The organism is Ammoniphilus resinae, from assembly GCF_017873965.1.
Taxonomy (GTDB): Bacteria; Bacillota; Bacilli; order Aneurinibacillales; family RAOX-1; genus Ammoniphilus_A; species Ammoniphilus_A resinae.
Genome location: NZ_JAGGKT010000017.1, coordinates 1 through 57402 on the forward strand (window position 1 = coordinate 1; position 57402 = coordinate 57402).

Genomic DNA, 57402 nt, shown 5'->3' on the forward strand with positions numbered 1-57402 from the left:
TCGTAAGAAATATGTAGTGTCAAAGCCGTGTGCGTAGGTCCGCATGCACGGTTTATTGAGAGGGGTGGGTCAGTAATGACCACCCCTACTCTCTTCTTTGGGGTTCTGGAAAAGAGTTAGCGGAAAAAATTTCCGTTATCACTGATTAAAAGAGAGTTTTCAACCAAATAGCGGAAATTTTTTCCGCTAACTAGTGTTTAGACCGCTTCCAACGATCGAAAACAACTATATACCGGAAAAAAAATCCGTTATTTCACTATTTTAAATTTGATTTTCCAAGATAACGGAAAACTTTTCCGTTATTAAAAACAGCCATATTATGAAAGCCCAACCCTGACAACTCATATTAATTATGATCTAAAGGGTGCCTTCCCTCCACTTGCCCTAAAGAATTGACCTTTAGCAAAAACCAAGTAATGGAAAAAGTAACCGCTGCAATCAACAACAAACCTACCAGATCCCCTTGGATTTGAATCCAATCGCTTCCTTTTACAGCGATCTTCTGTAACCCATCGAGGTAATAGGTCAACGGGAAAACATGGGCAACAGAAACTAATGCTTTTGGCATGGAAATGAACGGCCAGGTATAACCGGATAAGGGAAAAGATAGTAAAGCCAAAAGCATCGATATTTGGGTAGCTTGCAAGGCATTAGGGGAAATCGCTGAAATAAGCATCCCCAATCCGACTAAAGCAAAAACAAACAGAACCGTTAAAAGAAGCATCTGCGATGTTTGTCCAACAAATGGAAAATCATACCCTTTTATGAGAATCCCCATGGTTGACATAACGAGAAACAGTCCTAGCCAAAAATAGGGGACAGTCTTCGCGTAAATCCATTTTCCTAACGGCACGACTCGAAGCGGTTTATACCTTACAACGCTCAAGGCAATTGCGAGTAGAAGCACTTGCTGAACAAGGGCACTCACCAATCCAAGCGGCATAAAAATGCTGTAGCTGAGACCGGGGTTGTACAACATCCGATGAGCAAACCGCAAGCTGAATACACTGTCGTCGGTTAAGCCTTTAGCCTCTACACGCTTGATAGAGATTCCCCCGGAAAAGGTCTGGACGATTTCATTGGCGGAATTCAAGGCGCTGTTTACCACCATGATATTACTTCCATCAATGATGGTCATTAACTCCCCGCGTTCACCCCGGGTGACGGCTTTCTCAAATCCTTTAGGGATGACGACACCAACCTCAGCTTCCCCTAACTCTATCTGATGAACCAGCCCATCTTCTGATCGAACCTCCTCACGAACAGAAAAGACTTCCGATGAATCGAATGCCTGCATAACCTGACGACTGAGTTCACTATGATCCTCGTCGAGAAAAGCGACCGGTAGCAATCGAAGTTTTCCACCGCTATAGACAGAACCGAAAAGAAAGGTGAAAAACAGCGGGACAAGAAGCAGGATGATCCACATTCGCTTGCTTTTCAGTAAAAATGTCCATTCTTCCAAGATCCAATCAGACACTTTCATATAATTCATCCTCTCTGTTGTGCCTTTTCGTAAAGGAGTGTCCTACAAAAGTCAGGGCTGTCGTGATCACAGCAAAAGCAAGTAACGCAACCACATCTGGTGAAATCTGCCCCCATCCGTTTCCTTTTATAGCGATCTCCCGCAAGCCGTGTAAAAAGTAGGATACGGGGAGCAGATGTCCCATCAAGCTTACCCAGGAAGGCATCGCTGAAAATGGCCAGGTAAAACCGGATAGGAAAAATGATGGATAGACAAGCAACATAGTGATTTGGGTTGCTTGGACATTGGTTTTGGAGAAAAGGCTCACGAGAAAACTAAATCCAATCAAACTCAAGACAAAAGCTAGAGCCAAGCCGAATAGAAGTATAAGTTTACCCAAAAAGGGAATATGGAAAACCTGTGTTAAAACACCCAGGGCGACAACTACATTAAATAGTCCGATCAAAAAATAGGGTATTGCCTTCACCACGAAGTAGTTCCATGCCTTCGTACCCGCTGCCCTTTCTCTCGTAAGGCTAAGCGTCATCCCGAGCATGGTCACGGACTGCAGCACGGTTCCGAGTAACCCGATCAGAAGATAGACGGTGTAACTGTTCCCTGGATTAAATAGCAACCGGTAACCCATATGCATGCCGCTGCTTTGCTCGGGAGAAATTCCATTTGCCTCCAGGCGTTTCATAGAAATTCCGACGGAATAGGTTTGAACAATTTCCTGAAAACCGGAAAGAGCGCGGTTGGCAATCATTAAATTGCTACCGTCGATGATTGCCATGACCTCCCCTTGCCTGCTTTGCGATACTTGTTGCGACAAATCGGCCGGGAGGATAAATCCCGCATAGGCTACGCCTGATTTCACCTTGTCTATTAATTCAGCTTCTGAAGCAACGGGTCCCATCAATTCAAACGTTTCCGAGGAGGTGATGGCTTGTAGGATTTGTCCACTGAGCACGCTTCGATCCTCGTCAATGTAAACTATGGGGATATTTAATACTTTTTCCTGCCCATAAAGAAAACCAAATAAAATCATATACCCTAAAGGTAAAAATAAAAGGGTAGCCAGCAGGCGTTTATCCTGAATGAGGGCCCGCCATTCGTGGGCAAGGAGGGAGCGGGCATTCATGGTTGAATGCCCCCTTGCCACTCTGCTGTCATTCCGGCGAGAATCTGCTCTGTTTCTTCCGTGAGATGAACCTTCACCTCAAACGAACGGATATCGGTATCCTTTAAATAATTCGTTGCCTTTTGGGCAGCAAACTGTGGTGCGGGGTTGACAGAGGCAACGACCGCATTGGTCTTTGTCTGTAGAGCTGGGATGGACAATGTTAAGTGTTTTCCTGCCGCCAAACCCTGCAAGTGGTCCTCCGGAACATAGAATGTTACCCATTTATCCGCCGGTTCTGCCAAGGTCAAGGCGGTAAAGCCTTCACTTATCATCTCGCCCGCTTTGACATTTTTACGGATGACAACACCGTCAACCGGTGCACGAAGCTCTGTATATTTTAGATAAATCGATGCTTCTTCCAATTTGGCTTTGGCTTGTGCTAATTGTCCTTTTGCCGCCTGCACATCAGCCTCGGATAATTGAACCTGCTTGCTGCCGCTCATGGCTTCTTTTAAAACTCCCTGCAATTGCTCCACTTGATGCTTGGCAGCGCTCAATTCCTCTTGCCGAGCCCCTTCTTTTGCCAATTCTAGGTCCTTTTGCACAGCTTCCAGTTCTGCCTTCGCCTTCTCCCATGCGGTATCCGTTTCGTCTTTTTGCATTTGCGGAATTGCCCCTGCATCGTACAGCTGACTCATTTTCTTTTGTTTGTCGCTAGCCAGGTTATAGACACTTTCCGCAGCGGAAACTTTTGCTTCCAACTGATCGATTTGTTGTGGACGAGCCCCATTGGAAAGCTGGTCGTATTTGTCCTGTGCGACCTTTAAGGCAGCATCGGCTTGGTCAATTTTGGCCTGTGAAGCTTGATCGACCATCCCGACACCGGTCGCAGCTTTATTGACATTGGCAGAAGCAAGGGTAACTGCTGCCCTAGCTTGATCGACCTTCGCCTGCCATTCCTCTTTTTCTAGCAATCCCAACAGATCGCCTTTTTTCACTCGTTGTCCTTCTTCTAACGGCATTTGCCCTATACGTCCGCCGATCTTAAAGCTGAGATTATATTCCTCCTGCTGCACAATCCCGCTGAAAGAAGAAGGGAGAGAGGTGGCTGTCGTTGTTTTCATCTGGGGGAAAGCATAACTGATAACAATCGCTATGACTGCTATCGCACCGATACTCATCAACCATCTCTTTTTGTTCATATCGTTTCGCCCCCTTTGAACGACTGCAAAACCGTATGGGTGATGCTGTTCACCCGTTTTTCCTCATCAATAGGCAGATCATGCACGATTGAACGGATCGCGGGGATGGTCAGCATCCCAAAAATAGAGGCCGAAAGAGTTGAGATATCCATGGATTCACTTAACAAACCCAGCTCTTGTGCTTTTTGTAATTCCTGATCCATTCTCACAAAATAATCATGAAACAGCTCGTGTAAAGTGACAGATTCGAGTAAATTGGGTCCCCACATATTTTGCATGATCAAACGGAAAAAGGACCGGTTTTGCTCAAAAAACGCTAGTTGGGTGGAAATATAATTTCTCCATTTGGTCACGGGATCTGCAGGTTGATCGAAAACATTGGTTATTACGTCTGTAAGAGAATGAGCCCCCCGTTTCATGACATATAGAAACAGCTCGTCTTTCCCTTTGAAATTATAATAAAGCGTCCCTTTCGCCACTCCAGCCTTTTCGGCAACGTAATCCATTGAGGTATCGTTATAGCCCTTCTCCGAAAAGGCTTCAATTGCTCCATAGTAAATGGCATCCAGTGTACTTCGAGCCATCGGAATCGCACTCCTTTTTTGTACTCATGATTATAAAATTATACCACTGAGTATAAAAAAGCCAAGCGTAAATTTTGTGCTACCTATTCTTAACACTTTATTAATAAAGAAAGGGCTTTATCTCAATAAAGTCATGGCATGATGAAATAGAAAACAAGTTGGGAGGTGATGATTCATGATCAAAATAAAGGAACTGACAAAGAAGTTTGGTGATCATTTAGTTTTGGACAAGGTGGAATTCTCGATTCAGGATCGTGAGTTCCTCGTCATATTAGGTTCTAGCGGTGCCGGCAAATCAACCCTTTTGCGATGTTTGAATGGGTTGGTTCAACCAACAAGCGGTCAAATCACACTGAATGGGATGTTGTATAACAAGAAGAATATTCGTGAGATCCGAAGAAAAGTGGGTTTTATTTTTCAACAATACCAGGTTATTGGAAATCTATCGGTCTTGCAAAACGTTCTGCTAGGTCGTTTAGGGACGAAATCCTTTTGGAATATCTTTTTTACAAAAGAGGAGAGGGTGAGAGCGGAAGAGGCGATCGAGATGGTTGGATTAGTTGATAAAATTTATACCCGTGTCGACCAGTTGAGCGGGGGACAAAAACAACGAGTAGGGATCGCCCGGGCTGTGCTGCAAAATCCCCAGGTTATACTAGCCGATGAACCGGTGGCTAGCCTTGATCCCGTGACAAGTGAAGAAATTCTTTCACTCCTTAAGCGAATAAATGAAGAAAACGGAACTACCATTGTTTGCAATCTTCATCAACTGGACTATGCCAAAAAATATGGGGAAAGAATCGTAGGTTTGCGCTACGGAAGGATTCAATATGATGGGGCGGCTTCGGATTTAGGTGTATCAGACGTCGAGCGAATTTATGGCAATCATTTATCGATGCAACCAAACACCGGTAAAACGGTAAAACCCTCTTCCACCATTCAAGTTTTAACAACATAAAAGGAGGAATTAAAAGTGAGAAAAGGAATGATCCTATCTATTATTTTAAGTATCGTAACTCTGTTTGCTGTCGGATGTGGAAATAGTAGTTCACCGGCGGATGCAAGTAAACCAGATAAGCTGAAAGTTGCCCTTCTTCCAGATGAAAGTCCTTCTACGGTCATCAGGGACAATGAGGCCCTGAAAAATTATTTAGCTAAAACCTTGAATATGGATGTAGAACTCATCGTGACAACCGATTATTCTTCTATGATTGAAGCGATGAGAAATGGAAAAATTGATATCGGATACTTTGGACCACTTTCTTATGTATTATTGAAGCAAAAAATGGATAATGCGGTGGCTTTCGCAGCCAAGGTCGAAAAAGGGTCACCGACCTATCAAGCCGTTGTCATTGCTGGAACGGACACAGGTGTGCAGAATTTAGCCGATATTAAAGGAAAAACGGTAGCTTACGGAGACGTCGCTTCCACATCCAGTCATATGATTCCCAAAGAGATGATCTTCTCGAAAGGGAAATTGGAACAAGGAAGGGATTATGAAGAGCAATTTGTGGGTTCCCATGATGCGGTAGCCATGGCCGTGCAAAATGGGAATGCGCAAGCGGGCGGGTTAAGTAAGCCTATTTTTGAATCCTTAGTACAAAAAGGGACGATCGATGCAACAAAAGTAAAAGTTATTGAGGAATCACAACCCTACCCGAATTATCCTTGGGTATTGAATGCTGACCTGGACAAGGATTTACAAGAGTCTATTAAGCAAGCTTTCTATAACTTGAAGGATGAGTCCGTGCTTAAGCCATTGAAAGGGGAAGGATATGCTCCGATCGAGGATAAGGACTATGATGTGATCCGCAATATGGTGAAACTTCTTGGTGTAGATTTGGAGGCGCAATGAGTCAAGTAAATCAAGAAGCGACCTTACTTATTAAATCGTCCTCTTCCAAAAGAAAGTTTTGGAGCAATTGGGGAGTGATTCTGGGTTCTGGCTTAGTCCTTATTGTAGGGTCATTGCTCTATACCGTGATCGTCAGCTGGGAGGCATTAACTTCGGGAAATGTCCTGCAAAGCTTCCTGCGCATTGTGGGGGAAATGCTTCCCCCTGATTTCACGGTGATTGCCACTTTGGGAGAACCAATCCTCGAAACGTTAGCCATGAGTGTCATGGCGACCCTGATTGCTGTGGCTATAGCGTTTCCGTTAGGTTTTTTAGCTGCTGAAACGACAACGATCCATCCTTCCGTTCAATATGGTATCAAGGGATTATTTAATGCATTAAGAACCATTCCCGAACTGGTTCTGGCGATTATCTTTGTTGCATCGGTTGGCTTTGGAATCTTACCCGGAATCTTAGCTTTAGGTTTACATTCTGTGGGGATGCTTGGAAAATTTTATGCAGAAGCCATTGATAAGGTGGATAAAGGATTGATCGAGGCTGTTGAATCCTGTGGGGGCTCTCGCTTTCATGTCATTGCTTTTAGTGTCATCCCGCAAATTCTTAGCCATTCCATCGACTTTTCTTTATATCGTTGGGAATACAATTTCCGGGCGTCAACAGTGGTAGGGATGATTGGTGCTGGTGGAATCGGGTTTCAATTAATTGCCTCGCTTCGCATCATGCAGTACCAAGAGGTCTTAGCCATTCTTTTAGCTGTATTTATTATGGTTCAGTTGGTAGATGCCTTTGGAAATACCATTCGAAGTAAATTGATTAGTTAGGAGGGAAAATGATGCTTAACAGACCGAAAGTGTTTATATCCCAGTGGATGCCTGCAGTTGGAGTTGATTTAATCAAGGAGTATTGTGATGTAGATCATTATGATGGCATCGTTCCCTTGGATAAGGAGCAATTTATAGCCCGTGCAGCAGATGCTGATGCCCTGGTAGTCTTTGTTCCCGATGTCATAGATGCAGAAATTCTGGATCACTGTCCCCATGTTAAAGTGATTAGCAGTTTTGGCAAAGGGTACGACAATATTGATATTGAGGAATGTTCCAAGCGGGGTATCCTAGTCACTGTAAATCCGGACGCATTGACTGATTCAACGGCAGACCTAGCGATCGGATTGCTTCTTTCCCTTTCTCGGAATATCCTTTTGGGAGACCAGCACGTCAGAACAGGTCCTTTTTCAGGATGGCATGCAACGAACCTTTTAGGAAGGGATTTTCATCATGCGAAAGTCGGGATGATTGGTTTAGGTGCAATCGGGGAAGCGATCGCGAAAAGAGCCAAAGGATTTGAAGTGGAGATGTGCTATACGGATCTCTACACCTATCCCGAAAAGGAGATCAGGCTTAGCATTCACTATACAGACCTGAACACCTTGCTCCAAACATGTGACTACATCATTGTGGCTGTCAATTTAACGGAAAAGACCTATCACCTCATCGGGAAAGAACAAATCATGATGATGAAAAAGGGAGGCTATTTGATTAATATCAGCCGGGGATCGATCGTGGATGAAATCGCGGTTAAGGATGCGTTAAGAGAGGGACATCTTGCAGGATATGCAGCGGATGTATTTGAATTTGAAGACCCGTTGACACCCCATCGTCCGGCTTTTATATCTGAAGAATTACTTTCCCAATCCACAAAAACCGTGTTCACCCCCCATATTGGAACAGGTACAGTAGAAGCTAGAGAACGACTTGCCCAGTCCAGTGCGAGACAATTGCTATTAGCTTTAAAAGGGGAACGCCCAACCGGTTCAGTCAATTGGGTGGAGCTTATGAAATAATCGAAAAAACCGATGGAACCAGGTGGGGACATCGGTTTTTTGTTTTAATACTCCTAATGTGAAAGGGATATAGTGGAACTATATATAAAATATAAGAAAAACTATTTGCGAAAAGCCTATCTGGACATAATGTTTATTGAAAAATAAGAAACGGAGATGATGATATGCTAAATTTCACTTTAAATATTCCAACTAAGATTATCTTTGGAAAAGGCGAAGTCAACCGGACCGGTGAAATTGTAAAAGAGTACGCCAAGAAAGTATTAGTGGTTACGGGACGCTCTTCGACTAAAAAAACGGGATCTCTAAACAAAGTAACTACCTCTTTGCAAGAGGCTGGCGTCGATTTTATCGTGTTTGACCAGGTAGAGCCTAACCCACGGGCAGAAACCGTAGATCGAGGCGGACAAATCGCTCGTGAAGAACATTGTGATTTGATCCTTGCTTTAGGAGGCGGTTCCGCCATGGATGCGGCCAAAGCCATTGCGACTGTGGCGATATCGGCAAGACCGATCCATGAATATATTCGTGGGAATAAAACAGAACTTTGGAAAGAATTGCTTCCAATTAAGGAGGCGCTCCCTATTGTCACAATCCCGACGTTAGCGGCAACAGGTTCTGAAGCCAATTCCGGCGCGGTCATTACCAACTGGGAAACAAAGGAGAAATCAGGGATCTCAGGTCCCGCGTTGTTTCCGCGTGTTGCTATCCTTGATCCAGAATTAACCTTTACCGTATCTGCCAGTTATACAGCGGACGGTGCGGTAGACATGTTCACTCATTTGTATGAGGGGTATATGACAGGGGATGAGAATGCGAACGTTCAGGATGAAATTACGGAAGGACTTATGCGCAATGCGGTGAAATATGCGAGGACTGCCATTGACCAACCAGAAGATTATAACGCCCGTGCGCATCTTCTTTGGACAAGCACTCTCGCTTTAGTGGGAATAGCGAACGCGGGAAGAGGAGGAAGCTTTCCTGTACATCAAATGGAACATACCTTGTCCGCTCACTATGATATTTCACATGGACGTGGATTAGCTATTCTAACTCCAGCTTATTTTCGTCAAATCATCAAAAAGGATCGTCCCCATAGACTCGCACGCCTAGGCCGTCAAGTGTTTAACGTGACACTCGAAGATGATCTGGAAGCTTGCGAGGCGACAATCGAAGCTATCGTGGGATGGTTCAAAGAAATAGGAACTTTCGATACACTAAAGAATCTTGGGGTGAAAAAAGGGGACCTCAAGTTGATGGCAGAGGAAACGATCCGCGTAGGGGGATTAGGGCAAAATGCTTTGGCAGCCACGCATCCTTTATCTGCCAATGAGGTTCTCCATATTTATGAAGAGGTTTTTGAATAACGGGAAAGTAGGTTTTTATGAGTGAGAAGCGGGGGTGGAGGTTGATGATGACCGTTTTCGCATTCGCCAAGTGTGATTTTGGTTATCATAACCTCGATGATGACCATTTTCGCATTCGCCAAGTGTGATTTTGGTTATCATAACCCGATGATGACCATTTTCGCATTCGCCAAGCCCAATGTCGGTCATCATACCCTCGATGATAACCATTTTTACATTCGCCAAGCCCGATTTTGGTCATCATCACCGCCCGTGATTCTCATATTTATTTGAAATTAGAAGAAAGGAACTATTTGCATGAGGTACATCTATTGGGGACAACCTATGATCAGCAACAATTTCGAAAGGGGTGACGTTTATACTACAGAATGAATTTCGTGATCGATCTAAAACAAGCACTATTCTTGCTCTTGTAAAAGCCTTAAATATATTGGAGCAATCAGATAGTCTAGTGGAGGCCAAGGAAGAAATAAAAAAATTGATTCAAAAATATGAACATGAATAGACCGGAATATATATAGGTTCCCTGGAAAACTTGAAGTCAGTCGAATAATTGTACAAGTTGACTCGATAAGTGGCATATATATGAAACATGCCCTTTTTTTGGAGATGATTCAATATATGCCGCTTTTAGATAAAGCCATTGCTATAATCATTGGTAGTATCATAATATCGATCGGGATAAATTTCTTCCTAGTCCCTTTTGAGCTTCTTGATGGAGGGATTATTGGTTTAGGATTAATAGTTAAGTATTTGCTGGGAATTAAGGCGGGATTGACCATCATTGTTTTAAGCATTCCAATCTTTACAATAGCTTGGTTTAAATATCGGAACTACTTCCTTAACAGCCTTCACGGTATGTTTATATCTTCGTTTATGATTGACCTTTTGTACCCCCTTCATGATCTTTTTCTTTCTTACTTTGACCTACCGGCATTGGTCTGCTCTGTGATCGGAGGAATACTTGTCGGTTTAGGCATAGGAATTATGCTTAGATATGAAGTGAGCACTGGCGGCACAGATCTTCTCGCGCAATTTTTAGCAAATATCTTTCGATTGAATGTTGGAATCATGATTTTCATAATCGATGCCCTTGTAATTTGCGTGGGAGGTTTACTTATCTCTAAGGAAACCTTCTTCTTGTCCGTTGTGACAATCACTTTTGTTGGATTGACAACCAGCATATGTACTTGGAGGACAACCTAGGTTGTGCTTCCCGAGGCATGAAGGACAAATCCTAGGTGAAATACCGGCGAAAAGTCCTTGAGCGGGCTTATGAAGGATAAATCCTAGGTGAAATACCGCGGAAAAGTCCTTGATTGAGCTTATGAAGGACAATACCTGCGAAAGCCCTTCCGCTGCTTTATTGTCACCATCCCCGGCGATCTGAGGAGCTTACTCAACTCCCACCACTCTGCTGCGCCTTTCCAATAGAATGGTGTCCCGCCATTTTCCGTGCATCTTTCCGATCCGTTCCCTTCTGCCTATTTCCCTAAACCCATGTTTTTCATGTAACGCAAGACTCGAGGTGTTTTCTGGGAAGATACCCGCTTGTAAAGTCCAAAATCCTTTTTCTTCACTGCGCTTAATAAGTGCTTCCAGTAAAAGGTTTCCAACTCCCTTTCCTTGTGCATCCGGGTGGACATAGATGCTCACTTCAGCGACCCCAGAATAAACACATCGATCAGAAACTGCACTTAATTTACACCAGCCTAAAATAGCCTTGTCATTAAATGCAACCAATGTACATCCTGGTACCGCAGACGCTATCCAATGATCAAACGAGGGAGCCCTAGTTTCAAATGTAGCATGACCTGTAGCAATCCCTGCTTCATATATAAATTTCACTTGATTCCAATCCTCTTTTAAAAAATCTCTTATTTGGTACATGGATATCGCCCCCTCAATAGGAACAGTATACCATCAGAAATGAATAGTAAGAAAAGTTTAACCAATGGATCGCAGTGGGTTTTTGTAAATTATAATTACTTTTTAAAAGTATCTTGACAAAAGTATGTATTCATCATATTATACTTACATAAAGTTAGATGATAATAAAAAATACAAGGAGGGCTTATCATGAATATTGGTTTGCTTATTATACGTTTGGTGGTTGGATTAACTTTTGCAGGGCATGGAGCTCAAAAATTATTTGGTTGGTTTGGTGGATATGGACCAAAAGGAACGGGAGGCTGGTTTGAATCGATTGGACTAAAACCGGGTGTACAAATGGCCGTTTTAGCCGGTCTTGCTGAATTAGTCGGCGGTTTGCTGTTCGCGGCAGGCTTGTTCACACCGATCGGAGCGATTCTCATCGTTTTAACCATGCTGGGTGCTATTGTGACAGTACACGGAAAAAATGGATATTGGGTTACCTCAAATGGGTATGAATACAATCTTATGCTGATTGCTGTTGCCGTTGGAGTGGCTTTAATCGGGGCAGGTACGTATTCCATTGATGCTTTATTGGTTAATTAATAAATAAATAAATAGATAAATGGATAATGGTGGTTGCTTCGGCAGCCACTTTTTTTTGTGTTAAATGTTCAAGATAAAAGGGATAGGGCAAGTTGCCATGGGTAAAAACGAGTGTGCCTAACAATGAATGAGTTTCCCCATAGAAAAAACATTTACGTTTATCTGCCTTAATAGCAATCATATTTATACTATACATACGGTAGGGGAGTATTGTATTATGAGGGTAATAAAAAAGAATTGTGTAGTGGAAAGGGAGGATTTAAGATGAGAATTCTTTTAGTAGGTGCTACGGGTACCATTGGAACTGCTGTTATGAATGAATTAGCATCACAGCATGAAATTATTTCAGCAGCTCGAAGTGAGGCGGATGTCTTGGTAGATATCACATCACCCGAAAGTATTACAGCCATGTATCAAGCCATTGGGAAGGTAGATGCTGTCATAAGTACGACGGGGAATACCTATTTTGGATCCCTTCAAGAACTGACTCCGGAAAACAATGAGATTTCCATTGAAAGTAAATTAAAAGGGCAAATCAATCTGGTTCTCCTTGGAATGAATCATGTAAATGATCGGGGGAGTTTCACGTTAACTACAGGGATCATCATGGATGATCCTATCGCTGGTGGAGTATCGGCGGCATTGGCCAATGGAGCTATAAAATCTTTTGTTGAGGCAGCAGCGCTTGAAATGCCTCGAGGCATACGTATAAATAATGTAAGCCCAAATGTTGTCCTAGAATCATTAAATAAGTATGGCCCGTATTTTCCCGGTTTTGAGCCCGTTCCTGCAAGCAGGGTGGCGAGAGCTTTTCGAAAAAGTGCTGAGGGTATACAAACCGGGCAAACTTATAAGGTATATTAAAACGATCCATATCCACTTCTACTATAAATTTACTGGCTCTGTCCCAAAGAGAAAACCCCTGATCATCAGGGGTTTCCTCTTTCTAAATCAAGGTAACCGACGACGGCTCCCTAATCTCTAGTGGCTCTTCCACATCAAGAGGTGTTGTAACTTCCAAAATCGGTGGTTCATAACCAGATCGATTTGTCAGATCTTGAATCGGACTCATCTCTTTGGGTGTTCCCAGCTGATTCAGAACGGAAGAAAATTTTCCTTTAGCCACCATCCCACCTCCATCTTATAGTATTTACAAAAGGGTAAAATTTATTGAAAAAAGGAAAGCTTAATGGTGAATGGATAAGGGGTTCACTAAAGAATAAATTGACATATTGCAGTTCGTGTAACTATAATGGTTACAACGGTGGTGGTTTAATTGAAACAAATAAGCACCCGCTTTTCAATTGCTGTCCATATCCTTTCCTTGATTGCTGTCAGTTCAAACTGTACCGGGGATTTTATTGCGGGTAGCGTGAATACCAATCCCGTCGTCATTCGAAGAATTATGGGAATGTTAAAGAAGGCGGGTTTGTTGGATGTACGCGCTGGTGTAGGCGGTGCCTTTTTACTGAAAAGTCCTGAACAAATAACCCTGCTTGATATTTATCGGGCTGTGAACGTGACAAAAGAGGATCAGTTGTTTCGTATACATGATGACTCCAATGTACAATGTCCAGTCGGAAGAAACATTGAATGGGTTCTTCAATCAGAATTGAAAGAAGCACAATCCGCTATGGAACAAAGGTTGGCACAAACAACACTGAGCCAGCTGACAGCTAGGTTCAAATAATGAGAGCTCCTCAGGAGCTTTTATTTTAGCTCCAGTTGTAACTGATCCTGTTATAACAACCACCATTACAACAAATTATAGGGGGAAAAACAATGAAACTATTAGTTACAGGTGCCACCGGGAAACTCGGGACGAAAGTGATTGAGACCTTGTTGAAAACAGTCCCAGCAAATCAATTGGCTGTCAGTGTGCGGAATCCCGAAAAAGCGGAGAGATGGCGGGCGCTGGGAGTGGAAGTTCGGCACGGAGATTTTGACCATCCAGAAACGTTAGATACGGCCTTTGCAGGGATTGATCGACTATTAATCATATCGGCGGATGGGGACAATGAGACAAGGATCCGTCAGCACACGGCTGCAGTGTCCGCTGCCAAGCATGCTCAAGTTGGATTTATTGCCTATACCAGTTTGGTCAATGCAAAGGAGAGCAAGATGTTCCTCGCACCTGTCCACCGTGTCACGGAGGAAGCCATTTTGAAAACAGGCATTCCCTATTGCTTCCTGCGAAACAACTGGTACCTGGAAAATGAAATCCCAAGCATTCAAGGGGTTATGGCAGGAGCCCCTTGGGTTACGTCAGCAGGATCTGGAAGAGTAGGATGGGCACCACAGCAAGATTATGCGGAAGCGGCAGCAGCGGTTTTAGCAGGAAACGGCCATGAAAATTCCATCTATGAACTTACCGGTAAGCCGTTCACTCAAGAAGAATTCGTATCGGCTTTGGGCAAAGTTTTAGGGAAGGAAATACCTGTCCAACAGGTCGATGACGAAGTCTATGCGGACATTATTAAAGGAGCTGGGGTGCCGGAATTTCTCGTTCCTTTCCTTGTAGATATCCAGAAAGGAATCCGCGAGGGCGCATTGGATCTCGAAAGCCATGATTTTGAAAAACTGCTAAGCCGCCCAGCAACCCCGATTGATCAGGCCTTAAGTCAAATTGTAAGTGGAATTGGGGCGACGGAGTAATTACTAAAAGACCGACCTTCTGAATTAATGGAGGTCGGTTTTTCACGTGTACCGCTTTTAATCCTCTACATTGTGTTGAGATGAATAGCAAAAAAATTTTTCCGTTGTTTGATCGTAATTATAGAGGATACTATTAATTTAATTTTACATATAACTATGAATTTTTGTAATATATAGATATAAGGAGCGGGCTGACCCGTGAAAACAGGGGGACCAAATGAATATAAAATCAGAAGTTTCTTGCCTTGTGGGTGGCATGCAGGGAGAAGGAATTGAAAGTGTTGGTGAAATTTTAGCCAAGGCATTAGGGAGAAATGGGTACTACCTCTTTGGTTATCGAAATTTCTCCTCGCGAATCAAGGGTGGTCATTCGGATTTTCATTTACGAATCGGCAAAGATCCGGTTTACAATGCCTCTGAGCGGTTTGAGCTTATTCTTGCTTTTGACCATGAATCCATTGAACTGCACCAGAGATCATTAATAGATGGGGGCGTGATTCTGTTTGACCCAAAGACGGTAAAGATAGACCAAATCACTATCCGGGGAGGAATTCAGAGTATTGCGTTTCCATTTAGTGATATGGCTGCAGAATTGGGCAGTAAACAGATGAAAAACATGGTTGCAGTGGGAGCGGCTTGTGCGTTGTTCGACCAGCCGATTGGGGTGTTTGGTGATGCCGTTCGAGAACAATTTGCAAAAAAGGGAGAAGCCATCGTCGAAAAAAATATGGCAGCCGTAAAAAAGGGTCATGAATTTTTACAAGAGTTGATGGATACTCGCTTTCCCTTAGAAAAACAACCCCAATCCGGACAACGTCTATTTCTGTCTGGCAACGACGCCATTTCAATTGGCGCAGTGCTCGGCGGATGCCGCTTTATGGCTGGCTACCCGATCACACCAGCATCGGATATTCTGGAGAATTTGGTGCAGATGCTGCCCAATTACGGTGGTGTGGCTGTGCAAACGGAAGATGAACTGGCGGCGATTGCCATGGTTATTGGTGCCGGATATGCTGGAACCCGTGCGATGACTGCCACGGCCGGGCCAGGCATTTCCTTGATGCAAGAGGCAATTGGCCTCGCGGGGGCTACCGAAACGCCAATTGTCATTGTGGACACGCAACGGGGCGGCCCAAGCAGTGGAATGGCAACCAAAATCGAACAAAGTGACTTACATGCGATGATAACTGGTACGCATGGGGAAGCTCCACGAATCGTTCTAGCGCCAAGCACGGTGGAAGAGGCGATGCTGGACATGCCAAAGGCCTTTAATTTAGCTGAAAAATATCAATGTCCGGTGTTTGTGGCATCAGATTTGGTCTTGTCCACTTCGAAACAAACCTGTGAGATGGCGAATTTGCAGCTGGAAGACATTCAAATTGATCGGGGCAAACGGGTTGCAGAGACTGAACTCGCTATGAGTGGTGATCGCGTCTATAAGCGTTTCGCGATTACTGACGATGGGATTACAGCCCGAAGCATTCCCGGGCAAAAGAAGGGGATGCATCATGTAACAGGGATTGAACATGGACCGACGGGACATCCCAGTGAGAATCCCGCTAATCGCGTGGCACAAATGAGCAAAAGGGCGAGAAAATTACAGTGTGTTCCGATGAATGATGCGATTAAATATGAAGGAATTCCGCAGGCAGAGGTCTTACTCATCGGTTTTGGATCGACATATGGGGCGATCCGTGAGGCAAGATTGTGGATGCAAAAAGAAGGGGCTGCTGTTGGGCATGTACATGTGCGAATGCTACACCCGCTCCCTGCTGCTGAAATCTCTCAGTATACTGAGAAAGCGAAGACCATCATCGTTGTCGAGCAAAACTCAACAGGCCAACTGGCAAACCTATTAAAACAGCACATATCAATACATGCGAAGTTGCACCCATGTCTTAAATTTGATGGTGTTCCGATTTCTCCATCGGAAATCACATCGTTTTGTAGGGAGTTGATATAAAAAGATGGCAACATTACATGACTATCGGATGGATATCACGCCTAATTGGTGCCCGGGGTGTGGGGATTTTTCAGTGTTGGCTGCGATCCAAAAGGCTGCGGTGAATTTAAATATTGAACCGGAAAATTTCGTGCTGCAATCAGGGATTGGTTGCTCCGGAAGAATTTCAGGATACCTGAATGTGTACGGCATGCACACCATGCATGGGCGATCCCTAGCTGTGGCACAAGGTGTCAAATTAGCCAACCGAGACTTAACAGTTGTTTGTGCGGGAGGAGACGGGGATGGCTTTGGCATTGGGGGAAATCATTTTGTTCATGCGGCTAGAAGAAATATCGACATTACTTACATTGTCATGGACAACCAAATCTATGGGTTGACGAAAGGACAGATGTCTCCAACAAGCCCGAAAGGATTTTTAACCAAATCAAGCCCTGAGGGAAATCCGGAAAGCCCGATTTCTCCCCTACAATTAGCTTTATCTGCAAATGCTAGTTTCATAGCCCAGGGTTTTTCCGGAGATATCAAGCACATTACTTCCTTGATTGAACAAGGGATTCGCCATAAAGGATTTGCTTTTATTAATATTTTCAGTCCATGTGTGACCTTCAATAAGGTTTTTACTTATGATTTTTTTAAACAAAACATTGTGAATTTGGATGATGATCCACAGTATGATTCTACGGATCGCACTATGGCTTTTGATAAGGTAGAGCAAACGGATGGGTTTGTGAAAGGGCTGATTTATCGTAAGGAACGCATGGACTTTGTAGATGCATTGCCGGGAAGATCGGGGAAGGAAAATCTATCAAACCAGGATTTACAGTTAAGCGCTGATCAAGTGCAGAACTTGTTACAGCGATATATGTAAAGGGGTGGGGAAATGTCATTCGTTCAATGGAATAAAGTCGGTTCTGAGGGAATGATTGCGGAGATTATGCTCAACCGGCCAGATGCTAGAAATGCATTTAATACCCAAATGGCAAAAGAATTAATTGAAATTTCTGGATTGGTGGCTCATTCTGATGCGAGAGCTGTTTTAGTGACTTCATCAAATCCCAAAGCGTTTTGTGCGGGTGCGGATCTAAAAGAAAGAAATGGAATGACCGAGCAAGAATGGCGCGATCAGCATCACCTTTTTGAACAAATGTTTTATGCCATTGCAGACCTCCCACAACCTTCGATTGCTGTTGTGGATGGTTATGCGTTAGCTGGAGGATTTGAAATTGTTTTGAATTGTGACATGATCGTTGCTGCAAACACAGCTACCTTTGGCCTTCCGGAAGTTACGCGGGGAATTATGCCGGGCGGCGGGGGTTCACGCTTATTGGCTAAACGGATTGGTGTGCATCGGGCAAAAGAGTGGCTATGTTCAGGGCGATTTGTAACTGCGGAGGAAGCGGATCGTGCGGGATTGGTGAATCGGTTGACGGATTCCACCTTGTTGAGAGAAGTCGCGCTCGAGTTAGCTGAACGGATCGCGAAAAATGCCCCCATTGCTGTCCAAAACTGCATAGCTGCGGTTGAAGCCTTATATGGCATGAACGATCTTGAAGCACGAAAAGAAGAGCTTGTCTACTATAACCGTTGCCTTGATACCGAGGACCGGCATGAAGGGGTACGTGCCTTTGTAGAAAGGCGCCCACCCAAATTTAGGGGAAGATAAACGATTTTAATTGGGGGATTGGTGATGGATAAAAGTTTTCTTGATGAGTTAAGACAAGGGGTACGTGCAGTATGCGGTGATTTTCCTGATGCCTATTGGAGGGAGTTGGATGAAAAGCGTGCTTACCCCGAGGATTTTGTGAATGCTTTAACCGCTGCAGGTTTTTTGGGTGCTTTGATCCCTGAGGAATATGGCGGTTCCGGATTAGGGATCACGGAATCCTCTGTCATATTGGAGGAAATCAATCGTTCCGGAGGAAATGCCGGGGCATGTCATGCCCAGATGTATACGATGGGGACCTTGCTGCGACATGGGTCTGAACAGCAGAAACAAAGGTATCTTCGGAAGATTGCCGATGGTTCTTTGAGGCTTCAGGCTTTTGGAGTAACCGAGCCCAACACCGGGACAGATACCACCCAGTTGAAAACGACAGCCGTTCGGAAAGGGGATAAATACATTGTCAATGGTCAAAAGGTGTTCATATCGCGTACCGAATACTCGGACCTAATGCTCCTCCTTGTCCGAACCACACCATTGGACCAGGTTAAAAAACGTACGGAAGGTCTTTCTGTACTTTTGGTCGATCTACGTGAAGCGGTAGGCAATGGGCTTACCATTAAACCGATTCGAACGATGATGAACCATGCCACTACGGAACTATTTATTGAGGATTTGGAAGTTCCAGTGGAAAATTTGATTGGCGAAGAAGGAAAAGGATTTTCCTATATTTTAGATGGAATGAATGCAGAGCGAATCTTAATTGCAGCAGAGTGTATCGGGGATGGACGCTGGTTCATTGAACGGGCAGTAGGGTATGCAAATCAGCGGGTGGTCTTCAAGCGGCCGATCGGCGAGAATCAAGGCATCCAATTTCCCATTTCAAGGGCCCATGTCAATCTTGAAGCAGCGGATTTGATGCGCTTCCGTGCAGCAGAACTCTTTGATGCTGGGCAGAAATGTGGGGCGGAAGCAAATATGGCGAAACTGTTAGCCGCAGATGCCTCATGGGAAGCAGCGAATGTCACGCTGCAAACGCACGGCGGATACGGATTTGCCGAGGAATATGACGTGGAGCGCAAATTCCGCGAAACCAGGCTATACCAAGTCGCACCGATCTCGACAAATTTGATTCTATCCTATGTGGCTGAACACGTCCTGGGCTTGCCGAGATCGTATTAAATTGTTTGCATGAAAATCAATCCTGGAGTAATATTGAATTGGCACATATTAGTGGATAGTTTACAAAGGTATCCTTTTCTTGTTAAGGATGGCTTCCTTTGTGCAGTTGGGTATGATAAAAATAGAGATATAAAAATAGGAGAAAGGAAGAGGATCAATGTCAGTAGAAACGAAGCAACAAGAGGCTGGACAAGATCAATGGCTGAATGAATTGGCTAAGCCGGAAGTGCAGGAAGCACTTGCTGTTATGATTCAAAAATTACCAGAACTTAAAGATACAGTGTTGAAAATTGAACAGGTAGTAGGGAAAGTTTCCAACGTGGCAACAGATATGGGAACGATTGATTCCCTGGTTCAACCTGTAGATAAAGTCTCTAAGGTTCTGTTAAATCCAGAAACATTGGATGCTATTGTCATGATGGTTGATAAATTGCCGAAAATTGCAAAAACCTTAGAAATGCTTGATAAGATTTCCCCTTTTGTAGAGGCATTCACGGATAAGGATAACCTGAAAGGGATTGCAGGACTTGTGGAAGTATTTGCCTCCCCGGTAACGGAGCGGGTGCAGGATGGAATTTCCATGGTGAAGGAAGCAAAAGAACGGGCTGATCAAAATACCACGACGATTTCTCTGTTTGGTATGATGAAGATCTTGAAGGATCCAGCTGTTCAAAATGGCTTTAAATTTCTTCAGGCTTTTCTTGATGTATCCGCTGAAAAGAAGGCGCTCAACAGAGGGTAGTTTAAAACTAAAAAACGGAAGAAAGCCAGAGGGACGGATCAACAATGACCACCCCTCTTTTTTTTCAACCGAAAAGAGGAAATTAGCGCACCGACGAGACAGACACCCATCGCCGCCCAAAACACCGTATGCAGGGACTGTAACATATAGACTTGATCTTGACCTGTCACTGCTTCGTTAATATCAACATGGCCTGCCAAACGGTTCATTTGAAAGGAAAACAGCGATACAGAAAAAGAAATACCAAGAACCATGCCAATATTTCGTACAAGCGCATTTAAGCCACCCGCCGTGCCGAGTTTCGGCTTTGGTACAGAACCCATTACACTTGAGTTGTTTGGGGATTGAAACATCCCACCGCCGAGTCCAAACACGGCCAAATGAAGGGCAATGATCCACGGCGACTCATCAATCGTTAAGGTGTTTAATAGGGCAAAACCCAGGGCATTAATGAATAGTCCGCCCGTCGTAAGCCAAGAGGAGCCAATCGAATCAGACAACCAGCCGGAGATTGGAGCGACTATTGCCATCATCAAAGGATAAGCCATCATCGTATAGCCTGTTAAGGATGGGGTATAATGAAGCACATTTTGCATATAAAAAGGCATCATCACGTTTGTACAAAACAGCGAGATGAATGATAATAGTGCAGCAATATTGCCAATGGCAAAGGCTGGGATGTGATAAAGGGAAAAGTCCAACATCGGAAAGGCTGTTCGTTGCTCCCACAGGTAAAAAACGAGGAAAGCCAAAAGAGCGAAGCCGCCAAAAGCGATGGTTTGTGTCGAACTCCACCCCCAATATTCCGCATTGGACACAGTATATAAGAAAGATACCATCCCGATAATGAACAAGCTTGATCCAACATAATCGAATGGTTTTTTTTCCTTCTGTGATTTATCCTTGGGCAGAATATACCATCCAGCGACAAAAGCGATTAACCCAATCGGGATATTGATCCAGAAAATGGAAGGCCATCCTAAGCTCCCGACAAGCAAACCGCCAATTCCTGGTCCGGTTAGTGAGCCGATTGATACCACCGTTCCGGTAATCCCCATTGCCCTGCCGCGACCCTTTTCCCCGAAGGTTTCCGCCACAATTGCTTGACTATTTGACATGAGACAGGAAGCACCAATCGCCTGGATGATACGGGCCGCAATCAGAGCACCAAGTGATTCGGATAGACCGCACCCCGCAGAACCAACTGTAAAGATTAAAAAGCCGAAATTATATACTTTTCCCCGGCCGATCATATCTGACAGTTTCCCGATAATTGGAAGAGTAGCACATATGGTAAGTAAGTAAGCAGTTAACACCCATTGAACAATATGCAAAGGGGATTGGATCTCTGCTGAAATGGTTGGCAGAGCGACGTTTGCAATGCTTCCATCCAAGGTCGCCATAAACGTCCCTAATGATACGTTGGCAAGAATGAGCCATCGTCGCTTATGATCATTTTCCTCGTTGACTGGACGCCGAACAGCCTTAATCAACACAAATCACCCTTTCCCCATGAAGACCTTGCCATATTTCTTTTCTCTTTGTTGACTATATCAAGCCCCGTAAGATCAGGCAAGATCCCAATGTATCAGTTCTTTAGAGTAAAAAACTGATACATAGGTAGGCGAGAACCGTAAGGACTGCCGTGATTAATGCGATCCTTAATTTATATTTTGCATAATCAATAATCGACATCTCCATGATGGAGGCAGTGGTAATCGTGGTGTCTCCAATCGGTGAGGCAAAAGCACCAAAGGTACCACTTGCAAACACAGCACCTGCTGTAAGTGGAATGTTGGCTCCTGTTGCTGCGGCCAAGGAGATTCCCAATGGCATAAACAACCCCCACGTCCCCCAGGAAGTTCCGATAAAATAAGAGACCAAGGAGCCTAGAACAAAGACGATGGCAGGTACCGCAAACTTCGGTACAAAAGTGCCCAAGGTCGAGGAAACAAATTGCGAGAATCCTAGATCTTCTGCAGCGAGGGAAGTGGACCAGACCAGAATGAGTAGAAGAATCGCTGTCATCAGCTGATTGCCCCCATCAAAAAAATGAAACATCATTTCCGGGAGTTTTTCCCTCCGCACAAAATAAAAAATAAAGGTAAACAAAAGGGTAATAAAAATCGCCAACATCATGACAAAAGTAGCGTCTGCCGCGGCAAAAGCCTCTAACCAGGTTTGTCCTCCTTTTGCCCGACCATCCTCCCACAGCAAATACAAAGTTAACACCAGTAGTAGGAGCAAAGGAAGAGACAGATTCCACGGTTGAGCCCTGACAAGTGACAATTCTTTTTCGATCCCAGCCCGATGCAGTACATTCTGTTCATCTTCCCCTGTATCCCCCGTTAATTCCTGCTTCACAGCCGAACTGGATCGAAATGTAGTAAAAATCCCAATGAACAGCAAAATGATGGCAAAAAAATTAAACAGAATGCTGTAGAGAAAAACTTGGTACGCACTGCCTGGGATCCCGTTTTGCTCCATGGCCCCCCCGACAACCGAAACCATGAAGCCAACAAAGGCGGTAGCCACTGGCAGCAGCACAATAATAGGCTCGGTAGAAACATCCAGAGCATAGCTGATTCTTCTTTTACTTATTTCAATTCGTTCGGACATCGACTTAAGCACCGGCCCGATCATCATTATCCGAAACATCGGGGTCATAAAAGTAAAAGGAATCGTGAGCCAGATCAACCAGATCAGTCCCCGCTCGGAGTGAACCCTGGAGCTTACCCACTGGGAAAACCCTTTAATCCCTCCAGATATTTGCATCATGCCAATCAACCCACCAAAAAGGTAAAGAAACGCGACAATTTTAATATTGTCCGCATTGGCCAAAGTTTGGATGATATAATCCACTGATTTTTTTAATCCCCCGGTAAGCGTTGGCTCTAAACAAAAGGAACCAACCAGCAGCCCAATCACCAAGGCAGGCATAATTTCCTTTAACCAGATGGCGATGGGAATGACCACTAAAAAGGGTAAAACGGAAAGCCACGTATGTTCCATCCTGACACTCCTCCTTTTCCTTTTAAGCTTGACCCAATTTCCTATTAGAATTCATTCCAAGAATAATTTTGGTTATATTCGCCAAAATTAAGTAGGTACCAATAATTGGGGGTCACTTTCATGAATAGGCGCAAACCTAAATCAAATAACACAATAGAAGAACTAAACTTGCGATACGTGGACGAGTTTAAAACCGTCTCGGTGAGTCCGAATCTTAAGGACAATTTAGCGCGAGTAAAGGAACTGGCTAAGGAAAATTCCGACTTTGTCATTCGTGAATTTCAATTAAAAGACAGTGTACCTGCTTTCATGTTTTATGTGGACGGTTTAGCGAGCGGTTCACAGGTAGATTTCGCCTTAAAAGAGATTATGATTCTAGAAGGTGGATTGTCTCAACTGTCTGCAATTGAAGACCATGTCCTAGCCGTATCCCAAATGAGTGATGCGGATAATTATGGGGATATGCTTATCGGAGTACTTGGGGGGGATACTGCCCTTTTTGTAGACGGAAACACAAAGGTTTGTTTGTTAGGTATGCGGGGTCCACATACGCGAGGGGTCAGTGAACCGGAACTTGAGACTGTTGTCCGCGGACCACGTGAGGGTTTTATTGAAAATATCCGAACAAATACCTCTTTATTACGCAGAAAACTTAAAACACCTTATTTAAAAATGAAGCCGATGGTCGTTGGGAAGCAAAGTAACACCAATGTGGTCATTACTTATTTAGAAGGGATTGTAGATCAAAACCTGGTTAAAGAAGTGGTCGATAGAATCGAGAAGATTGATATCGATGCCATCCTAGAAACGGGATATATCGAAGAATTTATTCAAGATAACGCATACTCTCCCTTTCCGCAAGTCCAATATTCGGAACGGCCGGACACTGTCGCCGCCGCATTATTGGAAGGGCGAGTGGCAATCATGGTTGACGGAACACCCATGGCGTTGATTGTTCCCGTCACTTTCTGGGCCCTTATGCAGGCCAATGAAGACTATTTTGAGCGGTTTCAACTTGCCACTCTAATAAGGTGGATGCGTTATATCTTTTTAGTTATTTCCTTGTTTGGAAGCGCAGCCTATATAGCTGTCAGTACCTATCATCAATCCCTGCTACCAACCTCCCTTCTGCTTAGTATTGCTTCTAGCAGGGATATGGTACCTTTCCCGGTGGTGGTCGAAGCTTTAATTTTGGAGATTTCCTTTGAAGCATTGCGGGAAGCAGGGGTACGACTGCCGAAAGCGATTGGCCAAGCAGTGTCGATTCTGGGAGGTTTGGTAGTTGGCCAAGCTGCGGTAGAAGCAGGGATTGTTTCGGCACCAATGGTGATAGTTGTGGCCGGGGCCGGGATCGCTTCCTTTACGATCCCTCGCTACAATGCCTCCATTGCAATACGGATGTTACGTTTTCCATTGATGATCCTAGCCTCCTTGTTCGGAATTTATGGCATTTTGATTGGCTTAGTATTGATTTTTGGACATCTTGTCAATTTACGTTCCTTCGGGATTCCATACTTGTCACCGACAAATCCGCTTTCGATCCCTGATCTAAAAGATGTGGCGTGGCGGGCACCGTGGTGGATGCAACAAGAAAGGCCATCTTATATGCCGTTGATGGATACGCGCCGGATGGGGGAACACTTGCCAAACGAAATTGCTGAACATGGGGGACAAAGCGGAAAAGATTTCGACCATGACCAGTCTGAAAAGGGGGATTAAACCGGTGTTTCAACGGATTTCCTTAATCTTTTTTTTGCTCTTCAGCCCATTGCTTTTAACGGGCTGTTGGGATCGTGTAGAAATTAATGATTTGGCCGTTGTTGTTGCCTCTTCATTTGATAAAGAAGGGGATATGTACCGTGTGGGGGTGCAAATTCCACTCGTCCGCCCATTGGGTGGAAAAGGACAAGGACCGGTCTTTTATATTGATTCAGAAACAGGAAAAACGGTACGTGATGCAGTCGACCGTTTGCAGCATCGAATGTCCCGGCAGATGATCTTTTCACATCGGCGCATTTTGATCGTTTCTGAAGAGGTCGCACGCGAAGGAATTCGACCCGGGTTTGATGAGGTCGCTCGACTTCCGGATAACCGCTTGACTGCCAACATGATTATATCGAAAGGGAAAGCGATCGATCTTCTTGGATCGAGTCCACAGTTTGAAAGTCTTTCCGCGGAGGCGATGCGGGAGATTGTGAAACTTCCTTTTGTTCTTCCTGTGAATCTGAAGGATACTGCCCAGGCCTTAAATAGAGAAGGGGTTGATCCCATTATTCCTTATATGGAAGTAACAGAGCCACAACCCAAGGGAGAAGAGAATAAAAAAGAGGTTCAACTTTCCGGATATGCACAGTTTAAGGAAGACAAGATGGTAGGTGTTTTTAAGGAAAAAGCTGCTGCGGGCTCCCATTGGATGCGCTCCCACTTTGTCACTTATATGACTACCCTTGAAATTCAGGAGGGGGATTCTAAAAAACCAATTACCATAAGAGTAACGAGTGGACAAAGCAAAATTATCCCACGGATTGAAAATGGGAATCTTTCTTACGATGTGAAGGTGGAAGCCGTAGGAGCGGTGCAGGAAAGTATGCTTACAGAAGATTTGCGTTTTGAAAAAAATCAGAAAAAGGTAAGTCGTGAATTTGAAAAAGATATTAAAGAGAGTATTGAGGCATTTGTGGAGCAAGCCAAGGAAAAGCAAACAGATCCCGCCTATTTAGGAGTGCTCTTATCTCGGGCCTATCCGAAGGAATGGAAAGAAAATTATTCCAAACAATGGAGGGGTATGCTTCGGGATATTCCTTTTCATATTGAAGTGAAGGCCAGTGTAGAACGATTAGGGCAAATTACAGAGAATATTACAAAGGAGAGCAACCGATTTTGAATAACCTTTACTTTTTTATTGTGATTGTGGGGATCTTGCTGACTTGGAAGATGGATTCCTCCATTCGAAAACAGGCAACAGCCGCGGGAAAGTGGATTGCTGTAGGATTTTTGATTCTGGCGATGGTTGCTGCTTTCTTTAAAAAATTTGATATCCCTATTACGATGCCTGGAGAATTATTGATCCAATGGCTTGTTCCTTGGATGAAATACTATATTACACAGGGGTGACTCCATTGAATCAGGTACAAATTAATCATCGTCAATTGAGCTGGCTCACTGCGAGCCTCCTGCTTACCAGTTCACTCGTCACGTTACCTTCAAGTATAGCGAATGCGGCGGGATCCAATGCCGTATTTTCACAAATCGGCCCGGTTCTTTTTGCCTTAATCATTTGTTTATTCTTCTATGCCTTAAACCAACATTATCCGGATAAAAACCTGTTTGAGATTACCTTTATAGTGGCTGGAAAATGGGGCGGTGCCATTCTTAATGCCGTCATTTTGTTTTTTATGTGGATGAGACTGCTGATGGAATTGAATGCCATCACTGGTTTTATTAATACAACTCTTTTAACGAGGACACCACCGGAAATTTTGACCCTTATGTTTGTTATCATCCTGATGTATTTTGGGCGAAGCAGTGTGGAAGCCATCGCAAGAATGAATGACTTCTTTTTCCCCGTCCTCTTTATTGGGATTTTTCCGATCTTCTTGTTCATTTTAAATGAATTTCACTTGGAGCGAATGGAACCCTTTCTTGTGGATGGACTAGCACCCATTTGGAAAGGAAATTGGGTTGCGCTTGCGGGATATGGTGAAATGTTTGTGATGGGGGCTTTTCTCCATGCGCTTCCGAAATCAAAACTCTTTCTAGTCAGTATCCGGCACGGGGTTTTGCTATCTGCCTTTGGTTTTACGGTTTCCCTTCTCTTGGGGATTGGGGTGCTTGGTTCTGTCATCTCGGGAAGAGTGATGTATCCCGCTTATATGGTTGTCGAGCAGATCCATATCACCGATTTTTTGGATCGACTTGAAATCTTGTTTTTCAGTATCTGGTTTCCAGCGATCGCCATTAAATCGGTTATTATCTTCCTTGCCATCTTGATCGCAATTGCCAGCTATACCAACAACCGGGATTATCGCACATACAGTATCCCGTTAGGGTGGTTTGTCCTGGCTACATCAACCTTGTCGTTTCAAGGTGCGCTAAGTGTCCAAGACTACTCTTCCTTCGCGCTTCCGGTGATTATACCGGCTGTTCAAGTGCCGCTGATGGTGATTATTTACGGTTTAGTTAGATGGAAAAAACGAAAGCATGTTTCTTTATCGGAAGATGAAGAGCAAAAAACCCCTGGAAAAATTGTCAGGTGGGGAACCTATGTCTATGCCCTTTTGCTTGTCGCAATTCTCTCTATTGCCGTGGGTGTTTGGTTCGGATATGAATACAGCCTGCTTGGACAAATCATGGCTCTCGTTTTCGGCTTGTGTATGTTAATCGCGACCATTTTTTCAAGATTAGAGCTAGTGAAGTTGAAGGAATTTACGGTAACCCAAAAGCAGGACAAGAATTAGGGAGGCATTTCCATGGTTTTTAATTCCGGCATAATCATTTATACTTATAGGAAATAGAGGAGAGGAGATCAATCGCCATGTTATTAGACGACGTGTTGGAGTTTAACCGGAACTTTGTAGGGAAGAAAGAATATGAAAAATATGAGACCTCCAAGCTTCCCAATAAGAAACTAGTGGTGGTTTCCTGTATGGATACCAGACTAACAGAATTATTGCCACAGGCTATGAATATCAAGAATGGGGATGCCAAATTTCTTAAAACAGCGGGTGCAGTTGTATCCCACCCATTCGGCAGTATTATGAGAAGTATTTTGATTGCCATCTATGATCTGAATGCCCAAGAAGTGTGCGTTGTCGGACACCACGATTGCGGGATGTCCCATGTGAATCCGACCGAAACGATGAGAAAAATGGTAGAGCGGGGAATTCCCGAAGAGACCATCACTACCCTGCAATATTCAGGAATTCATATTAACGAATGGCTTCACGGATTTGATTCCGTAGAAGATAGCGTCCGTAACAGCGTTGACGTTATCCGTAATCACCCATTGATTCCGAAGGGAATTCCGGTTCACGGGCTGGTTATTGACCCGGATACAGGGGCTTTGGAAGTCATTGAAAATGGGTATAGTAGGGGGAAGTAAGGGGCCCGGTGTTTAACACCGGGTTTTTCTTTTAGTTTAGGGGAACCCTTCTTTTTCGTATACGAAACTTTTTATTCTTAAAACAACAAGAGTGTGGTATTGTACTTTATAAGAATCTTTTATTTCTAAAGTGACCAAATTGTTTTACAATGGGGACTGCCCCCGGAATTTATGGGAAAGGGAGATCGACTTGGATTTAGCAAAAGGGGAAAAGATTATTTTGGAAAATTTGTATGAGGAATTATCCAAGGTTGTCATCGGACGCCAAAAAGAAATAAAGCTCCTTTTCACTTCTTTAATATCAAAAGGCCATGTGCTATTAGAGGATTTGCCTGGGATGGGGAAAACTACACTAGTAAAAGCGTTCTCAAAAGTGCTTGATTGTTCTTTCTCCAGGATCCAATGTACCCCGGATTTATTGCCTTCCGATGTAATTGGGATGTCCATTTTCAGTCCCAAGTCGTCTGAATTTTCTTTTCGCAAAGGACCTATTTTTACAAACATTCTGCTCGTTGATGAGATTAACCGAGCCCTGCCTCGGACACAATCCAGTTTGTTGGAGGGGATGGAGGAAGGGCAAGTTTCCGTAGAAGGACAAGCTTCCTTGTTGGAAAGGCCGTTTATGGTTCTTGCCACCCAGAACCCGATCGAAATGGAAGGGACTTTCCCGCTTCCTGAGGCGCAGATGGACCGTTTTTTGATGAAAATCAGAATGGGCTATCCGACCATAGAGGAAGAAGAATTGATGCTGAAAAAGGTGGGCGATGAGCTTCCCTACGATCAATTAAATTCCCTGTTTTCTCCAGAAGCCATTGTCTACATGCAGTCCAAAGCAGAGCAAGTTTTTGTCCATGATTCGATTTCCAGCTATATTGTTGCTTTAGCAACTGAAACAAGACGTCATCCGATGTTTACAGTTGGAGTTAGTCCGCGGGCTACTAAGGCTTTATACAAAGCGGTAAAATCCTGGGCCCTGATCAACCAAAGAGATTATGTCCTGCCTGACGATATTAAGGAACTCGTGGCCCCTGTTTGGAATCATCGGGTGGTTTTGACGCCTGAAGCCTCTCTTTCCGGAATGCAAAGCGAAAAAATTCTTGCTGATATCCTCGCCAAGGCTCCGATTCCTGAGGAAGTATTGGAGAAAGCCCAATGAGTTCGGAGATCAAGGTGAATCAAACGGAGGAGGAAGAGGAAAGAAGAGACCCGAAACAAACGAGCATCCTGTTCGATCAATATGTAATTTGGGGTGTGGTGGCTCTTCTTATAGGTGCCCTTTGGTTTAAGATTGTTTCATTAGTGATCATATCCTCTTTGCTATTGGTGATCACCGTCATTATTAGGGTTTGGAAGCATCATTCCTTGAAGCAGCTTATTCCGACGATTGAATTACAGAAAACACGGGTGTTTCCGGAAGACCTGATAACCATGGAATGCACGCTATCGAATGAAAAATGGCTCCCCCTTGTCTGGGTGGAGTGGGAACATCCGAAGCAGGAAGGATGGAACTGGACAGAAGGGGATCCGGAGCAATATCGTTTACGACTTTTATGGTTATGGGGTTTTCAACATGCAAAATGGGAGATGACCGGGAAGGCCTCTAAACGGGGTGTTTATTCACTTGGAAGCATTTTGATCCGATCTGGTGACGCTTTTCGTTTTGCCGAGCAGGAAAAAGGAGTGGACCTAAATAAGGAACTCTATGTCTATCCCAAGTTGCTTTCCGTTTCGGTACCAGCCCTTCGTTCGGTATTTCAGTGGGGAATCGGAAGGAAAAGTGGTGGGCTCCTTGAGGATCCTTCCCATATCGCGGGAATTCGGGAATACCAAAATGGCGACGAATGGCGAAAGATTCACTGGCAGGCTAGTGCGAGAATGGGGACGTTGCAAACCTGGGTGTACAAGCCGATTCTTCCCAAACAATTAATGATTCTCACCGATGTCAAGGGTTTTTGGAATGTACCGAATCGGGAATTTGAATGGTTTTTGTCTGTGATCGCTTCTGTAGCTATGAACTATCATCGACAAGGAATCCAGATTGGGCATGCAAGCAATGCCATCGATTACAAAGGGATGAAGATCCGCGATTTGGTCCCCACACAAACGGTGGGGTTGTTTTTAGATGACCTGGCCAAAATGACCTCAACTACTGTGCCTTCGCAGCATTTGTTATTGGAAGAGGTAACGCGTAAAAAGGACAATGCTGCTCCGATTTTCTATTTTTGTGAGCAAATTTTGGAAGGCCACGTTGGATGGGTCAAACAAAATGGCAAGGTTTCTGCCAGAGTGATCTTTTATTACCGTCAGCGGAGTTCTTATGCAGATCAGTTACAGGGACAGGCTTTCGCTATGGATTCACTGCTGTCGTCGAACAAGATTGTGAAGAACCGATGATCTTCTGCTAAGAACGCGACGTCCTGTCGCAACGCCCCCTTCGGGGACAACGGTTACTTTTGAGCAGGAAGTTAATTCGGCGTAGGACAAAAGTGTAAGTCGCAGAAGTTCGCACATCCTGTGCATCATCGACGTAGTGCACAAACGCTAGGTGAAGGAGGAACGGGATGAGTATACGCCCTTTTTTAAAAACAGTCATTGCCTTATACAGCGAAGCCTTGTGGTTGTACTTCGGTTTGGCCATCTTTGCAAAAATTCAATGGGAAGTCTCCTCCTTGCCTGATGCATTGACATGGATTTTGGCTTGTATACTCGGATATCTGAGTCAAAGGACAGTGGGGAGATGGATATCCGATGTTCGGATCAGATATGCTTTGAGTGCCATTATTTTAGCCGCTTTGGGGGTATTTAGCTGGAGTGAATGGATCCCTTTTGGGCGTGGCTACAGCTTGGCATGCCTGTTGATAATTGTGTTTCTGTTTCTACGTGGCAGCTTTTACGTGGAGAAGGAGCCGACACGCGCACAGATGCTACTGCGATTTGAGGGGAATATCCTTTGGTATAGTGTTTTTGCCCTGTTACTTCAGGTGAATCCTAATTTACAGTCGGTAATCCATGTGCCCTTTTTGTTGGCGATTTTAATTAGCTTATCAGGAATGGTGCTGACGCTGTATCCCGAGGAAAATAAAGAGGAAAACGTCCAGGTAAGGATTGTTGGAAAAGCCAGTGGGTTTCCGGGTGTGATGATCGGAATTGTTGGACTTGGGGGGCTAATGACTCTTTTTGCTTTACTGCCACCCATCCGCAGTGCAATCGTCTCCTTTTTGCAAGGAATTGGAGTCGGGGCAGTCCAGGTTGGGAAAATGTTGTTCCAATTTTTGAACTGGCTTCTAAGTTTGATTCCCATTTCCGAGGAGGGGGCTCCGCTACCCATGGATGAACCTAAGACACCTCTTGAATTTAAGGGTGGGGGGATGGAAGGAACGGCCGAGTTCCCAGTCTTTTGGGTCGTAGTGGGTTTAGCCGCCATCGCGTTGGTGCTAGCTCTGTGGTTTTTGGCCCGAAAACGCCCTGCGCGAGTTAAGGTGAACCGAAGAATGACGAAGATTCATTTTGGAAGAAGCCGGTCGTTTTGGACCCAATTATGGCAGTCCATTCTTGGCTTTTTTGCTAAGCTTGTACGAGCATGGCGTAAGAGATTTCCCCAATTTTATGCTTATCGAATTTACTGGTATTTTCATCTTCTGCAAAAATGGGGACAGAAAAAGGGAATGGGCCGGTTGCCGACAGAGTCACCGAGGGACTATGTGAAGAAAATCGTTGAAGAATACCCGGTTCCTACTGAGTTGAAGGAATCTATGTTCCAACTCGGGGACGATTTTGCAGCAACCTTTTATACAGATGGACGCAAGGTGTCTGATAGGGATTTTAGCCAGTTGATGGTGTTTTTGAAGGGGAAGCGAGTGTGAGAGAAGGGTGACTGGGCTGGTTCCTGGTCATTTTTTTGTATTGTGACCTAGATTCGCTCGCCTGTTCTGACGGGATGCGGGTTGGCCTTGTACCGGGAAAAAGCCGGAATCGGTACAGGCTAGTCTCGAATCCACTGATCTTAGTCGCGAATTCGGGGGTGATTCGGACTCAGTATGGTTGAACCAACGAGGGTCAGTCCGAATACGGGTGTGATTCGGACTCAGTATGGCGGAACCAGCTGTGTTCAGTCCGAATTCGGTGGTGATTCGGACTCAGTATGGTTGAACCAACGAGGGTCAGTCCGAATACGGGTGTGATTCGGACTCAGTATGGTGGTACCAGCTGTGTTCAGTCCGAATACGGGTGTGATTCGGACTCAGTATGGCGGAACCAACGAGGTTCAGTCCGAATACGGGTGTGATTCGGACTCAATATGGTTGAACCAACGAGGTTCAGTCCGAATACGGGTGTGATTCGGACTCAGTATGGCGGAACCAACGAGGTTCAGTCCGAATTCGGTGGTGATTCGGACTCAATATGGCGGAACCAGCGAGATTCAGTCCGAATTCGGCGGTGATTCAGACTCAGTATGGCTGAACCAACGAGGTTCGGTCCGAAAAAAATATTAATCAGACCTTAATCCACGCTAAAGCGGACTTACACGAATAGTATGTCTAGCGTTTTTCTTGCATATAGATTCGGTGAAGTGGAATAACAAGATAAGAACAAGCCCTCTACGAGGACAACTTTATGGTTTGTGAAAGTTAGAGGGTTCGACGTAGTACACAAACCCACTAATGAAGCCCTCTACGAGGACAACTATATTGTTTGCGAAAGAGGGCGGATTCGACGCAGTTCCGCAAACGATAGATGAAGCCCTCTACGAGGACAACTACATGGTTTGTGAAAGTTAGAGGGTTCGACGTAGTACACAAACCCACTAATGAAGGAGGCAGTCGTTGTTTTCGTTTATTAAGCTATTTATTCGAAGGTTCAATGAGGATCGTGTGATGGATCTGTCAGCACAATGTGCATACTACTTTTTATTATCCCTGTTCCCTTTTTTGCTAGTGGTCGTTACCCTCCTGGGATACCTGCCGTTTACCTCACATGATGTCATTCAATTGATTGTTGAGCATGCCCCTGGTTCAACCAATAAATTAATTGAAGATAATATTGAATATATTATGGACAACCGAAGAACAGGTTTGCTTTCCTTCGGGATTATCATTACCTTGTGGTCGGCCACGGCGGCGATGGATTCGTTGGTACGGGCAATTAATTTAGCTTATCGGATCCGTAGGGAAAGATCCTTTATACGTTCTAAGATTTTGTCCGTTATTTTAACATTTGGAATGATTGCTTCTATCTTTTCAGCTCTTTTGCTTATTGTCTTTGGAGAAAAATTGGAAGTTCTTCTGCATACGTATCTTCATTTTCCGGAAACCAATTTTTTCGCAACAGCTACATTTCGCTGGATTGTCAGTTATCTTATTTTAAACTTAGCCTTTCTGCTTCTTTACTATGTCGCCCCAAATACGTGTTTAACTTGTAAGGATGCGCTGCCTGGATCTATATTTGCTGCAGTGGGATGGCAGGTGATCTCTCTTGGGTTTTCCTATTATGTAAACAACTTTGGGAATTTTTCTGCAACCTATGGCAGTCTTGGGGGGGTAATAATCCTTATCATCTGGTTTTATCTTTCTGCCCTCATTCTCATCATTGGGGGAGTGGTGAACTCAATTTTTCCTGATCTGCGCAGTGACTCTAGATGATAAAAATGCTATACTTTCCAGTAAGTTGAGACACGAACCGCTTTCTGCCTTTCAAAACCGTGTTAAAATAGGTACAATAGATTAGAACAATTATATAATGGGAGTGAATGATACCATGTCTATGATGTCTTTTGATGCGTATATGAATCAAATGAAACAAATGGTTCAGCCAATGCGCGATGAGTTGGTCAATGCCAATTTTAAAGAATTGACCACACCAGAGGAAGTGGATCACTGGTTTAACGAAGAAATCAAGAGCGGCACAGCGCTACTTGTCATCAACTCCGTTTGTGGATGTGCGGCAGGAATCGCCCGTCCGGCGATTATCCATTCTATACAAACAGGAGATCAGGCTCCACAGCACCTGGCCACTGTATTTGCCGGGCAAGATAAGGAAGCAACCGCACAAGCACGTACGTATATTGAAGGGTATCCTCCATCTTCTCCATCAGCGGCTCTCTTTAAGGATGGAAAATTAGTTTACTTTGTTCCACGTGAGGCCATTGAAGGATACGATGCGGAAACTGTTGTAGCCCATCTGAAAAAGGCTTATGAGAAATATTTCCAGTGATTTCCTAAAAGTCAATCCACATGGATTGGCTTTTTTGCAATCTCCGCTTAAAATAAAGGGTATGATATTTTATACAACAAAAGATAAAAACGATTAGGTGATAAAATGAGTGTAGAAACCATCCAACAGAAAAATCAGGAACTTGCTGACCGCTTGCAAAAACTGCAGCAAAAGCTGGCAGAACAAGCTGATCATGAAAATGCCTTGAAGTTACAGGAGTTACAAGACAAATGGTTGAATGGGGAATTTGTGCTGGCATTTTGCGGACACTTTTCCGCGGGGAAATCAACCATGATCAATACTTTAATGGGGAGAGAAATCCTCCCGTCTAGTCCAATCCCGACGAGTGCTAATGTAGTCTTGATTAAAACGGGGGAATCAAAGGCTGTCGCTTATTTTCAGGATCAAGCTCCACGCACTTTTGACTATGTGGGGGATTTAGAGAGGTTAAAAGAATATTGCACAGATGGGGATGCAGTAACAAGGGTAGAAATTAGTTGTCCCAATGATTTTCTTGTCAACAATGCCCGGCTGATGGACACCCCGGGAATTGATTCGACGGACGCAGCGCACAAAGTTGCGACAGAATCAGCTATGCATCTTGCTGATGTCGTAGTCTATATGATGGATTACAACCATGTCCAGTCTGAAATTAATTTCCAATTTACAAAAACTTTGAAAGATAAAGGAAAAACCCTATTCTTGGTCGTAAATCAGATTGATAAACATTTTGAGATGGAATTGGACTTTTCTGCTTTTCAGCAAAGTGTAGAAGATGCATTCAAAAGCTGGGGGGTAGAAGCGGATGGGATTTTTTACACGACATTAAAGTATCCCAACCATCCGCATAACCAATTGGAAGCCTTACATGACCGGCTGTATACCCTCTTTTGCAATAAGGATCAACTTCTTCAAGACAGTGTCATTCGCTCCGCTGAGGATGTAATCGAGCTTCACGATAAGTACATGAAAAGTAGAAACCAGTCCAATCGTGAACAACTGCTGCGGAAGGTTGGCGCTGTTGCAGAAGAGACAGCAGAAAACAACCATCAGAAATGGCAGCAGGAAGTCTATCGATTGCAAAAAGCACCAGAAATCATGCGCGAACAGGTGCTGAAAAAATTACAAGAAATCTTGGCTAATGCTAATCTCACACCTTTTCAAATTCGGGAATTAGCGCAAGCTTATATGGAGAGCTGCCAGCCCGGATTTAAAGTCGGGTTTCTTTTTACCGCTGCAGCAAAAACAAAACAGGCTCAGGAAGAACGCCTCAATGCCTTTCAAGAAGTTTTGCAGGAACAAGTGAAGGCCCACTTGCGGTGGCATATCCTCGATCTCTTTTCACAGGCAGAGAAAGAGTATTCCCTGAAGCTTGATGACGATTTCCGCAAGCAGTTGGAGGGGATGGAGGTTGAGATCACCTCTGAGCTCCTGTCCAGTGTCCTAAAAAAGGGTGCACAAGTAACAGGGGAAGCTGTATTAAATTATACCCATGATCTCGCCGCAGAGGTTAAACAACGCTATCGTCGTTTGGCCACGGAATTTATCGATCAATTCGTTGTCATCTTGCAAACACAGATTCATGAAGAGCTTGAAAAAGCAAAAGCAGAGGAAGAAGCGGCCGCTAATTTATGGGCTTCCTGGGATAAGCTGAAAAAGCTCGAACAGGAGGAACAGACTTATATTTCCTCCCTTGAAGAGATGCTGGTTTCTATCGATCCTGCCCCGACGAAAGAGGAACAAACCGCTTTTTCATCAAGGAAATGGCCGGGAAAATCGATTGCACCTTTAGTGAAAAAGGGCGAGATGGCTACCCTTGCGCTGCAACAGGAAAAGAAGGCACTTACGCCTTTTAAAGTGGATTATAAAGCAAAGCTAGGATCTGCAGCAGGGAAACTAAAGCAAGCCGCGGATGTCATAGAAGACTTGCGGGGTCAAGCGTTGGCAGCTAAAAATATGCGACAAAGGGCGGAACGTTTAGAGCAGAATCTCTTTACTGTCGCTCTGTTTGGGGCGTTTAGTGCGGGGAAATCCTCTTTTGCTAATGCCATGATGGGGGAGATGATTCTACCGGTATCGCCCAACCCAACAACGGCTACTATTAACAAAATTTTACCGCCAACGGAAAAATATCCCCACGGTTCGGTAAGGGTAAAAGTAAAGAGCAAAAACGATATGGAAAAAGATGTCCTACAATCCTTATCGATTTTTGGCTTCCAAGCCAAAACACTGGAAGAGGCTGTAGAAAAATCGGAGCAGATTCGCATTGATCAAATGCTTCCCTCGGCAAAGCCGCATTATTCATTTTTAAGAGCGGTGAAAAAAGGTCTCGCGGATATGTCTGCCCAATTCGGTGAAGAACTGCTGGTTGGTATGGATGTGTTCAAGGATTTGGTGGCGAAAGAGGAAAAGGCTTGTTTTGTAGAATGGATTGATCTATATTATTCCTGTCCATTAACTGATCAAGGCGTATCTCTTGTAGACACACCTGGTGCGGATTCGATTAACGCCAGACATACCGGCGTTGCTTTTGACTATATCAAAAACGCAGACGCCATTTTGTTCGTCACTTACTACAACCATGCGTTCTCCCATGCGGACCGCGAATTCCTGCAGCAGCTGGGAAGAGTAAAAGATACGATGGAAATGGATAAGATGTTCTTCATTGTGAATGCCGCTGACTTGGCTAAGTCCGGGGAAGAACTAGAAAATGTAGTACAGCACGTAAAGGAAAATTTAGTGGCCAACGGGATTCGTCAGCCGCGGCTTTATCCGGTTTCCAGTCAAACCGCCTTATTAGCTAGAATGCTTGCCAAGGAACCTCTGAGTGCTTCCGCTGAACAAATTTACCGAGAACGTACAGGTTCAGAAAATACATTGATGAAGCCGGAGGACGCCCTTGTTTATGCAGGATTCCAGGCTTTCGAAGAGGATTTCATCCAATTTACCTTTGAGGAACTAACAGAGGTTGCGTACCAATCTGCCTTGGGTGAAATAAAACGTTCTGAAGCTGCTCTACAATCTTTTATCCAGGCGGCACAAGAAGGGGAAGAATCAAGAAGGAACAAACGAAACTTATTGCTGGATCAGAAACGGGAAGATCAGGAGCGGGTCTTGTTTGGGTCCGCTGCAGCCAACCATTCAAAATTGGAAAAAGAAGCGGAAGAACTGGTCTATTATGTAAAGCAGCGTCTTCAGTTTAAGCTTGGCGAATTATTTAGCTTGTCCTTTAATCCGGCTGTCTTGAATGAAGAAGCCATTCAAGGGAATAAAAAGTTGGTGGAGCAATGCTTCGATGAATTTGTCCGTCACTTAGTCTTTACATTGGAACAGGAAATGAGGGCAACGTCACTTCGGATGGAGAAATTCATCAATCATCTGCTTGAAGGTACATGGGATGATAAGAAAAAGGCGCTATCCGCGGAGATCTTGATCGATTATGTTTACCAAAAGTTGAATGTTCCAGAACTGCCTGTAAAGTTGCCTTACGAAAAAACATCAACTAAGGGCGTGCTGGCTAAGTTTAAATCACCAAAACAGTTCTTTGAACAGGGTGGGCGTGAACAAATGCGCACTAGTCTAGAAGAGTGGATGCAACAGCCTGTTTCCAACTACTTGGGGGAGGTAACCGCAATCCTTCGGAATTTCTACGGCGAAGCCTACAATCGATTGGCTCTCGATTGCGAAAATCAACTGAAGGATCTAATGGAAGAATATTATGCAGGGATGTTATATGCCTTAGAAGAGGCTGTGGATATTCCTTCCCTTGAAACCAAGAAGGATGCTTTGGAGCAGTTGTTGGCTTGATTATTGCGTGGGGATTAAGGTAAAATAGATACGTTATGGATAGACTGGCTGCAGTTGATTTGGGGGGATTATTTTGGCAACGCCAAGCATGGAGGACTATCTCGAACAAATATATAAACTCATCGAAGAAAAAGGCTATGCTAGGGTTTCTGACATTGCTGAAGCTTTGTCTGTTCATCCTTCCTCTGTTACAAAAATGGTTCAAAAACTCGATAAAAGCAAATATCTTATTTATGAAAAATACCGTGGTTTGGTGCTTACTGCCAAAGGAAAGAAGATCGGTAAACGGCTTGTTGACCGACATACTCTGCTGGAAGAATTTCTAGGAATTATTGGTGTTTCCGAAGACCAAATTTATGAAGATGTTGAGGGGATTGAACATCACCTAAGTTGGGATGCTATTACCTGTATTGAATATCTTGTACAGTATTTTAATGAAGATATGACCAGAAAAGAGGATTTGCACCGGTTGAAAGAAATGGATGAATTAACGGAGAAATAAAGGAGTCATCAATAAAGGGTAGACCCCTGGCCAATTTTATAGGATAGCACCAAAATAAGGGATAACTCCCAGCTCGGACTAAAAAGCTGGAGGTTATCCCTTTGTAGTTCAACAAAATTTAACGGGGGTCTCCCCCCTTTTTCTTACATATGGGATCTTTTCTCTTTGTCCTTATCCTTTGACCCTTTTTTATTGCCACCGGAAATCACTTTAAAAGGAATATCACGTGAAGACCTTTTTAGCTTGGTTAACTTATGAAGCTCTGACCTGCTCATTTTGCCTTTTTTCTTTTGATTGCGCAACGCTCGTTGATAGCCGTTGTCTTTCTTTTCAGACCTGCCGTTCATAAAGCGGTTTAGCATATAGACAACAGCAATCGCAAACAAGATACTTAAAATAACCATGGTTGGATTGGATTGCAACATGACGACTAAACCGACCGCAGCCAATGAAAATAAGACAACCAAAAACAGCTTATTGTTAGTGGTCATAGGCTTCACCTCATCCTCACATTATGGGGATCCCGTTACCGCTGGCAGGAATTATTCTTTATCCTGTGAAGGCAATGGGGCTTGTTTCATAAGTCCGGTCTAATTCCTGCATCTTTTTAAAAGACGCAATGGCCACCTCAACTTGCTTATCTTCGGGTTCTTTAGTGGTTAGTTTTTGCAATAATAAACCAGGATACCCAAGTAAGCGAAGAACTGGAATATCACGAAGCTTATTGGTAAATTGAAGCACTTCGTAAGATGCACCTATCACTAAAGGAAGCAGCAAAATTCGTTGATAGATCCGTTCCCATAGACTATCGTAATGGAAGAAGGAATAGATGATTACACCAATTAGTACAGTAAAGATGATAAAGCTACTCCCGCAACGATAATGCAAAGTGGAGAATTTTTGAACATTTTCTACGGTCAATTCCACTTCTGCTTCATAAGCGTTAATCACCTTGTGTTCTGCCCCGTGGTATTGAAACAGACGCTTCATTAAAGGAGTTTGGGAAATAGCATAAAGGTAGACGAGAAGTAAAATAATTTTGATTCCACCCTCAATTAGATTCTGTAATATATTGTTGGTGACCCATTTCATAAAGAACAGGTCAGCTAGGATGGCCGGTACAACGGTAAAAATTAATTTTCCAAATACCAAGGATAAAATTCCGATCACGGCCACTCCAAGAATCATGGACAAGGAGCTTGATTTGTTTTCTTCCTGCTCGGATGATTGTTCCTCGCCAGGTTCTACACCATATCTTTCACTAGAAAAATTCAAATGCTTGGATCCATTGGCACTTGCCTCAACCAAGCCAACGATGCCGCGAAGCAAAGGCACTTTTTTCAATTTGTTAGCGAATGGATTCTGCTTCTTTTCTTCATGAAAATATTCGATTGTGTCGTCTTTTCTGCGGACAGCGGTAACTGTCACCTTTCTTCCGCCAAACATGACACCCTCAATAACTGCCTGCCCTCCGTACTGCATCGGTTTCTGTTGTGACAATTTGTAACACCATCCTTTGCTTATATTTTACAACATATAGAGCTGTTTTTTCCAGTGGATAATCAGCAGTGGATTGTGAATATTTACTACTTGACAATTTTGTGAACAATTTTAGAACTTTTTAGGATGGGTATTTTCATATCGGGTAATGATAAGTATGATGAAGCCTAGGGGAGGTGATTTGACATGAAGAAATTTTCACTTGCAATTGTTTCTTTAGCTTTAGTTGGGGCATTGGCAGCTTGTGGTGGCGGTGGGGAACAGGCACAACCAGCACCTGCACCAGCAGAAAACAATGCTGGAGAAAGTGCTTCCGCTGGGGGGGATACAGCCGCAGCTGAAGGTTTATACAAGAATTCTTGCGCAGGATGCCACGCAGCAGATTTGTCCGGAGCAGTTGGACCAAATCTACAGCAGGTTGGAGCAAGATTATCCGAGCAAGATATTTTAGGGGTTATTGAAAATGGAAGAGGCGGAATGCCACCAGGTGTTTTAAAGGGTGATGACGCTAAAACTGTTGCAGCTTGGCTTGCAACCCATAAATAAGGAAAGAAAAATCGGGATGGTGACATTCCGATTTTTTTGTTGTGCCATTTAATTCTTCATTTAGGTAATACTAAGGAATAATCTTTGTAATGAAATCATCCCTTTTTTCTGTAGATATGCTAAAATTGGCATGAAATTCTAAATTTATGGTACTGTCATTTATATCCGGCATTAACGGGCAGTAGACCCCCTTTCAAATTTTTTTGAAACAAAGAATGAAATGGGGGATAACTGCCCGTAAAAGCCCGATAAGTGCAACTAACCATCAGGGGGGATTAAGGCTCTAAGGCTCCCCTTCTAATGGAAGTTTACTTTATAGGAGGTACAGATATACTATGCCAATTATTCTTGTCATTAACGGACCCAATTTAAATCTACTGGGCAAAAGAGAACCGCATATATACGGTTCTGAAACTTTAGCCGATGTCGAGGAAAAGGTAAGTCGGGTAGCTTCAGAAATGGGGGACTGTGAACTGATTTTTTTCCAATCGAATCATGAAGGGCAAATCGTAGATAAAATTCATGAGGCTTTTGGAGCCTATGATGGGATCATTATCAATCCAGGGGCATTTACTCATTATAGTTATGCTATTCGCGACGCAATTTCAGGAGTAAGCGTACCGACGATTGAAGTCCATTTATCGAATATCCACACTAGGGAAGAATTCCGCCATCATTCCGTCATTGCACCTGTTGCTGTTGGACAGGTGGTTGGTTTCGGGACAATGGGGTATGAATTGGCCCTGCGGGGATTACTTACGATGATAAAGGGGGTTAAGGGGTGAAAGGACGATTACAGACAGTACGCGGACGGCTTCAAGAAAAAGGGCTTGATGCTTTGCTAATCACGAGTCCTTTTAATCGCAAATATTTAAGCGGTTTTACAGGGACCTCCGGTTATCTTTTGATCACCATGGATAGGGCTGTCTTAATCACCGATTTCCGCTATATCGACCAGGCAACTGAACAGGCGTCTGAATATGAGATTGTGAAGCATAAAGCAGCGATCCTCGATGAAGTAGGCGTCCAGATCAATCGGCTGAACATCCATAAAATTGGCTTCGAAAAACAGTTTGTTTCCTATTCTCTTTATGAGGGACTCAAGAAGCTATCCAGTGAATGGGTCGGGGTGGGCGGACTCGTCGAAGAAATTCGCATGATAAAATCTGAGGATGAAATCCAGATTATTAAGGAAGCCTGTGAAATTGCCGACAAAGCATTCCAACATATTACCGGATTTATCCGCCCTGGTGTAACGGAACGTGAGGTCGCGCTGGAGTTGGAATTTTTTATGCGTAAGCTGGGAGCGGATTCGGTTTCTTTTGATACGATCGTTGCTTCAGGGGAGCGGTCTGCATTACCACATGGGGTCGCAAGCCCAAAAGTGATCCAATCAGGTGACCTGGTTACCCTGGATTATGGTGCTTACTATAAAGGATATGTTTCTGATATCACGAGGACCGTTGCTGTTGGGGAGCCATCCGAAAAGCTTAAGGAAATTTACGATATTGTGCTACAAGCCCAATTAGCAGGAGTATCCAAGATTAAAGCAGGTTTAACGGGGCGGGAGGCAGACGAGATCACTCGATCGATCATTCGGGATGCTGGTTATGGAGAATATTTTGGACATAGTACTGGACACGGAATAGGACTTGAAGTCCATGAGGGTCCTGGGTTATCATCTAAAAGTGATATTTTCCTTCAGCCAGGTATGGTGGTCACGGTCGAACCCGGGATTTACATCAGTAACCTAGGCGGCGTACGGATTGAAGATGATGTTGTGATTACAGAAAGTGGTTGTGAAATCATCACCCACTCGCCAAAGGAACTACTTATTTTATAAGATGCCCTAAAGGACAACTAAATTGTTTGCGAAAGAAAGTCAAAACGACGTAGAGCGCAAACGACAGATGAAGGAGAGAAAGCTAATGATTTCAGTAAATGATTTTCGGACAGGTTTAACGGTTGAAGTAGACGGTGATCTTCTACAGGTTATCGAGTTTCAGCATGTAAAACCTGGAAAAGGGGCCGCTTTTGTTCGTGCAAAACTGAGAAACTTAAGAAATGGCGGGATTAAAGAAACAACTTTCCGCGGCGGGGAAAAAGTTAGTCGTGCCCGTATTGAAACTGCGGAAATGCAATACCTCTATGCAAGTGGTGACGAGCACGTTTTCATGAATACAGAAACCTACGACCAAGTAGGCATTCCTGCTTCTCGTTTGGAAAGAGAGCTCAAATTCCTTTTGGAAAACATGATGGTATCTATTATGCAATATGAAGGTGAAATCATTGGGATCCAATTGCCTAACAGCGTTGAGCTGACAGTAAAAGAGACCGAGCCAGGAATTAAAGGGGACACTGCTTCAGGTGGTAGCAAACCCGCCACTTTGGAAACAGGGTTGGTTGTTCATGTACCTTTCTTTATTAATGAAGGCGATAAGCTGGTTATTGATACAAGAACAGGGGATTATATTTCAAGAGCTTAAGGTGGGAAGGCTGACTCTAGAGATGGGGTTGGCCTTTTTTTGACCAATCTGAGATCGGATATTCACCACAAAAAAGAGCACTATGAGATAAAGCAAAAGCTCATCCCATTGGTGCCCTCCTCATTTTACCCACGCTCATCCATAATATAATGGTCAAAGTCCTCTGTGACATCCACATCGTCATTTACTAAGATGACTTCGTGGCATTCCGGGCAAAGGACCTCTGCGACCATATCATCTTCAAAGATATCCTGGTCTACTGCCACAAGTTCTTGACATGTTGGACATTCGATTTCGAAATAACCTGTATCATCATCGTCATACATCGAAACGTCATCCAAGTCGCTGTAAGTATCGTCTACGTAGATGATATCGCTGTCATCGTCATCATCAAAATAAATGAGGTCATCCGCATCATAAATTTCCTCATCGTCCATATCATCTATATCTTCATATAGTTCCTCATCGTCTTCATCTAAAAAGAGGAAATCCTCAACATCATCCAAATCTTCATCTATTGCTACAACGTATTCTTCCACATCGGCAAGATCCTCGTCCAGAGCGTCCAAATATTCCTCTTGCTCGTCCATTCGTTGATGGAGGGTATGGATGGTGTTCACCATTTGTTCCATGCATCCGATCATTTCATGTAAAACGCGGCCTTCTTTTGTATTGCTGGAGATATTAAGTCCACTTATAAGACCCTGCATGTAGGCAATTTGTCTTTCTAACTTATCCATTCCGGCGACCTCCCTTAACCATTTTTGCCACCCTTGTGGTCTTTTCTAGTATGCGTTAGCGCGTACTGTTTTACACCGACAAACTGGAAGGAACAAATAGAAAAGGGGTCAACCCATCTGAACACTTACTTACTTTTAATACCGATCAAAATAAAAGCGACGCCGAGCAGGATCCAAAGGATTTTCCCAAATGATATTTTGTCAGCAATCCCGATTAATCCAATTGTCGTTGTGGCAATCAACACAAGGGGTCCTACCAGGGCTAAGGAACTGTTAATGATTAATGCTTTATCAATTTGATTGAACTTTAACATGAGTATGGCTGCTGTAATTTCTATACTTCCCGAAAGTATCCGCAAGATCGCCATCCCGAGTACGGCTTTTTCAAATAAGTGGAACATCCTTTATCCCTCCAACGCTCTATTCTCACCAGTAATTTCTATGCAGCCAGGCCCACTTTTAAGACAAGTTCCTTCCTTAGGCATCTGTGCATATAGTGAAAAACATGGGATAAAGGGTATAACCCGGATGATAAGTGAGGAGAAAATATGTCGGGAACATTTGAATTTTATCCAACGAGCAGTCTTCACGACCCAGCAGGGGAAAGATTGAAACCAGCGAAAGACAAAGGAATCACCATGGTGATTGATAAAGGGTTAGGTGTGCGTAGGTTAGAGGATCTCTTGGATACGGCATCATCCTACCTTGATTTTATAAAATTAGGATTTGGAACTACGGCTTTGTACCCGATACACGTTTTAAAAGAAAAGATCCAGCTGGCAAAGGCCCATCATGTTCCGATGTATCCAGGAGGGACTTTCTTTGAGATTGCATTTTATCAAAATAAGCTGAAAGAATACTTGACTAACGCAAGGGAACTAGGTTTCACAAAGATAGAAATCTCTGACGGAACGATTCACCTGAATCTTGACCAAAGACAATATGCCATCCAGTTGGCCAGAAGTTTTGGTTTTGACGTAATTACAGAATATGGAAAGAAACTTGCCGGGTCAACGATTGAAATTCAATCTTTAATCGAAACCATCGAGAACGATCTTTCCGCAGGGGCACAGTTGATTATTGTTGAGGGAAGGGAATCAGGGGAAAATGTAGGGATTTATGATGGACGTGGGAATCTTCGCAGTGATTTTTCCGAGTTGATTGAACAATTAAAGCCATATCAATCATACCTCATCTGGGAAGCCCCCAAAAAAAATCAGCAGGTGGAGTTGATCACCCGGTTCGGCCCGAATGTTCACCTTGGGAATATCGCTCCAGATGAAATATTCTCGGTAGAATCTTTACGGCGGGGGTTGCGTTCGGATACCTTTTTCCTAATTTCAGGGAGGGAGAATATTTGAAAGTAGATGTCGTTTCCAACGTGGACGAAGTAAAGTGGGAAGATATTAAAAATAAAGCGATTATTGTCATCGATGTATTAAGAGCGACAAGTACCATCATTACGGCCTTGGCTTACGGCGCAAAAGAAGTAATTCCAGTTGAAACCCTTGGGCAGGCAAGACAATATCGTGGGGAACAATATTTGCTTGCGGGGGAACGGTACAGCAAAAGGGTTTCCGGCTTTCCTTACGCCAACTCACCTACGGAAATCCAGCAAGCCCCTCTGCAAGGGGCAACCCTTGTCTTAACAACTACAAATGGAACCAGAGCGATTCAAAAATCACTCAAGGCAGAACTGATCGCCATTGGCTCTTTTCTCAATGGAACGGCCTGTGCTAACTGGGCCAGTGCCAATCAAAAAGACCTGACAATCCTTTGTTCGGGATCCCGGGGGAAATTTGCTTTAGAAGACGGTATGGCAGCGGGATATATCCTTAATCGAATGAACGAAAATGGAATAGACTTGCAAATCGATGATTTGGGGCAGGCGATGATGGCTGCTTATGAACATAACAAGGATCTGCTTCCAGAAGTTATGCAAACGACAGCCACCGGTCATCGTTTACTTCAGAACGGTTACCTAAATGATATCCTTTTTTGCGCACAGAGAGATTGCTTTTCATTCGTTCCGATCGTTTCGGATCATGCGATTGTCATTCATTTTTTAACCTAAGTAGAATAAATCGGATCCCCCCCTCATACATTCGTAAAGAAAAAGGGACAAGGGGTTGGTGGCGTTGAATGCAGAATTGTTGTTAGTCATCTTAATCATCATTGGTTTGGTTGGGAGGTCTAACGTCATTGCCACGTCCGCAAGTCTCCTATTGATCCTAAAGCTTACTTCTTTGGAACGACTCTTCCCCGCTGTAGAAAGAAGGGGACTGGAGATGGGCTTGCTTTTTTTGACCATGGCTGTTCTTGTTCCTTTTGCCAGCGAAAAAATCGGGTGGAAGGACGTTGTTCCGCTGTTGACTACACCCTATGGGTTGATGGCACTTGCAGGTGGTGCGATTGCCACCTATGTGAATGGAAAAGGGTTGGACCTTTTAAAGGTGGAACCGCAGATGATCGTTGGTCTTGTGATCGGCTCCATTTTCGGGATTATCTTTCTGAAGGGAATACCAGTGGGCCCGTTGATGGCAGCTGGAGTAACTGCGATGTTTTTTAAGTTGATTGAGTTATTTATGTAGGAAGGTAAAGATTTTGAGAGTAGGCCGGGCATTGCCCGGTTTTTGACGTAGAAGTATAAGATTTTTTGGTTCCCCTTTTTAATAAAATTGTGTGATCGGACTGGGGAGACCTTATTCGGGTAAAATCCTCCTTCTCTCCTCGCTTAAACGTTAGGGCACATAAAAAAAGCATATGGCAGCAACAAGGACCACCTTGGCTTCTGTTTTTCCGTGTTTTTCTGGTTCCTCTTTAGTCATAATTCCCCCTCTATCCTGCATAAACATGGAGTAATCATGGGACGAACTGTAGCAGGAGTGATAATACGATGGACACACAATTAATAGCCATATTACCGGGTCCCATCCGGCATTTGCTGCAAGGTGTTGCCCCGAATATTCAGAATCAATTGGAGGAAATACGCATCCGCCGTGAACAGCCCATTGAGTTAATTTTGGGGCAGGGTTCCCGATTTGTGTGCAGCAATGGTGAATTGACCAGTCATCCGGCAAAAGGATGGAAAGTGAATTCCCTAGAAATGGACAAGATGACCAACTTGATCAGCCAGCATTCCTTGTATGCCTTGGAAGAAGAATTAAAACGCGGTTATGTGACGATCACAGGTGGGCATCGTATCGGGATTTCCGGGAAAGCCATTTTGGAAAAAGGAGAAGTAAGAGCCATCCGGGATATTTCTTCTTTCAACATACGCATTGCAAGAGAAATGAAAGGTGTAGCACTGCCGATTATTCCTTATCTGCTGGGGCAAAAAAAATTCCTTAACACGCTGATTATCTCCCCGCCTCAATGTGGAAAAACAACCTTGCTTCGCGATTTGGCAAGAACGGTCAGTTATGGAAACGTCCACATGGCAGGGAAGAAGGTAGCGATCGTTGATGAACGTTCGGAAATAGCGGGCAGTGTCGGTGGGATCCCCCAGCGAGACGTCGGTCCGCGTACAGATGTGTTGGATGCCTGTCCCAAAGCTGAAGGGATCATGATGTTAATTCGTTCGATGTCACCTGAGGTGATTGTCTGCGATGAAATAGGCAGGCCAGAAGATGTGGTGGCGATCCAGGAGGCACTTAACGCGGGAGTAAGCTTAATTACTTCTGTGCATGGTTCAAACCTTGCAGATATCAACCGCAGGCCTACCATTCGTCAAATGATTGGGCAAGGGATGTTCCACCGCTACATTTTATTGGGAAGATCAAAGGGGGTTGGAACGGTGGAAGGTATATATGGGGAGAATTTTCAATCCCTGGAAAAGGTGGAATCCCTTTGATGAAAATAATTGGTGCACTCATTATTATTTTTTCCTTAACAATGATAGGTTTCCAGGCTGCTTCGATGTTTTCCAATCGCCCTAAGGAGATCAGAAGGATCATTATTGGTTTGCAGGTTTTGGAAACGGAAATCTGCTATGGCTCCACCGCATTGCCTCAAGCCCTGCTGCATGTTGCTAAACGAGTCCGCGGAAATGTAGGTGAGCTGTTTTATTTGGCCAGTGGATTTCTCACCCATTATGACGGGCTATCTACATCGGATTGCTGGGAAATGGCGATTGACAAGATGTGGGGAAAAACGGTAATGAAAAAACCTGAAAAAGAGATTCTTCTGCATCTCGGCAAGATCCTAGGACAGAGTGATCGATCCGATCAGCAGAAGCATATTCGTTTAGCTGTCATCAATCTTCAAAGTGAAGAAGAGGAAGCGAGAAATGATCAAAAAAAATATGAAAAGATGTGCAAGAGCCTCGGTTTTTTAGGGGGCATTCTCGCAGTCATCCTAATCTACTAGCCCTTTGCAGAAATTCTCTAAATTACTTAAGCAAGAAGCATCTCGACGTAGTAAAGAATCTACAGATGTAGGGGGGAAGAGGACATGCCTTTTGATGTGAATGCGATCTTTCAGATTGCCGGGATTGGAATCATTGTCGCGATGATCCATACCGTTCTCAAGCAAGCGGGAAAAGGAGAATGGGCGGAATGGATTACCTTGCTTGGGATCATTATTGTTTTGTACATGGTTGCCTCGTACGTGAGTGAATTGTTCCAGGAAATAAAGCGTGTGTTTCTTTTTAAATAGGTTGGGGTGAAGCCGAATGGATATTATCCAAATTGTCGGGTTAGGTTTGGTGGCAACGGTCTTAACATTAATTGTAAAGGAACAGAAACCGATGTTTGCCTTTATGATTGCAATGATCACGGGTATCATCATTTTCCTTTTCCTGATCGGAAAAATCGCCGAAGTGATTCAGATACTGGAACGAATGGCGGTTAGAGCTAATTTAAACATGATTTATCTGGAAACGATCCTAAAGATGATTGGCATCGCCTATATTGCTGAATTTGGAGCACAGATCGTGAGGGATGCTGGACAAGGAGCGATTGCTTCCAAAATTGAACTGGCTGGGAAGGTTTTGATTTTAGTCATGGCTGTACCCATTATTACCGTCATTATTGAAACGGTCATTAGCCTTTTTCCCTCCTAAAGCAAAGCGGGGAGAATATCCCTAAGCCATGAGATGAAGGATGATCTAGATGAAACGTGCAATCCTATTCCTACTATTTACTTTTTTTCTTCTTGCAGGAAATGTAGATACGGTCCGCGCGGAAGATGTGCAGGACAACTTCGTCCAGTCACAAATCGAACGGCTTGACTTAACAGAAGTGGAGAAATTTTGGACAGACCTTGTTAAAGAATACAAAGGATATCTTCCAGGAGTTGAACAGCCAGGCGTGATCCCTCTGATCATGAATCAGGAGGAAGGATTTTCTTTCAAAAGTCTCTTAACGGGTTTTTTAAAATATCTCTTCCACGAACTCTTGGTCAATGGAAAGTTGCTAGGCACGATCATCATTGTCACGGTCTTCGCGATGATCCTAGAGACGATGCAAAGTGCTTTTGAACAAAATACAGTGAGTAAAACAGCTTATGCCATTTCCTATATGGTCTTAATCATCCTGGCGATTAATAGTTTCCGGGTGGCAATCAGCTATGCAGAAGGCGCGATCGCGGATATGGTCAATTTCATGCTCGCCTTAATGCCGCTTGTCCTAACCCTGTTGGCCTCAACGGGCAATTTGACCTCTGTGGCTATGTTTCATCCTCTGCTGATCTTTATGATCAATGTAACAGGAACGATTATTTCCACGGTGATCTTTCCCTTGTTATTTTTATCTTCTATCTTAAGCATTGTTAGCTCATTTTCGGACAAGTATAAAGTGACCCAACTTGCCACTTTATTGAGAAATATTAGTTTAGGTCTATTAGGAGGCCTTCTGACGATCTTTTTAGGGATCATTTCTGTACAAGGGGCAACGAGTGCCGTGGCTGATGGGATTACTATTCGAACAGCTAAATACGTCACAAGCAACTTCGTACCGATCGTTGGACGGATGTTTTCAGATGCTGCTGATACGGTTTTAGGTGCTTCTTTGCTAGTTAAGAACGCGGTCGGGATGGTCGGCGTGGTGATCATCATCATCATTTGTGTGTTTCCTGCAATCAAAATTATCACTCTGGCACTTGTTTATAATTTTTCCTCGGCAATCATGCAGCCCTTGGGCAATAGTCCGATTATCGGCTGTCTGTCGACAATCGGAAAAAATATGATTTTTGTTTTTGCCGCATTGGCAACCGTTTGCCTGATGTTCTTTTTGGCACTCACAATCGTGATTACCGCAGCCAATATTTCTGTCATGGTGAGGTAGGTGAAGAAAATGATACATGCAATCAGCGGTTGGCTGCAAGGGATAATTTTATTGATTTTACTCGCCTCTTTGTTGGATTTGATTTTACCTAATTCGGGGGTGCAGCGTTACGTCAAATTTGTCATGGGGCTGTTGATTCTGCTAGCGATTATTACCCCGATTATGCAAATTTTTAAAACAGATTTGTCGCCGGAAAAGCTAGCTTTAAAGATTCTGCAGATGAATTCTGGGAACACCCAGGAAGGGTTACATCAGGTTTCGGCCAATGCCTCCAAGCTGGCTAGTGAAAATGATAAAGATGTACAAGTGTTTGTCCAAGAGCAGCTAGCCTCTCTGATCAAGGAAAAGGTGCAGGAAGATTTTGGAATTACTGTATCATCTATCAAGCTTTCCTTGCAAAAAGATTTGCAGATAGAACAGGAATATCCTGAAATTTCCTCCGTACAATTAATATTGGACAAAGATATGCTAGACCCAAAAAATGGAGGGGAAGAAAACAGCGGATCAATTGACCCTATTGAACCGGTAACGATTCAAGTGAGTGGAGAATCTTCTCAGTCAGCTTCCACGAACTCTAGCGATTCCGAGCTTTCTTTGGAACAAAGGAAGCTGCTTAATGAAATTGCCGAATACGTTGCATCCACTTGGAATATCGACCGAAGACAAGTTATAGCAAAAGTCGAGGGAACGAATAGGGAGGGTTAAGATGGGCAGAGAAGGATGGTTTTCGAAACTGAAAAAAAAATGGGGAAATGGGGAGGAGGGAGAAAAACGGGTCGGAACCTTTCAAAAATTGATTATCCTTGCTGGGGTTGGTGTTGCGGTGATGCTCTTTTCATCTTTCACCTCTATACAGCGGCAGGGATCAACAGAAATTCGTGGGCCGAATGAAACGGAACAAGCCGCACTTGCTGGAAAGGCCAAGCAGGAGGATCAGACCATGGCTGACTTTGAGAATATGTATGAAGCAGAGTTAAAGGACATCCTGGAAAAAATTGTTGGTGTAGGGGAAGTTTCCGTTATGGTTACGGTTGAATCTAGCGAGGAAGTCATTGTGGAAAGGGATGTCAATTCACGAAACCAAACAACCAAAGAGGTTGACCGGGAAAAAGCAACCCGGGAGATCCAAGAGGTTTCTAAAGACGAGCGCGTTGTTTTGGTACAAGGCCAGCAAGGGGAGCATCCCATCGTGGTGAAAAAAGTCGCCCCCAGAGTCCGGGGGGTACTGGTTGTAGCGAAAGGAGCGGAAAACATGAGGGTCAAGTCTTGGATTGCAGAAGCAGTCCAGAAGGCTCTTCATGTGGAACCGCATAAAATATCAATTCTACCAAAAAGAGGATGAGGAGGTTTTACTTATGGTATTAAAAAAGCAGACAGTTTGGCTCTTATCCATGCTCACGATCATGGTGGTTTTATCCGCCTACTATTTGCTGCAGGGTCCAGTCGAACAAGTCCCTGTAGCAACGGAACAGCTGAATCAAAAGGTAGATCCAACGCAGGAGGATGTACAAGTGGATAGTCAGCAAATTATGCCTCAGACAATGGAAGATCTAGTTGCCCCTGAAGCTTCCTCCGAAGATTATTTCTTGGCTATGAAAATGAACAGAGATGCACACAATTCTTTGAAAATGGAAGAGTATATGACCGTGATGACAAACGGGGATGCCAGTGCAGAAGCGATTACGGAAGCAAAAGATGGGTATGAGGAATTAACGACTATGCAGGAAACGGAAACAAATGTAGAAAATCTTATCAAAGCTATGGGTTTCAATGAAGCAGTGGTAATTGCCAAAGACGACAAGGTGAACGTCATTGTTCAAGCTGACAAGCTGGATCGAACCAAAGCTGTTGAGATTATGACCCTGATTTCCAAACATCTGGATGTGCCTGGTAAAAATGTAGTCGTTAGCTACAAGCAATAGGTAGAGGAGAAGGGGAAGCCTTTTCCTCTTCTTTTTTTTTCGTGGTCAGATCCCGTTTTAAAAGATGTGCGGGTAAATTGTACCTAGGCAGGAAGAATGTGATATAATACATCATATCTGGTGACCATCCAGTATGAATGAGGAGTGGACAAAGCAATGTTGAAAATTCATGAATTAAGAGAAATTATACGGTTAATTGATCAATCTAGTATTCAAGAGTTTGAATTGGAAAACGAAGGAAGTAAGGTGACGATCCGGAAACCTGGCCATTCGACTGTGCAGGTAGTAGAACAGCCTGCATCTGTACAAGTGGTTCAAACTGCACCGGCCGCACCTATTACTGAGCAGCCAGTAGTGCAAGAGAAAAAAGAGGAAGTGGCTCCGCAACCAGTCGTTACGGCGCAGGTTCAGGCACAGGAAGAAGAGCAATTACATAAGATTGTTTCCCCGATGGTTGGAACATTCTATTCTAAGCCTGAGCCGGGTGCCCCTACATACGTACAACCTGGCGACAAGATTAATGCTAATACCATCGTTTGTATTGTGGAAGCTATGAAGCTGTTTAATGAAATTGAAGCAGAAGTATCCGGGGAAATAGTAAAAGTGCTTGTCCAAGATGGACAGCTAGTCGAATACGGTCAACCCCTTTTTCTTGTTAAACCATAATAAGGGGGAATGAACATGTTTAAGAAAATATTAATCGCCAATCGCGGGGAAATCGCTGTACGGGTCATTCGTGCTTGTAAAGAGATGGGGATTTCCACGGTTGCAGTCTATTCTGAGGCGGACCGTGAAGCCCTGCATGTCAAAATGGCTGACGAAGCATACTGTATCGGACCAACAGCGTCCAAAGACAGTTACTTAAATATAACGAACCTAATTAGTACGGCGAGTTTGACCCAGTCGGAAGCCATCCATCCGGGATATGGTTTTCTAGCGGAAAATGCTGATTTTGCAGAGATCTGTGAAGCTTGTGGGATTACTTTTATAGGCCCATCTCCAGATGCAATTAGTAGAATGGGTGCAAAGGCCGTTGCTCGGGAAACGATGAAAGAAGCAGGAGTTCCTACGGTACCGGGCACGGAAGGGTTGATCGATGACATTAATGAAGCGGCAATAGTTGCCAAGGAGATAGGCTACCCGGTCATTATTAAAGCTACCGCAGGCGGTGGCGGAAAAGGGATGCGTGTCGCGAATGATGAGGAAGAACTGCGAAAATCCATCCGCCAAGCCCAGAAAGAAGCGGAAACTGCATTTGGTAATGCAGGTGTCTATTTGGAGAAATATTTAGAAGAACCACGCCACGTCGAAATCCAGATCATGGCTGATAAGCACGGGAACGTGGTCTACTTGGGTGAGCGAGATTGTTCCATCCAACGCAGACATCAGAAATTAGTGGAGGAAGCTCCTTCTCCTGCCCTTGATGAAGGCCTTCGCCGCAAGATGGGGGAAGCCGCAGTATTGGCAGCTCGGGCTGTGCAGTATAGCGGTGCAGGGACAGTTGAATTCTTGTTGGACAAACACGGATCTTTCTATTTTATGGAGATGAACACGCGGATCCAGGTTGAGCATCCTGTGACCGAGATGATCACAGGTATTGATCTGATTAAGGAACAGATTTTGGTAGCCGCGGGGGCGCAGCTTTCCTTTGCACAGGAAGATATCCAGATTAACGGATGGGCTATGGAATGCAGGATCAATGCAGAGAATCCAGCCAAGAACTTCTTGCCATCCCCAGGAACGGTCACCGATTATCTACCTCCCGGGGGGTATGGGGTACGGATCGATAGTGCGGTTTATCCAGGCTATAAGATTACTCCTTTCTATGATTCCATGGTGGCTAAGGTCATTGTATGGGGGAAAGATCGAGATGAAGCTATCCATCGGATGAAAAGAGCTCTCGACGAATTTATCATTGATGGTGTGAAGACAACCGTTCCTTTCCATCAAAAGCTGCTCGAACATGAAGATTTTGTACAGGGGAACTTCAATACAAAGTTTCTCGAAACCCATTCAATTAAAGTGGAAGATTAACAGAAAGTTTGTAAAATATGGGCTGAATTGTTATAATGAGAGTGGGAGGTGCTGACAATTATGGAAATGATTGCAGATTATGAAAAGACCGATTTAGGACGGATTGAGATTGCTCCTGAAGTGATTGAAGTAATTACTGGTTTAGCTGCTTCTGAGGTTGAAGGTGTAGCCCACATGAGCGGCGGTTTTGTGGGGGACATCGCAGAGAGACTCGGACGGAAAAACCTTGCAAAAGGTGTCAAAGTCGAAGTAGGAAAGAAAGAAGCTGCTGTTGATGTATATCTAATTGTTGAGTATGGTTACAAGATCCCTGAGGTGGCACGCAACATCCAGGATAACGTTCGAAATGCCATTGAAAATATGACTGGTTTAAGAGTTGTGGAAGTCAATGTTCACATTGTAGATGTTGAATTTAAGAGTGAAAGAAAACTGGACGTTGAGGAACCACACCAACGTGTACGATAAGTTGGTACAAAGAAAGACCCCTTAGTGGGGTCTTTGTTTTCACGGGCTAAAAAATAACGGAAAAGCACCTTTTTTCTTAAGCAGAGGAGGTTTAGGGATCTTGAATTTGTTCGACCGGATGATCCTAACTTTGTACAGCTTGGCACTTACCGTACTGTCCATTGGCGCAATAGCTGTACTTCTGCGCCTCATTCCATGGGAAGTTGTTTCGTCCCAAATGGAGATGATCTATTACGCTGGGGAAATGCGCTACGCTTATCTAGTTGTCGCAATCATCTTTTTTCTCATGAGCCTAAAGTTTTTGTTCCAAGGATTCAAGCGCAGCAATGACCCCACTTCAAATTCTATTTTTCAACGGACAGATCTCGGGAACGTAAGCATTTCTGTTGCCACAATGGATACTATTGCCTTGAAGGCGGCACGCCGGGTGCGGGGTGTTCGAGAAGTGAAAACTAGCATTAAAGCTGATGAGACGGGAACCTCCATCGTCTTAAAGGTTTCTGTGGATGGGGAAACTCCAATTCCGGAAATTATCAACGACATCCAAAAAGCCGTCAAGCAACAGGTGGAAACTGTTGTTGGTATCGAGGTTAAAGAGGTTGATGTAAAGGTTACAGAAGTTGCGAATAATCAGCATGCTGCCCGATTGAGCCGTGTGGAATGAGTGAACGGGGGGGTACCTTATGTTTTGGGAGTTAGTACGGGAACACTTGGGTAAAATCACAGGCATTTTAGCAGGTCTTCTCTTAGGGTTCCTCTATTTAACATTTGGTTTTTTTGATACGCTAGTCATTTTTGTCTTTATTTTAGTTGGTTTTTATTTTGGCAGGAAGTTTGATAACAGGGAAAATTTGCTGGATGTGTTAGACCGGATTTTACCGGGGAAGTACACGAGGCATTAATTTTGGGAGGGCTCGGGCCTTCCTCTTTCCATTGATGGACAAGACCCAGTTGGAAATCGTTCGAAATGTCCTTCATCGGGGTTATGAAGGACAAAACTCGCTCAGAAAAGGTAATTAGTGGATTAAACTGACCTTTTATCCAGTGATCCTCAAAAAGGGCTTTTTGCCCTTTTTTCTGTTGTGTTTTTACAAACCACCCTATATCCTTGCCCATTTGGGAAAAGCTAATAAGAAAAGCTTTAATTGAAGCCCATTCGAAGTAGATGTATCCATCTTAAGACGAAGCTTTTCATGCCGTTAGAAAAGTTTTCTTCAATTAATACTTTAGTGAACTTAAACTTTTCTAAGCGGAAAAAAAAATATACGTTAAGGTGATAAAATGACAAGACGTGAAGCACGCGAAAAAGCTGTACAAGCTTTATACCAGATTGATATGCGGAAGATTGATCCAAACGAAGCACTTGCAGCGGTAAACCAGGAGGAGATGCAAGGTGATGAACATGAATTCCTTAAGCAACTGGTCCATGGAGCTGTCGAAAATCAAGCCCAAATTGATGAGGCGATCAAAAAGAATCTACGCAACTGGACGATGGAGCGGCTGGCCTTTGTAGACCGGGCGATCCTTCGTATTGCTGTGTATGAGATTCTTTATGACACATCGATCCCATCCAAGGTTTCCATGAATGAGGCCCTGGAATTAGCGAAGTCTTTTGGGATGGAAGAGTCGGTAAAATTTATTAATGCAGTTTTAGCCAACATTGTAAAAGAAACGGATCAAAGTGGTGAAGCAGTTCAGTGAAACAGGCTATTCTAGGGATTGATACAAGCAATTATCGAACTTCCCTTTGTCTCATTGATCTGCAAGGGGAAATTCTCGCTGAAAAAAAAGAACTCTTGAGCGTTAAGCAGGGGAAACGGGGGCTGCAGCAATCGGAGGCTGTTTTTCAACACATCAAGCGATTACCTGAACTGGCCGAATCTTTTTACCCCTTAGAATACCAAATTGCTGCGGTTGCGGTCAGTACTCGTCCACGTCCAGTCGAAGGCTCCTACATGCCAGTTTTTAGAGTAGGGGAAAGCTGGGCGAGGGGGGTTGCCGGATTTTTGAAGGTGCCTGTTTTTGAAACGACCCATCAAGAAATGCATATTGCTGCAGGGGAATATACTGCGCAGAAGAGACCAGCCCACAACGAATTTTTGGCGGTCCACTTATCTGGGGGGACAAGTGAACTCCTCCATTGCAGACGAAAACGGGACGGTTACGACATCCAATTACTCGGAGGAACTCTGGATCTCCATGCGGGGCAACTGATTGATCGGATCGGTGTGGCCTTGGGGCTGCCTTTTCCTGCGGGTCCCTTTTTGGAAAAGTTAGGTCAACAGGCAAATGGCGATTTTCGCGTGCCATCAACAGTGAAAGGGTATGATTTTCATTTTTCAGGGGCGGAGACCCAATTATTAAAAGTCATCCAGACCGGAGCCCAAAGCCCGGAGAATATTGCAAGAGCCACGGAGCAATGTATCGCCAATACGTTAGAAAAGGTTATCCGCTACGCGGCCCAACAAGAAAAACCGAAAGAGCTACTGATTGTGGGCGGTGTGGCAGCGAACACGTATATGAAACAACGATTAAGCAAAAGACTCGAGCATCTCTCTGTAGGATGTTCTTTGTATTTTGCAGATCCAGCCTATTCAGGTGATAATGCGTTTGGTGTGGCGCGAATTGGTTTAGATAAGTGGCTAAAACACGAATGATGTGGTAAAATGCATCT

63 protein-coding genes are annotated in these 57402 nt (G+C 44.0%); 50 read left to right on the plus strand and 13 right to left on the minus strand.

Going from position 1 to position 57402, the window contains the following annotated elements:
• Window positions 1–346: 346 nt before the first annotated feature.
• From J2Z37_RS20230 to J2Z37_RS20245, 4 genes are read right to left on the minus strand one after another with little or no spacing between them, the layout of a single operon-like run.
• Complete coding sequence (locus J2Z37_RS20230; protein ID WP_209812132.1) at window positions 347–1486, minus strand: ABC transporter permease; 1140 nt, start codon at window positions 1484–1486, stop codon at window positions 347–349.
• The gene (locus J2Z37_RS20235; protein WP_209812133.1) at window positions 1473–2606 is read right to left on the minus strand and encodes an ABC transporter permease; all 1134 of its coding nucleotides are present in this window, start codon (window positions 2604–2606) and stop codon (window positions 1473–1475) included. The genes J2Z37_RS20230 and J2Z37_RS20235 overlap by 14 nt, the downstream gene beginning before the upstream one ends.
• Entirely contained in the window at window positions 2603–3790 is a 1188-nt protein-coding gene (locus J2Z37_RS20240) for an HlyD family secretion protein (RefSeq protein ID WP_209812134.1), read from the minus strand. Before J2Z37_RS20240 ends, J2Z37_RS20235 begins: the two co-directional genes overlap by 4 nt.
• Window positions 3787–4374: a TetR/AcrR family transcriptional regulator gene (locus J2Z37_RS20245; RefSeq protein WP_209812135.1), complete on the minus strand. Its 588-nt coding sequence runs from the start codon at window positions 4372–4374 to the stop codon at window positions 3787–3789. The genes J2Z37_RS20240 and J2Z37_RS20245 overlap by 4 nt, the downstream gene beginning before the upstream one ends.
• A gap of 175 nt (window positions 4375–4549) precedes the next feature.
• Here J2Z37_RS20245 and phnC point away from each other — a divergent pair, with 175 nt between their 5' ends.
• The 7 genes from phnC (at window position 4550) to J2Z37_RS20280 (ending at window position 10642) form a co-directional block, all read left to right on the plus strand.
• The gene (phnC, locus tag J2Z37_RS20250; RefSeq protein WP_209812136.1) at window positions 4550–5332 is read left to right on the plus strand and encodes a phosphonate ABC transporter ATP-binding protein; all 783 of its coding nucleotides are present in this window, start codon (window positions 4550–4552) and stop codon (window positions 5330–5332) included.
• A gap of 15 nt (window positions 5333–5347) precedes the next feature.
• Window positions 5348–6229 (plus strand): phosphate/phosphite/phosphonate ABC transporter substrate-binding protein, encoded by an 882-nt coding sequence (gene phnD / locus J2Z37_RS20255; protein WP_209812137.1) that lies wholly within the window; start codon window positions 5348–5350, stop codon window positions 6227–6229.
• Window positions 6226–7050: a phosphonate ABC transporter, permease protein PhnE gene (gene phnE / locus J2Z37_RS20260; RefSeq protein WP_209812138.1), complete on the plus strand. Its 825-nt coding sequence runs from the start codon at window positions 6226–6228 to the stop codon at window positions 7048–7050. Before phnD ends, phnE begins: the two co-directional genes overlap by 4 nt.
• 11 nt (window positions 7051–7061) lie before the next feature.
• Window positions 7062–8069, plus strand: a complete 1008-nt coding sequence (locus tag J2Z37_RS20265; protein WP_209812139.1) for an NAD(P)-dependent oxidoreductase — start codon at window positions 7062–7064, stop codon at window positions 8067–8069.
• Window positions 8070–8233: 164 nt separating this feature from the next.
• Window positions 8234–9436, plus strand: coding sequence for an iron-containing alcohol dehydrogenase (locus tag J2Z37_RS20270; protein WP_209812140.1), 1203 nt, complete (start codon window positions 8234–8236; stop codon window positions 9434–9436).
• 96 nt (window positions 9437–9532) lie between these two features.
• A complete protein-coding gene (locus J2Z37_RS20275; protein ID WP_209812141.1) occupies window positions 9533–9709 on the plus strand; it encodes a hypothetical protein in 177 nt (58 codons plus the stop codon).
• 348 nt (window positions 9710–10057) lie between these two features.
• Entirely contained in the window at window positions 10058–10642 is a 585-nt protein-coding gene (locus J2Z37_RS20280; protein WP_209812203.1) for a YitT family protein, read from the plus strand.
• A gap of 189 nt (window positions 10643–10831) precedes the next feature.
• Here the strand turns inward: J2Z37_RS20280 and J2Z37_RS20285 are convergent, their stop codons facing one another.
• Entirely contained in the window at window positions 10832–11326 is a 495-nt protein-coding gene (locus J2Z37_RS20285) for a GNAT family N-acetyltransferase (RefSeq protein WP_209812142.1), read from the minus strand.
• A gap of 189 nt (window positions 11327–11515) precedes the next feature.
• Here J2Z37_RS20285 and J2Z37_RS20290 point away from each other — a divergent pair, with 189 nt between their 5' ends.
• Entirely contained in the window at window positions 11516–11914 is a 399-nt protein-coding gene (locus J2Z37_RS20290) for a DoxX family protein (RefSeq protein WP_209812143.1), read from the plus strand.
• Here the strand turns inward: J2Z37_RS20290 and J2Z37_RS20295 are convergent.
• A complete protein-coding gene (locus tag J2Z37_RS20295) occupies window positions 11907–12095 on the minus strand; it encodes a hypothetical protein (RefSeq protein ID WP_209812144.1) in 189 nt (62 codons plus the stop codon). The genes J2Z37_RS20290 and J2Z37_RS20295 overlap by 8 nt on opposite strands.
• Before the next feature lie 83 nt (window positions 12096–12178).
• Here J2Z37_RS20295 and J2Z37_RS20300 point away from each other — a divergent pair, with 83 nt between their 5' ends.
• Entirely contained in the window at window positions 12179–12778 is a 600-nt protein-coding gene (locus tag J2Z37_RS20300; protein WP_209812145.1) for a short chain dehydrogenase, read from the plus strand.
• Window positions 12779–12860: 82 nt separating this feature from the next.
• Here J2Z37_RS20300 and J2Z37_RS20305 read toward each other — a convergent pair whose 3' ends face one another.
• Window positions 12861–13040, minus strand: coding sequence for a hypothetical protein (locus tag J2Z37_RS20305; RefSeq protein WP_209812146.1), 180 nt, complete (start codon window positions 13038–13040; stop codon window positions 12861–12863).
• A 150-nt stretch (window positions 13041–13190) separates the two neighbouring features.
• Here J2Z37_RS20305 and J2Z37_RS20310 point away from each other — a divergent pair, with 150 nt between their 5' ends.
• The 7 genes from J2Z37_RS20310 to J2Z37_RS20340 all read left to right on the plus strand — a co-directional run bounded on the left by J2Z37_RS20310 (window position 13191) and on the right by J2Z37_RS20340 (window position 20119).
• Window positions 13191–13604, plus strand: a complete 414-nt coding sequence (locus J2Z37_RS20310; protein WP_209812147.1) for an Rrf2 family transcriptional regulator — start codon at window positions 13191–13193, stop codon at window positions 13602–13604.
• A gap of 92 nt (window positions 13605–13696) precedes the next feature.
• A complete protein-coding gene (locus J2Z37_RS20315; protein WP_209812148.1) occupies window positions 13697–14569 on the plus strand; it encodes an SDR family oxidoreductase in 873 nt (290 codons plus the stop codon).
• Between the two features lie 223 nt (window positions 14570–14792).
• Window positions 14793–16532, plus strand: coding sequence for a 2-oxoacid:acceptor oxidoreductase subunit alpha (locus J2Z37_RS20320; RefSeq protein ID WP_209812204.1), 1740 nt, complete (start codon window positions 14793–14795; stop codon window positions 16530–16532).
• 4 nt (window positions 16533–16536) lie between these two features.
• The gene (locus tag J2Z37_RS20325; protein WP_209812149.1) at window positions 16537–17403 is read left to right on the plus strand and encodes a 2-oxoacid:ferredoxin oxidoreductase subunit beta; all 867 of its coding nucleotides are present in this window, start codon (window positions 16537–16539) and stop codon (window positions 17401–17403) included.
• Window positions 17404–17415: 12 nt separating this feature from the next.
• Complete coding sequence (locus J2Z37_RS20330) at window positions 17416–18198, plus strand: enoyl-CoA hydratase/isomerase family protein (RefSeq protein ID WP_209812150.1); 783 nt, start codon at window positions 17416–17418, stop codon at window positions 18196–18198.
• Window positions 18199–18222: 24 nt separating this feature from the next.
• Window positions 18223–19377 carry an acyl-CoA dehydrogenase family protein gene (locus J2Z37_RS20335; RefSeq protein ID WP_209812151.1) on the plus strand — a complete coding sequence of 385 codons (1155 nt, stop codon included), beginning with the start codon at window positions 18223–18225 and terminating at the stop codon, window positions 19375–19377.
• Window positions 19378–19534: 157 nt separating this feature from the next.
• The gene (locus tag J2Z37_RS20340) at window positions 19535–20119 is read left to right on the plus strand and encodes a helical membrane plugin domain-containing protein (RefSeq protein ID WP_209812152.1); all 585 of its coding nucleotides are present in this window, start codon (window positions 19535–19537) and stop codon (window positions 20117–20119) included.
• Window positions 20120–20157: 38 nt separating this feature from the next.
• On the opposite strand, the gene J2Z37_RS20345 is transcribed toward J2Z37_RS20340, so the two are convergent.
• Together J2Z37_RS20345 and J2Z37_RS20350 are read right to left on the minus strand one after the other, a co-directional pair.
• On the minus strand, window positions 20158–21612 hold the full coding sequence (locus J2Z37_RS20345) for an MFS transporter (protein WP_245204017.1): 1455 nt from the start codon (window positions 21610–21612) through the stop codon (window positions 20158–20160).
• Between the two features lie 103 nt (window positions 21613–21715).
• Complete coding sequence (locus tag J2Z37_RS20350) at window positions 21716–23131, minus strand: Na+/H+ antiporter NhaC family protein (RefSeq protein WP_209812153.1); 1416 nt, start codon at window positions 23129–23131, stop codon at window positions 21716–21718.
• 120 nt (window positions 23132–23251) lie between these two features.
• Here J2Z37_RS20350 and J2Z37_RS20355 point away from each other — a divergent pair, with 120 nt between their 5' ends.
• The 12 genes from J2Z37_RS20355 (at window position 23252) to mntR (ending at window position 38751) form a co-directional block, all read left to right on the plus strand.
• On the plus strand, window positions 23252–24850 hold the full coding sequence (locus J2Z37_RS20355; RefSeq protein ID WP_209812154.1) for a spore germination protein: 1599 nt from the start codon (window positions 23252–23254) through the stop codon (window positions 24848–24850).
• Window positions 24851–24854: 4 nt separating this feature from the next.
• A complete protein-coding gene (locus tag J2Z37_RS20360; protein ID WP_209812155.1) occupies window positions 24855–26015 on the plus strand; it encodes a Ger(x)C family spore germination protein in 1161 nt (386 codons plus the stop codon).
• Window positions 26012–26245, plus strand: a complete 234-nt coding sequence (locus J2Z37_RS20365; RefSeq protein WP_209812156.1) for a hypothetical protein — start codon at window positions 26012–26014, stop codon at window positions 26243–26245. Before J2Z37_RS20360 ends, J2Z37_RS20365 begins: the two co-directional genes overlap by 4 nt.
• Before the next feature lie 5 nt (window positions 26246–26250).
• On the plus strand, window positions 26251–27588 hold the full coding sequence (locus J2Z37_RS20370; protein WP_209812157.1) for a GerAB/ArcD/ProY family transporter: 1338 nt from the start codon (window positions 26251–26253) through the stop codon (window positions 27586–27588).
• Between the two features lie 77 nt (window positions 27589–27665).
• Complete coding sequence (locus J2Z37_RS20375) at window positions 27666–28232, plus strand: beta-class carbonic anhydrase (RefSeq protein WP_209812158.1); 567 nt, start codon at window positions 27666–27668, stop codon at window positions 28230–28232.
• 190 nt (window positions 28233–28422) lie between these two features.
• Window positions 28423–29388, plus strand: coding sequence for an AAA family ATPase (locus tag J2Z37_RS20380; protein ID WP_209812159.1), 966 nt, complete (start codon window positions 28423–28425; stop codon window positions 29386–29388).
• Complete coding sequence (locus J2Z37_RS20385) at window positions 29385–30626, plus strand: DUF58 domain-containing protein (protein WP_209812160.1); 1242 nt, start codon at window positions 29385–29387, stop codon at window positions 30624–30626. The genes J2Z37_RS20380 and J2Z37_RS20385 overlap by 4 nt, the downstream gene beginning before the upstream one ends.
• Before the next feature lie 167 nt (window positions 30627–30793).
• Window positions 30794–32095 carry a hypothetical protein gene (locus tag J2Z37_RS20390; RefSeq protein WP_209812161.1) on the plus strand — a complete coding sequence of 434 codons (1302 nt, stop codon included), beginning with the start codon at window positions 30794–30796 and terminating at the stop codon, window positions 32093–32095.
• Between the two features lie 960 nt (window positions 32096–33055).
• On the plus strand, window positions 33056–33871 hold the full coding sequence (locus tag J2Z37_RS20395) for a YihY/virulence factor BrkB family protein (protein ID WP_245204021.1): 816 nt from the start codon (window positions 33056–33058) through the stop codon (window positions 33869–33871).
• Window positions 33872–33992: 121 nt separating this feature from the next.
• Window positions 33993–34442: a BrxA/BrxB family bacilliredoxin gene (locus tag J2Z37_RS20400; RefSeq protein WP_280922246.1), complete on the plus strand. Its 450-nt coding sequence runs from the start codon at window positions 33993–33995 to the stop codon at window positions 34440–34442.
• Window positions 34443–34547: 105 nt separating this feature from the next.
• The gene (locus J2Z37_RS20405) at window positions 34548–38249 is read left to right on the plus strand and encodes a dynamin family protein (RefSeq protein WP_209812163.1); all 3702 of its coding nucleotides are present in this window, start codon (window positions 34548–34550) and stop codon (window positions 38247–38249) included.
• Window positions 38250–38322: 73 nt separating this feature from the next.
• Window positions 38323–38751: a transcriptional regulator MntR gene (gene mntR, locus J2Z37_RS20410; RefSeq protein ID WP_209812164.1), complete on the plus strand. Its 429-nt coding sequence runs from the start codon at window positions 38323–38325 to the stop codon at window positions 38749–38751.
• Between the two features lie 143 nt (window positions 38752–38894).
• Here mntR and J2Z37_RS20415 read toward each other — a convergent pair whose 3' ends face one another.
• Together J2Z37_RS20415 and J2Z37_RS20420 are read right to left on the minus strand one after the other, a co-directional pair.
• The gene (locus J2Z37_RS20415; protein ID WP_209812165.1) at window positions 38895–39242 is read right to left on the minus strand and encodes a hypothetical protein; all 348 of its coding nucleotides are present in this window, start codon (window positions 39240–39242) and stop codon (window positions 38895–38897) included.
• 58 nt (window positions 39243–39300) lie between these two features.
• Window positions 39301–40251 (minus strand): DUF1385 domain-containing protein, encoded by a 951-nt coding sequence (locus J2Z37_RS20420; protein WP_425340344.1) that lies wholly within the window; start codon window positions 40249–40251, stop codon window positions 39301–39303.
• 186 nt (window positions 40252–40437) lie between these two features.
• Between J2Z37_RS20420 and cccB the strand changes: the two genes are divergently transcribed.
• The 4 genes from cccB (at window position 40438) to efp (ending at window position 43283) form a co-directional block, all read left to right on the plus strand.
• Window positions 40438–40797 carry a cytochrome c551 gene (gene cccB / locus J2Z37_RS20425; RefSeq protein WP_209812166.1) on the plus strand — a complete coding sequence of 120 codons (360 nt, stop codon included), beginning with the start codon at window positions 40438–40440 and terminating at the stop codon, window positions 40795–40797.
• A gap of 335 nt (window positions 40798–41132) precedes the next feature.
• Window positions 41133–41582 carry a type II 3-dehydroquinate dehydratase gene (aroQ, locus tag J2Z37_RS20430; protein ID WP_209812167.1) on the plus strand — a complete coding sequence of 150 codons (450 nt, stop codon included), beginning with the start codon at window positions 41133–41135 and terminating at the stop codon, window positions 41580–41582.
• Window positions 41579–42640 carry a M24 family metallopeptidase gene (locus tag J2Z37_RS20435; protein WP_209812168.1) on the plus strand — a complete coding sequence of 354 codons (1062 nt, stop codon included), beginning with the start codon at window positions 41579–41581 and terminating at the stop codon, window positions 42638–42640. The genes aroQ and J2Z37_RS20435 overlap by 4 nt, the downstream gene beginning before the upstream one ends.
• A gap of 85 nt (window positions 42641–42725) precedes the next feature.
• Window positions 42726–43283, plus strand: a complete 558-nt coding sequence (gene efp / locus J2Z37_RS20440) for an elongation factor P (RefSeq protein WP_209812169.1) — start codon at window positions 42726–42728, stop codon at window positions 43281–43283.
• A gap of 125 nt (window positions 43284–43408) precedes the next feature.
• Here the strand turns inward: efp and J2Z37_RS20445 are convergent, their stop codons facing one another.
• Both J2Z37_RS20445 and J2Z37_RS20450 read right to left on the minus strand, forming a co-directional pair.
• Window positions 43409–44023: a CD1247 N-terminal domain-containing protein gene (locus J2Z37_RS20445; RefSeq protein WP_209812170.1), complete on the minus strand. Its 615-nt coding sequence runs from the start codon at window positions 44021–44023 to the stop codon at window positions 43409–43411.
• A 125-nt stretch (window positions 44024–44148) separates the two neighbouring features.
• On the minus strand, window positions 44149–44424 hold the full coding sequence (locus tag J2Z37_RS20450) for a YqhV family protein (protein WP_209812171.1): 276 nt from the start codon (window positions 44422–44424) through the stop codon (window positions 44149–44151).
• A gap of 147 nt (window positions 44425–44571) precedes the next feature.
• Here J2Z37_RS20450 and comA point away from each other — a divergent pair, with 147 nt between their 5' ends.
• The 18 genes from comA (at window position 44572) to J2Z37_RS20540 (ending at window position 57385) form a co-directional block, all read left to right on the plus strand.
• The gene (gene comA / locus J2Z37_RS20455) at window positions 44572–45384 is read left to right on the plus strand and encodes a phosphosulfolactate synthase (protein ID WP_209812172.1); all 813 of its coding nucleotides are present in this window, start codon (window positions 44572–44574) and stop codon (window positions 45382–45384) included.
• Window positions 45381–46097 (plus strand): 2-phosphosulfolactate phosphatase, encoded by a 717-nt coding sequence (locus J2Z37_RS20460; RefSeq protein ID WP_209812173.1) that lies wholly within the window; start codon window positions 45381–45383, stop codon window positions 46095–46097. Before comA ends, J2Z37_RS20460 begins: the two co-directional genes overlap by 4 nt.
• Before the next feature lie 64 nt (window positions 46098–46161).
• Window positions 46162–46614, plus strand: coding sequence for a DUF441 domain-containing protein (locus J2Z37_RS20465; RefSeq protein WP_245204023.1), 453 nt, complete (start codon window positions 46162–46164; stop codon window positions 46612–46614).
• A gap of 305 nt (window positions 46615–46919) precedes the next feature.
• The gene (gene spoIIIAA, locus J2Z37_RS20470; protein WP_209812174.1) at window positions 46920–47876 is read left to right on the plus strand and encodes a stage III sporulation protein AA; all 957 of its coding nucleotides are present in this window, start codon (window positions 46920–46922) and stop codon (window positions 47874–47876) included.
• On the plus strand, window positions 47876–48391 hold the full coding sequence (spoIIIAB, locus tag J2Z37_RS20475; RefSeq protein ID WP_245204036.1) for a stage III sporulation protein SpoIIIAB: 516 nt from the start codon (window positions 47876–47878) through the stop codon (window positions 48389–48391). Before spoIIIAA ends, spoIIIAB begins: the two co-directional genes overlap by 1 nt.
• A gap of 84 nt (window positions 48392–48475) precedes the next feature.
• Window positions 48476–48679: a stage III sporulation protein AC gene (gene spoIIIAC, locus J2Z37_RS20480; protein WP_209812176.1), complete on the plus strand. Its 204-nt coding sequence runs from the start codon at window positions 48476–48478 to the stop codon at window positions 48677–48679.
• Window positions 48680–48695: 16 nt separating this feature from the next.
• Window positions 48696–49085: a stage III sporulation protein AD gene (gene spoIIIAD, locus J2Z37_RS20485; protein ID WP_209812177.1), complete on the plus strand. Its 390-nt coding sequence runs from the start codon at window positions 48696–48698 to the stop codon at window positions 49083–49085.
• A 49-nt stretch (window positions 49086–49134) separates the two neighbouring features.
• Entirely contained in the window at window positions 49135–50307 is a 1173-nt protein-coding gene (spoIIIAE, locus tag J2Z37_RS20490; protein WP_209812178.1) for a stage III sporulation protein AE, read from the plus strand.
• A 9-nt stretch (window positions 50308–50316) separates the two neighbouring features.
• Window positions 50317–51012: a stage III sporulation protein AF gene (gene spoIIIAF / locus J2Z37_RS20495; RefSeq protein WP_209812179.1), complete on the plus strand. Its 696-nt coding sequence runs from the start codon at window positions 50317–50319 to the stop codon at window positions 51010–51012.
• A 1-nt stretch (window position 51013) separates the two neighbouring features.
• Window positions 51014–51649: a stage III sporulation protein AG gene (gene spoIIIAG, locus J2Z37_RS20500; protein ID WP_209812180.1), complete on the plus strand. Its 636-nt coding sequence runs from the start codon at window positions 51014–51016 to the stop codon at window positions 51647–51649.
• Between the two features lie 13 nt (window positions 51650–51662).
• Window positions 51663–52229, plus strand: coding sequence for a SpoIIIAH-like family protein (locus J2Z37_RS20505; protein ID WP_209812181.1), 567 nt, complete (start codon window positions 51663–51665; stop codon window positions 52227–52229).
• Window positions 52230–52385: 156 nt separating this feature from the next.
• On the plus strand, window positions 52386–52895 hold the full coding sequence (gene accB / locus J2Z37_RS20510) for an acetyl-CoA carboxylase biotin carboxyl carrier protein (protein ID WP_209812182.1): 510 nt from the start codon (window positions 52386–52388) through the stop codon (window positions 52893–52895).
• A 15-nt stretch (window positions 52896–52910) separates the two neighbouring features.
• On the plus strand, window positions 52911–54263 hold the full coding sequence (gene accC / locus J2Z37_RS20515) for an acetyl-CoA carboxylase biotin carboxylase subunit (RefSeq protein WP_209812183.1): 1353 nt from the start codon (window positions 52911–52913) through the stop codon (window positions 54261–54263).
• Window positions 54264–54323: 60 nt separating this feature from the next.
• The gene (locus tag J2Z37_RS20520; RefSeq protein ID WP_209812184.1) at window positions 54324–54728 is read left to right on the plus strand and encodes an Asp23/Gls24 family envelope stress response protein; all 405 of its coding nucleotides are present in this window, start codon (window positions 54324–54326) and stop codon (window positions 54726–54728) included.
• 100 nt (window positions 54729–54828) lie between these two features.
• Window positions 54829–55392, plus strand: coding sequence for an alkaline shock response membrane anchor protein AmaP (amaP, locus tag J2Z37_RS20525; RefSeq protein WP_209812185.1), 564 nt, complete (start codon window positions 54829–54831; stop codon window positions 55390–55392).
• 19 nt (window positions 55393–55411) lie between these two features.
• Window positions 55412–55630: a DUF2273 domain-containing protein gene (locus J2Z37_RS20530; protein ID WP_209812186.1), complete on the plus strand. Its 219-nt coding sequence runs from the start codon at window positions 55412–55414 to the stop codon at window positions 55628–55630.
• A gap of 379 nt (window positions 55631–56009) precedes the next feature.
• A complete protein-coding gene (gene nusB / locus J2Z37_RS20535; RefSeq protein WP_209812187.1) occupies window positions 56010–56429 on the plus strand; it encodes a transcription antitermination factor NusB in 420 nt (139 codons plus the stop codon).
• Entirely contained in the window at window positions 56426–57385 is a 960-nt protein-coding gene (locus tag J2Z37_RS20540) for a tRNA (adenosine(37)-N6)-threonylcarbamoyltransferase complex transferase subunit TsaD (protein WP_209812188.1), read from the plus strand. Before nusB ends, J2Z37_RS20540 begins: the two co-directional genes overlap by 4 nt.
• Window positions 57386–57402: the final 17 nt, after the last annotated feature.

Bases quoted from the DNA above. Each gene is read 5' to 3' on its own strand.
- J2Z37_RS20445 (WP_209812170.1), bottom strand. From the start codon at position 44,023: ATGGATAAGTTAGAAAGACAAATTGCCTACATGCAGGGTCTTATAAGT.
- J2Z37_RS20315 (WP_209812148.1), top strand. From the start codon at position 13,697: ATGAAACTATTAGTTACAGGTGCCACCGGGAAACTCGGGACGAAAGTG.
- J2Z37_RS20530 (WP_209812186.1), top strand. From the start codon at position 55,412: ATGTTTTGGGAGTTAGTACGGGAACACTTGGGTAAAATCACAGGCATT.
- accB (WP_209812182.1), top strand. From the start codon at position 52,386: ATGTTGAAAATTCATGAATTAAGAGAAATTATACGGTTAATTGATCAA.
- phnE (WP_209812138.1), top strand. From the start codon at position 6,226: ATGAGTCAAGTAAATCAAGAAGCGACCTTACTTATTAAATCGTCCTCT.
- spoIIIAA (WP_209812174.1), top strand. From the start codon at position 46,920: ATGGACACACAATTAATAGCCATATTACCGGGTCCCATCCGGCATTTG.
- J2Z37_RS20405 (WP_209812163.1), top strand. From the start codon at position 34,548: ATGAGTGTAGAAACCATCCAACAGAAAAATCAGGAACTTGCTGACCGC.
- spoIIIAF (WP_209812179.1), top strand. From the start codon at position 50,317: ATGATACATGCAATCAGCGGTTGGCTGCAAGGGATAATTTTATTGATT.
- J2Z37_RS20245 (WP_209812135.1), bottom strand. From the start codon at position 4,374: ATGGCTCGAAGTACACTGGATGCCATTTACTATGGAGCAATTGAAGCC.
- J2Z37_RS20450 (WP_209812171.1), bottom strand. From the start codon at position 44,424: ATGTTCCACTTATTTGAAAAAGCCGTACTCGGGATGGCGATCTTGCGG.
- accC (WP_209812183.1), top strand. From the start codon at position 52,911: ATGTTTAAGAAAATATTAATCGCCAATCGCGGGGAAATCGCTGTACGG.
- J2Z37_RS20335 (WP_209812151.1), top strand. From the start codon at position 18,223: ATGGATAAAAGTTTTCTTGATGAGTTAAGACAAGGGGTACGTGCAGTA.
- J2Z37_RS20300 (WP_209812145.1), top strand. From the start codon at position 12,179: ATGAGAATTCTTTTAGTAGGTGCTACGGGTACCATTGGAACTGCTGTT.
- J2Z37_RS20325 (WP_209812149.1), top strand. From the start codon at position 16,537: ATGGCAACATTACATGACTATCGGATGGATATCACGCCTAATTGGTGC.
- J2Z37_RS20415 (WP_209812165.1), bottom strand. From the start codon at position 39,242: ATGACCACTAACAATAAGCTGTTTTTGGTTGTCTTATTTTCATTGGCT.
- J2Z37_RS20385 (WP_209812160.1), top strand. From the start codon at position 29,385: ATGAGTTCGGAGATCAAGGTGAATCAAACGGAGGAGGAAGAGGAAAGA.
- spoIIIAC (WP_209812176.1), top strand. From the start codon at position 48,476: ATGCCTTTTGATGTGAATGCGATCTTTCAGATTGCCGGGATTGGAATC.
- J2Z37_RS20230 (WP_209812132.1), bottom strand. From the start codon at position 1,486: ATGAAAGTGTCTGATTGGATCTTGGAAGAATGGACATTTTTACTGAAA.
- J2Z37_RS20265 (WP_209812139.1), top strand. From the start codon at position 7,062: ATGCTTAACAGACCGAAAGTGTTTATATCCCAGTGGATGCCTGCAGTT.
- J2Z37_RS20285 (WP_209812142.1), bottom strand. From the start codon at position 11,326: ATGTACCAAATAAGAGATTTTTTAAAAGAGGATTGGAATCAAGTGAAA.
- J2Z37_RS20240 (WP_209812134.1), bottom strand. From the start codon at position 3,790: ATGAACAAAAAGAGATGGTTGATGAGTATCGGTGCGATAGCAGTCATA.
- J2Z37_RS20270 (WP_209812140.1), top strand. From the start codon at position 8,234: ATGCTAAATTTCACTTTAAATATTCCAACTAAGATTATCTTTGGAAAA.
- phnC (WP_209812136.1), top strand. From the start codon at position 4,550: ATGATCAAAATAAAGGAACTGACAAAGAAGTTTGGTGATCATTTAGTT.
- J2Z37_RS20290 (WP_209812143.1), top strand. From the start codon at position 11,516: ATGAATATTGGTTTGCTTATTATACGTTTGGTGGTTGGATTAACTTTT.
- J2Z37_RS20295 (WP_209812144.1), bottom strand. From the start codon at position 12,095: ATGATTGCTATTAAGGCAGATAAACGTAAATGTTTTTTCTATGGGGAA.
- aroQ (WP_209812167.1), top strand. From the start codon at position 41,133: ATGCCAATTATTCTTGTCATTAACGGACCCAATTTAAATCTACTGGGC.
- J2Z37_RS20400 (WP_280922246.1), top strand. From the start codon at position 33,993: ATGATGTCTTTTGATGCGTATATGAATCAAATGAAACAAATGGTTCAG.
- J2Z37_RS20350 (WP_209812153.1), bottom strand. From the start codon at position 23,131: ATGGAACATACGTGGCTTTCCGTTTTACCCTTTTTAGTGGTCATTCCC.
- J2Z37_RS20330 (WP_209812150.1), top strand. From the start codon at position 17,416: ATGTCATTCGTTCAATGGAATAAAGTCGGTTCTGAGGGAATGATTGCG.
- spoIIIAD (WP_209812177.1), top strand. From the start codon at position 48,696: ATGGATATTATCCAAATTGTCGGGTTAGGTTTGGTGGCAACGGTCTTA.
- J2Z37_RS20275 (WP_209812141.1), top strand. From the start codon at position 9,533: ATGATGACCATTTTCGCATTCGCCAAGTGTGATTTTGGTTATCATAAC.
- J2Z37_RS20340 (WP_209812152.1), top strand. From the start codon at position 19,535: ATGTCAGTAGAAACGAAGCAACAAGAGGCTGGACAAGATCAATGGCTG.
- J2Z37_RS20375 (WP_209812158.1), top strand. From the start codon at position 27,666: ATGTTATTAGACGACGTGTTGGAGTTTAACCGGAACTTTGTAGGGAAG.
- efp (WP_209812169.1), top strand. From the start codon at position 42,726: ATGATTTCAGTAAATGATTTTCGGACAGGTTTAACGGTTGAAGTAGAC.
- J2Z37_RS20505 (WP_209812181.1), top strand. From the start codon at position 51,663: ATGGTATTAAAAAAGCAGACAGTTTGGCTCTTATCCATGCTCACGATC.
- spoIIIAG (WP_209812180.1), top strand. From the start codon at position 51,014: ATGGGCAGAGAAGGATGGTTTTCGAAACTGAAAAAAAAATGGGGAAAT.
- cccB (WP_209812166.1), top strand. From the start codon at position 40,438: ATGAAGAAATTTTCACTTGCAATTGTTTCTTTAGCTTTAGTTGGGGCA.
- J2Z37_RS20390 (WP_209812161.1), top strand. From the start codon at position 30,794: ATGAGTATACGCCCTTTTTTAAAAACAGTCATTGCCTTATACAGCGAA.
- J2Z37_RS20355 (WP_209812154.1), top strand. From the start codon at position 23,252: ATGAATAGGCGCAAACCTAAATCAAATAACACAATAGAAGAACTAAAC.
- nusB (WP_209812187.1), top strand. From the start codon at position 56,010: ATGACAAGACGTGAAGCACGCGAAAAAGCTGTACAAGCTTTATACCAG.
- J2Z37_RS20520 (WP_209812184.1), top strand. From the start codon at position 54,324: ATGGAAATGATTGCAGATTATGAAAAGACCGATTTAGGACGGATTGAG.
- J2Z37_RS20235 (WP_209812133.1), bottom strand. From the start codon at position 2,606: ATGAATGCCCGCTCCCTCCTTGCCCACGAATGGCGGGCCCTCATTCAG.
- spoIIIAE (WP_209812178.1), top strand. From the start codon at position 49,135: ATGAAACGTGCAATCCTATTCCTACTATTTACTTTTTTTCTTCTTGCA.
- spoIIIAB (WP_245204036.1), top strand. From the start codon at position 47,876: ATGAAAATAATTGGTGCACTCATTATTATTTTTTCCTTAACAATGATA.
- J2Z37_RS20280 (WP_209812203.1), top strand. From the start codon at position 10,058: ATGCCGCTTTTAGATAAAGCCATTGCTATAATCATTGGTAGTATCATA.
- comA (WP_209812172.1), top strand. From the start codon at position 44,572: ATGTCGGGAACATTTGAATTTTATCCAACGAGCAGTCTTCACGACCCA.